Genomic DNA, 57,671 nt, shown 5'->3' with positions numbered 1-57,671 from the left:
ACGAAGGCCGCCTCGGCCACCGAGGACGGCAGCGTGCGGAAGAAGGCCGTCATGAAGAACACGGTGAACGGCAGCGAGTAGCCGATGTAGACCAGGATCAGTCCGGGCAGCGTGTTCAGCAGCGACAGGTTCTGCATGACGTAGAACAGCGGGACCAGGGCCAGGATGATCGGGAAGCTCATTCCTCCGATGAAGAGGAAGTAGATGAAGCGGTTCCCGGGGAACTCGAAGCGCGCGAGGACGTAGGCCGCCATGGAGCCCAGCAGCATGGTGCCCAGGAGCGAGAACCCCACCACGATGACCGTGTTGAGGAAGTAGTCGCTCATGTTCGCCTCGGTCCAGGCGCGCGACCAGTTGTCGAAGTGCAGCGAGTCGGGCAGCGCCCAGGGCGAGCTGAAGATCTCCTTGTCCGTCTTGAAGGAGGTCATCACCGCCCAGAGCAGCGGCAGCACGACCATGAACGCCCAGAGGATGAGCATGCCGTGCGAGAAGATGTTGAGGGTCCTGCCCTCGGTGGCCTTCTCCCGCGGCCCGGGCGCCGACGTCGTCTTCATGACGGGCGGCCTCTCCTCGGTGGTGTCGGCGGGAGGCATGTCGGTCGTCTTCACTCGTGGCCTCCTCGCGGCTCGGTCAGCTCGGTCTGCATCAGTACTCCAGCCGCTCGCGCCGGCCCAGCTTCATGACGACGGCCACGAACAGCAGCGTCACGATGAGCAGGGCGACACCGATCGTCGTCGCGTAGGCGGCCTGACCGTCTCGGAACGCCTTCTGGTAGACGTACAGCGGCAGGACGGTCGTCGAGTAGTCGGGACCGCCGCCGTTCGGGCCCACGGTCATGATCTGCACGACCGCGAAGGCCTCGGCGCCCAGCGCCAGGATGCCCACATAGGCCCAGCCGGACTGCACGGTGTCCCAGAGGAGCGGCAGGGTGATCTTGAAGAATGTCGTGATGCGGTTTGCGCCGTCCAGCAGCGCCGCCTCGTAGTAGTCCTTGGGAATGGAGGCCATTCCCGCGGAGAAGAGCACCACGAAGAAACCGACGGTGCACCAGACGAGTACCGCGAAAACGCACCATAGGGCGAGATCGGGGTCACCGAGCCAGTCGGGCTGGACGCTGTCGAGGCCGATCGCCTTCAGGGCGGAGTTGATCGCACCGCTGTTGGGGTTGTAGGCGAACTGGAAGAGCAGCGCGACGATGGCGATCGACAGCACCTGCGGAAAGAAATAGACCACCTTGTAGAAGGCGGAGCCGCGGACACCGGCGATCGCGGCATTCTTCCGGCGCCGTCCGCCGACATTGAGCATGAAGGCGAAGAACAGCGCCATGGTGAGGGTCACCAAAGGCAGCAGCACGACCAGCATCACGCTGTGCTGCAACGACTTCCAGAAGACCTCGTCATCGAGCAGTCGCGTGTAGTTCTTGAAGCCCACCATCTTGAACTCGGGGCTCAGACCGCTCCAGTCCGTGAACGAATAGTAGATGGACTGGACGAAGGGCCAGATCACGAAGAGGCCGTAGATGGCCAGGGGGGCCGTCAAGAACCCCACGATGAAACGGTATTTGCCGTGTTGCATTCCTACCGACCCGATCTTCCCGCGGGGGCTGCCGTCGACGCCGCACTTCCAGAACCGGGGCCCCGGTCACCGCCCGGGGCCCCGGCCTCGCTCACTGGTGCTTGTAGTGCTGGATGTTGTCGTCCTTGGCCGCTTCGTCGGCATAGCCCTGGATCTTCTTGATGGCCTCTGCCGGGGTGAGCCGCCCCGCCATCATCTCGCCGAGGCCGCCGACACCGATCTTCTCCTTCTGCAACGCCACGTACCAGTCCTGGATGCGCGGGTTGACCACATTGGTGCCGGCCTTCTCCAGGGCCGCGACACCTGACTTCAGACCCGGCGTCAGTTCGATGCCGTCGGTGCCGCCGTTGAACGCGGTCAGCGACTTGACGGACGCCGTGAAGTTCTTCGACGAGGCCTCGCTGAGCATGATGCGCAGCTGCTCCATGCCGCCGTCCGTGTTCTTGGCCTTGGCGGGGACGATGAAGGGCTCGCCGCCGGACGCCCAGATGGTGCCGAAGGGCATCTTGTCCGAGCTGTCGATGCCGGTGGGCGCGTTCACCGCGAGGTTGAAGTCCTTCGGCATGGTCTTCGCCGCCTCGTTCTCCACCCAGGAGCCGTTCGGGATGAAGAGTGCCTTGCCCTCGGTCCAGGCCGTCTGGGACTGGATGTGGTCCAGGCCCGGGGTGCCCTTGAGGATGTAGCCCTTCTTGTAGAGCTCGTAGTACGCCTCGAAGCAGGTCTTGACCGCGGGGTGCTTCCAGGCGTTCGGCTCCAGGTTGTCGATGGCGTCGAGCACCTCGACACCGCCGACCTTGGCGATCATCGGGTAGAGGGAGAAGGGGATGTAGTACGGGTGCTTGCCCGCGTACGTCCAGCCCGCGATGTCCTTCTTCTTCGCCTTCTCGCAGACCGCGAGCATGTCGTCCCAGGTCTCCGGGTACGTGGCGTCGAGGGAGTCCAGCGCCTTCTGGGAGTACCACACGCCGTAGACGGTGTACGCGTAGTACATGATCCATACCGGGTCGCCGTCGAACTGGCCCATCTCGACGATGCCGGGGCGCAGGGTGTCCCGGACCTTCTTGGCCGGGTCGTCGACGGACGGCGCGTCCAGCAGCGGGGTGAGGTCCGAGAGCTGCTTCTTGCCGACGAGGACGCCCATGTCCATCTGCTCGGCACCCGAGTTGTCGATCAGGTCCGGCGGGGTTCCCTGATTGAAGCGCGGCTGCAGGACCGACTGGATCTTCTGGGTCGAGGAGAACTTGACCTTGGCCTTGGGGAAATTCTTCTCGTAGACCGCCTTGGCGTCCTCGGCGTACTTCGTGCCGAAACCGCCGTCGAAGATGACGATCTCCAGCGGCGCGGTCTCATTGACGGCGAGGGGGTTCTCCTTGGTCTTCTTGCCCTTGTCGACCTTTTCCTCGCTGCCGCTGTCACCGCTGGCACAGGCCGACAGGAAACTCATCGTGGGTACGGAAATCAGGCCGAGCGCCGCGGTGCGCTTGATCAGATCGCGGCGGCCGACGCCCTCACGGTTGTTGTGGGCGGAAGTGGATCCCATGCTCAAGTCCTCGCCTTCATCAGGACTCAGGCGGTGAACCGGACCCTCCCCGGCACCGCGGTCGGTACTGCATTACCCGGGGGTCAACCCCCGGACCCCCGGCAGGAAAAGCAGGTCGGGCGGCTTGCCCGGCGCTTTCCGCGGGGGGACGTAGAGCTGGATCGTGCGTGGAATACCGGGGTCGGCGGGAATACGCGGCAGTCGCTGATCGCCACGCCCCCTTCTTCTCCCTGGCCTGTGCCTGTCCGCGGCCCGTCGAACGACTGGGCGGACGCCGACAGGTATAGTCCACTTCCCGCCAGCGGAGCAAGATCGAATGCACAGTTGGCCGACACTCTTTCCCGAAGTGAGACCTCGCGGAAATATCAGCTGCCCACAGGCCCCGCGACACAGTGGGTGATCAGCGAACGATCAGCGGCCGAACAGGAAGCCGACAGGTGAGCCCGTGGATGGACCATCGGGCGGACTGTCGTCATTACCCCCGTACGCCACGTTCAACACCCTTGACATCCCTGACCACTTGACTCCCTACTGGACCTGCGCAGCAAATATGACAACGTTGTCCAGGCGCACGTGACAGGGAGGGTGCTGGCGCATGCACCACAGATCTCGGCAAGGATCTCCGCACAGATCTCGGATCAGGGCACGGCACGGATGGGGTTCCACGGCGGTCCTCGGAGCGACCGCCTTCGCGCTGGTGGTGGCCTCGCAGGGCGCCGCCGTCGCCCGTCCGGCCGAAGCCGCCGCCGCGGACCGGGAGTTCGGTTCCTCCTTCGAGGCGGGTGAACCCGCACCCGACTGGCTGAATACAGTCGACACCGCCGCCGATGGTTCGAAGCGTTCGTCGGGTGTCGACGGCGGCTTCAGCACCGGCATTCCGGGCAATGTGACCGAGCACGTCACGGACGTCGCAGCGAGCGGCGAGAACTCGGGCTCGGGCGAGGTGAAGGAGAACCTCGTCGATGTCGAGCCCGGCACCAAGTGGCTCACCTTCGCGCCCACCGGCTGGGTGGAGTTCGAGCTGGACGCCCCGGTCAAGCTGGTGACGTACGCCCTCACGTCGGCCAACGACCACGACGAGCGCGACCCGGTCGACTGGACCTTCCAGGGGTCCACGGACGGCAAGGACTGGAAGACCCTCGACACCCGCACCGGCGAGTCCTTCGGCGAGCGTTTCCAGACGAAGTCGTACGACCTCGCGGAGCCCGCGGAATACCAGCACTTCCGGCTCGACATCACCAAGAACAACGGTGCTTCGGACGCCACGCAACTCGCCGACGTGCAGTTCTCGACGGGCGGCGGCGCGGAGCCCACGCCCAAGGACATGCTCTCGCTGGTGGACCGCGGCCCGAGCGGCTCCCCGACCGCGAAGTCCGGCGCGGGCTTCACGGGCAAGAAGGCCCTCCGGTACGCGGGCACGCACAAGGCCGACGGCCGCGCCTACTCGTACAACAAGGTCTTCGACGTGAACGTGGCCGTCGGCCGCGACACCGAGCTGGCGTACCGGGTCTTCCCGTCGATGGCGGACGGCGACCGGGACTACGACGCCACGAACGTCTCGGTGGACCTGGCGTTCACGGACGGCACCTATCTGAGTGACCTGCGGGCCCAGGACCAGCACGGGTTCGCGCTGACTCCGCAGGGCCAGGGCGCGTCGAAGGTGCTGTACGTCAACCAGTGGAACAACGTCGTCTCGCGGATCGGCTCGGTCGCGGCCGGTAAGACGGTCGACCGGATCCTGGTCGCGTACGACTCCCCGAAGGGGCCCGCGAAGTTCCGCGGCTGGCTGGACGACGTGAACCTGAGTGTGAAGAAGCCCGAGAAGCCGAAGGCGCATCTCTCGGACTACGCGTCCACCACACGCGGCACCAACTCCAGCGGCGGCTTCTCGCGCGGCAACAACTTCCCGGCGACGGCCGTGCCGCACGGCTTCAACTTCTGGACGCCGGTGACGAACGCGGGTTCGCTCAGCTGGCTCTACGACTACGCCCGCGCGAACAACGCGGACAATCTGCCGACCATACAGGCGTTCAGCGCGAGTCATGAGCCGAGCCCTTGGATGGGTGACCGGCAGACCTTCCAGGTGATGCCGTCGGCCGCGGCCGGTACCCCGGAGACAGGCCGCACCGCCCGCGCGCTGCCCTTCAAGCACGAGAACGAGACGGCACGCCCGTACTACTACGGAGTGCGGTTCGAGAACGGGCTGAAGACGGAGATGGCGCCGACGGACCACGCGGCGGCCATGCGCTTCACCTACCCCGGCGACGACGCGAGCGTCGTCTTCGACAACGTCACCGACCAGGCGGGCCTCACCCTCAACAAGGAGAACGGGACCTTCACGGGCTACTCGGACGTGAAGTCGGGTCTGTCGACGGGCGCGACCCGTCTCTTCGTGTACGGGGTCTTCGACGCGGAGGTCGCCGAGGGCAGCTCCTCCGGTGTGAAGGGCTATCTGAAGTTCAAGGCGGGCGAGGACCGCACGGTCACGCTCCGCCTGGCCACCTCCCTGATCAGCATCGACCAGGCCAAGGACAACCTCCGTCAGGAGATCCCGGACGGCACGTCCTTCGACGCGGTCAAGTCGCGCGCCCAGAAGCAGTGGGACAAGATCCTCGGCAAGGTCGAGGTCGAGGGCGCGACCCCGGACCAGCTGACGACCCTGTACTCCAGCCTCTACCGGCTGTACCTGTACCCCAACTCCGGCTTCGAGAAGGTCGGTTCGAAGTACCAGTACGCCTCGCCGTTCTCGCCGATGCCGGGACCGGACACCCCGACGCACACCGGTGCGAAGATCGTCGACGGCAAGGTGTACGTCAACAACGGCTTCTGGGACACCTATCGGACGACCTGGCCGGCCTACTCGCTCCTGACGCCCGGTCAGGCCGGTGAGATGGTCGACGGGTTCGTGCAGCAGTACAAGGACGGCGGCTGGACCTCACGCTGGTCCTCCCCCGGCTACGCGGACCTGATGACCGGCACCTCCTCGGACGTGGCGTTCGCGGACGCGTACGTCAAGGGGGTCGACTTCGACGCGAAGTCGGCGTACGACGCGGCGGTCAAGAACGCCACCGTCGTGCCGCCCTCCTCGGGTGTGGGCCGCAAGGGCATGGCGACCTCCCCGTTCCTCGGCTACACGAGCACCGACACGCACGAGGGCCTGTCGTGGGCACTTGAGGGCTACCTCAACGACTACGGCATCTCGAAGATGGGCCAGGCCCTCTACAGGAAGACGGGCGAGAAGCGCTACAAGGAGGAGGCGGAGTACTTCCTCAACCGCGCCCAGGACTACGTCAACCTCTTCGACTCCAAGGCCGGCTTCTTCCAGGGCCGTGACCAGAAGGGCGACTGGCGGGTCGAGTCCTCCAAGTTCGACCCGAGGGTGTGGGGTTACGACTACACCGAGACGAACGGCTGGGGCTACGCCTTCACCGCGCCCCAGGACTCCCGCGGCCTCGCCAACCTGTACGGCGGCCGTTCCGGGCTCGCGGAGAAGCTCGACACGTACTTCGCGACCCCCGAGACCGCCTCGCCCGAGTTCGTCGGCTCGTACGGGGGCGTCATCCACGAGATGACCGAGGCGCGTGACGTACGGATGGGCATGTACGGGCACTCCAACCAGGTCGCCCACCACGTGAACTACATGTACAACGCGGCGAGCCAGCCCTGGAAGACGCAGAAGAACGTCCGCGAGGTGCTGTCCCGGCTCTACACCGGCAGCGAGATCGGGCAGGGCTACCACGGCGACGAGGACAACGGCGAGCAGTCGGCCTGGTTCCTCTTCTCCGCGCTCGGCTTCTACCCGCTGGTGATGGGCAGTGGCGAATACGCCGTCGGCTCACCGCTGTTCACCAAGGCGACCGTGCACCTGGAGAACGGCCGGGAGCTGGTCGTGAAGGCCCCGAAGAACAGCGCGAAGAACGTCTACGTGCAGGGCCTGAAAGTCAACGGCAAGGCCTGGACGAAGACTTCGCTCCCCCACTCGATCATCTCCCGTGGCGGAGTGCTGGAGTTCGACATGGGCTCGAAGCCGTCCTCGTGGGGAACCGGGAAGAACGCGGCGCCCGTCTCCATCACGCAGGACGACGAGGTGCCGTCGCCCCGGAGCGATGTCATCAAGGGCGAGGGCGAGTTGTTCGACAACACCTCGGCGACGAACGCGACCGTCGAGTCGGTGGATCTGCCGACCGCCGACCGGGCCAGGGCCGTTCAGTACACGCTGACGTCCGCCGAACGCTCAAAGGCCCCCCAGGGCTGGGTCCTTCAGGGCTCGTCCGACGGGACCACCTGGAAGGACCTCGACAAGCGGTCCGGCCAGTCCTTCACCTGGGACCGGCAGACACGGGCGTTCTCGGTCTCGGCGCCCGGGTCGTACACCAAGTACCGGCTGGTCCTCGACGGTGAGGCGACGCTGTCGGAGGTGGAACTGCTGAGCTGACGCACGGCACGGCAGACACGCACAGTGCGCACGGCACCGGTTACGGCAGGACGGTAACCGGTGCCGTGTCGTTGGCGGGGTCGGGGTCCCGGCGGTCGGAATCGGGGGCGTCCGTCACCCGCACGCTGCCCTCGCCCGGTCCGCCGAGTCGGAGCGTGAAGTCGAAAGTGCGCGCCTTCCCCGATTCGAGCCCGCTCCCCACGGAGCAGGAGTACGTGCCCTTGTCGAGGTCGCAGTAGGGCTCGTACACGCCCTCGTCGATGGCCTCCATGGGCTGCTTCACCACGGTGGCGCTCTCCGGCGGGGTGAACAGCAGGGTCGTGCTCCAGGGGTTGGCGGGCCCGTTGTTGCGGACCTTCAGGCGCACGGTGTGCTCGCTGCCGCGCTCGCCGCTCACCTCGACGGCGAAGACCTCGAAGTCGGCGTACGTGTCCACCCGCACCTCGCTCCACACGTCGCCGCCGGCGAACGTCCCCTTCAGGTCGGCCGCCTTCGCGGTCGCGATCGTGAGCCGGGGGCCGTCACCGTGGTCGCCGCCCTCGGGCACGACGCTGTTCTTCGCGGGGCCCATGTCCAGGGCCCACGCCTGCTGGCGGAACGAGGAGTACATCTCCGTTCTGGCGACGTTCAGTGCCAGGGCCGGGCGGAGGACGACCGCCTGCCCGGGCGGTATGCGCACGCCGGGGAACTCGCACATCGCGAGGGAGCCCTTCTGCGGGTCCGGGTAACGGCAGTTGCCGTACTGGTCCTTGAAGCGCAGGCCCGTGCCGACGGAGAGTTGCAGGCCGACGCCGCGCACGGGAACCTCCCCGGTGTTGCGGACCACGACGGGCGTGCTGAGGAGGGAGCCGGGTCCGACGTCCTCGAACACCTTCGTCGTGCGCACCTTCACCACGGGCTCACCGACGACGACCCGGGTGCGGGCGCTGAGCTTCTTCCCCTTCTCGGTGGTGAAGCTGAAACGGACCGTTCCGCTGTCGCCCGGCCTGCTGCCCGGAGCGGCGTACGGATAGACCCGGTCGATGTCGGACCAGCTGTTGTAGGCGCCGCTCACCCGGCAGACGACCCGGGTGTCGGTCCCGGCGCACCTGGGGTTCTTCTTGCGGATGTCCGAGATCTTGAGCCGTACGGCCCGCTCGGACCCGGTGACGTCCACCGTGAGCCGGTGGTCCTGGGTTCCGACGCGGCTCCTGGCCTTCATGTCCTCGGCCTGGACGTGGAAGGGCACCTTGTTCGTCGGACCGGACTTGTCCCCGGGCGGCCGGAGATAGAAGTGGTCCGGCACCGCGATCCACGACTTCTTCGCGGCGCCGGCGCCGACGCCGTCGCCGCATCCGGCGAGTCCGCCCAGCAGCATCACCAGTGCCAGGCAGACGGCCGCAGGCCGTAGCACTGTCCCTCGCGCGCGCATGACTCGTCCCCCGGGGAGATCGTCGGAATCGCACACGCTACCGCCTCCGCCGGCTGGAACACCGACGGAGGCGGATCACCTCGCTGGGAAGCGGATCACCTTGCTGGGAGGCGGATTTCCTTGCTGGGAAGGGGAGTTCAGTTCACCGCGACGGTGAACACATGCAGGTCCGCGTTGTCCGGCAGCTTCACGCTCCTGATCGTCCGGCCGGCCGGCGCCTCGAACGGCTTCGTGGCGAAGACGTACGTGGCGACCGGGTCCTTGTCGGCGCCGGCGACGTTCCGGTACGCGGCCCGGGCGACGACCTCGTTGCCGTACTGGACGGTGCCGCCTCCGCCGCCGACGGTCCAGTCGGTGAAGGAGAGGTCGATGGAGTCGGTGGTGCCGTCGTCGTACGTGACGGTCGCCCGGGTCTGCTGGTTGCCGTTGACCGCGCTGCCCAGGAAGCTCAACTCGGTTGTGGGTGTGGGGAGTTCGATGGTCTGGCCGGTCGCCGACGCGTTGTCCGGGCGGCCCGCCGGGGAGTTCGGCCAGGTGTAGGCGAGACCCTTCACCGAACCCTGCCCGCCCGGGGTGAGACCGGCGGCGGCGAGGGCCTGACGGGAGTAGCTCCAGCCCCCACCGTCGTAGTCGCCCTCGGAGTGGTCGCCCTCGTCGTCCGTGGTCCCGGTGTTGTTGTACGCGGCGAGCAGGGAACGGGGCGCGGCGACGGTGAGGGCGACGGGCTGGTCGTACGAGGTGTCGCTGTCGCCGGAGGTCACGGTGACCTTGACGTCGTAGAACCCCTGCTCGGCGCTCTCGTCGGCGGCCAGCGTGATCTCCTGGGCCCCGTCCGTGACCGTGCCCTCGGCGGGGGTCGCCCGGACGCCCTCGGGGGTCTCGACGCGGAAGCGCACCTCGGGGCCGGTGCCGCCGCTCAGTGCGAGCGCCCGGATGTCGAGCTTCGTGCTGCCGCCGGGGGCGACCGTCGCCGTGGTCGGGCCGACACCGATCTGGTAGGGCTGCTCCCCGTCGCGGAAGGACGGCGGGGCGTCCTCTGCGCCGCTCCCCCAGGCGCGGTTCGGGGTGCCGGCGAGGGTGTAGTCGAGTGTGCCGCCGTCGCGCACGAAGGAGGCGGGCAGCCAAGGCCGGTCGCTGGAGCGCCCGTTGACCATCAGCGACTGGACGTACGGCGAGTCCGCCGCCGCGCCCGCCGCCCGGATGTCGATGTCGTTGCCGTTCGGACGGGAGATGTGGGCCCTCGGGAACACCGGTGAGCCCAGGACGAGTTCGGCCCGCGACGGCACCTGGGGATACATGCCGAGCGCGGAGAAGACGTACCAGGACGACATCGCGCCGAGGTCGTCGTTGCCGGGGATGCCGCCGGGCTGGGTGGACCACAGTTTGCCCATCGCGGCCCGTACGGTCTCCTGGGTCTTGTGGGGTGCGCCCGCGTACGCGTACAGGTAGGGGACGTTGATGGACGGCTCGTTGTCCAGTTCGGACTTGTCGCCGCCGCTGCCGGTGAAGGCCCAGCTGCCGTCGGCGTTGTGGAAGAACGAGTCAAGGCGCTCAACGGCCTTGTCCTGCCCGCCCATCGCGGCGAAGAGGCCCGCCGGGTTGTGCTGGACCATCCAGGTGTACTGGGCCGCCGTGCCCTCGACGAATCCGTTGCCGGTGGCCGGGGTGAAGCCGGTGACCCAGCTGCCGTCGGCCTTGCGGTTGGCGATGTAGCCGCCGGTGGGGTCGGCCGCGATGTTGAAGTTGTTCTGCCACCACTGGGCGCGCCGGGTGAAGGTCTCGGCGGTCTTCCTCTCCCCGGCCGCGGTGGCGAGTTGGGCGAGTGCGAAGTCGGCGCCCGACATCTCCAGCGTCTCGGCGGCGCCGCCCCAGGCGTTGGACACGGACGGCATGTAGTGCTTCGCCAAGTACTTGTCGAGGGACGGGCGTTGGCCGACGGACATGATGGGCTTCCCGGCCGGGCTCAGATCGAGATCGGTGGGAACAGTGGCGGCCTTCACCAGCGAGTCGAGCGCGCCGCGCAGGTCGAAGTCCCGTCCGCCGAAGGCCCTGATGCCCGCCAGGGTGGCCGGTGCCGGGTCGCCGTTCATGACGTGGGTGCCGCCGGCGCCGTGCAGCCAGCGGTCCCAGACACCGCCGTTCTGGCGGGCCAGTTCGAGCAGCGACTGAGCGATGTCGGAGCCGGTGCGCGGGTCGAGCAGGGTGAGCAGCTGGACCTGGGAACGGTAGACGTCCCAGCCGGAGTAGGTGCCGTACTGGGCCCGGTGGCCGGCGGCGACCCGGTGCACCTTGCCGTCAGCGCCTCTGTATCTGCGGTCGGCGTCACTGATGACGTTCGGGTGCAGGAGGGAGTGGTAGAGCGCGGTGTAGAAGGTGGTCCGCTCGTCGTCGGTGCCGCCGCCGACCTTGACGGCGGAGAGGCGGTCGCGCCAGGCCTTGCGGGCCGTGTCCTGGACGTCGTCGAAGGAGCGGCGGGGCGGGTTCTCCGCGGCGAGGTTGGCCTCGGCGCCTGCCCGGCTGACGTACGAGATGCCGACCTTGACGTTCACCGGGCCGGTGCCGGGCTCGAACTCCACGTATCCGCCCGCGCCCTTGCCCGCGACCGGCCGGCCGTTGGCGCCGAATCCGCCGGTGCCGCCGCTCGCCTCGGTGGTACCGGGGCTCAGCTTGTCGTCCTGCCAGGTGCCCGTGGCCTTGAAGGCGCGGTCGAAGCGGGCGGTGAAGTGGAGGGTGTAGTAGTCGCGTCGGCCCTCCGGGTCGAGGTAGCCGCAGAAGTTGCCGGACGTGACGGAACCCGAGACGGTACGGGCCTTGGGGTCGATGCGGACGTCCGAAGTCGTGGAGCCCACCTCGGAGTTGGCGGTCCGGATCAGCAGCGAGGCCGGTTTGTCGGCGGGGTAGGTGAAGCGGCCCGAGCCCGTGCGGGCGGTCGCCGTGAGGTCCGCGGTGACGCCTGAGGAGAGGCCGACCTTGTATCGGCCGGGTTCGGCGGTCTCGTCGGCGTGCTTGAAGTCCGCCGCGTACACCTCGTCCTTGGTGTCGCTCGCCGGGGACGAGGTGACCTCGCCCGCGTACGGGAAGAACGGGATGTCACCGCTGCCGCCCGCACAGCCCGTGCCGGACATGTGGGTGAGGCTGAAGGCGCGGATACGGGTCGCGTCGTACTGGTAGCCGCCGGGCGCGGCCGTGCGGGTCGCGTCGCCGCGGGTGTTCTCGGGGCTCCAGGAGAGCATGCCGAACGGCACGACGGCGCCCGGGAAGACATTGCCGCCGTTCCTGGTGCCGATGAGGGGGTCGACGTACGGGGTGGGGTCCTGGACGAGCGCCGGTCCCGGTGGGGGTGCGGCCAGGGCCGGGGTGGCTCCGCTGCCGACGGCCATGGCGGCGGCAAGAGCAACGGCGGGAAGCACGGATGACGGACGGAAACGCATGACGCGGCCCCTCCTCCTTCGGACGGGTCGCGCACCACGGGTCGCACAAGCCGCAGGGACAGTAGCGTGCCGCACCTGTACCACGGAAGAGCGCCGGGCAGCGGGGAGGCACACGCGGGCGACACTCGGACGGCTCAGGGCCCAACAGGTTTGACAGCGTTGTCCGTTGGAGGAGTAGAGTCACGGCCAGACCATTCGACAACGTTGTCGCGTCCTCTGGTCCGCACAAGCCATGTTCCATCCGGGCAGACCTTCCCCCGAACCTGCCCGGCTCGCGGACCCGGTGGATTACGGCCACCGGGTCCGCCCCGAGCACGTGGTGTCCGAGCAGGTGGTGTCACAGGTTCGCCGGCCCGGCTCAGCCCGGCCGACAGGCGAGGGCGGTCGCCGGATCACCCCCGGACCCCTGGACGACGTACCCGAACGAGGCGCTCTCGCCCGGATCGAGCGACCCGTTCCAGCCGGCGTTGTGGACCATCACGTTCTGACCGCTGTACGTGGCGTTGCCGCTCCAGAGGCTGGCGACGGACTGACCGCCCGGCAGCGTCCAGTCGACCATCCAGCCGAGCATCGGCACCGAACCGGTGTTGGTGACGGTGACCTCGGACTGGTAGCCGCCGGACCAACTGCCCGTCGTACGGCGGGTGGCGGAGCAGGCGCCGGGCGGGGGCTCGGTCGGGTTGCCCGGGTCGTGGATGCCCGTCACCTCTCCGTTGCCGCCGTCGAAGACGACGTCGGAGCAGGAGTAGAAGGTCTCCGCGCTGTCCGAGCGCTGCCAGACCATGTAGATCAGATGGCGGCCCGACTTGCCCGAGGGGAGCCTGCCGGACCAGGAGTAGTTCGCCTCGACCGTGCCCGGGGAGCCGTTGAGCTGCGGGTGGTCGACGCTCAGGAACGGCTGTGCCTCCATGTCGTTCCAGGTGAGCGATCTGGTCGGGTCGAAGCCGTCCTTGGAGATGTAGACGTAGAACCAACCCGGGTGCGCGGCCCAGGCGTTGTAGGAGAAGTCGACGGTCGCGCCCGAGGTCAGGTGGGTCAACGGCCAGTCGGCGCTGGGGGAGTTGAAGCCCGTGAAGTTGGTGTTGCCGCCGCTGCACAGCTCGCCGTCGGGCACGAAACCGCGGGTGCGGCCCGCGCCGTCGGAGCGGAGCACCGAGAACCAGTTGTAGAACGGGGTCGTGCCGCTGACCTGCTGCGCCTTCTTGCAGGCCGGGTTGATCGGCTTGATCTCACCGGTGTCGGTGAGCCCGTCCTGCCAGCACAGGAAGGTGCGGCTGCCGGGCTTCATGGGGGTGCCGTGGGCCTTCGCCTCGCCGCCGGCCGAGACGACCAGACCGAGCGCCGGGATCGTGACGGCCAGGGCCAGCAGGATGAGGAGGAGGGCTCTGCCGCGGGCGGGGAGCGGTAATCGCCATGGGGGGCGCGGGGTGGGCATGGGCGATGGAGTTGTCAGGATCATGACAGGTATGACCGTCCCTTCGTTCGGGGGCCGTGGGGTGTCCGTTGACGTCCGTGAGCGGATCGCGTCCGTGTGCGGATGGTGTCCGTGTGCGGATGCGCGAGATGGGAGCGAACCCTGGGCGGGTTCCGGTCCACCGATGTGGGAGCGCTCCCACCCCACGTTGTTTTGACGCTAGCGCGGACCTCTGCACCTGTAAACGTCTGGCGCAAGGGGGTTGTACCTGGGTGGGTGCGGCCCTCGCGACGGTTGGGAAACCGGTCGCCGTCAGCTCATGGACGAGGAGGCGATGTCGGGGGCTCGTGTTGGCGCCGGCGCCTGGGTCTGGGTCGGCTTCGGCGCCTGGGGCTGGAGCTGGGGCTGGGTCGGCGTCGAGGGAGCCGAGACCGTGTCCACGGGCAGCAGTCTGGGCATCCCGATGGCGGGCAGTTCGATGGTGAACTCCGTGCGTCCCGGCTCGCTCTCGACCCCGATCCGGCCTCCGTGTGCCTGGGTGATCGCCGCCGCGATGGCGAGGCCCAGACCGGAGCCGCCGGACCTGGCGTCCGGGCGGGAGCGCGAGACGTCGGCGCGGGTGAAGCGTTCGAAAACCCTGGGGAGCAGGCTGGGCGGGATGCCGGGGCCGTTGTCGCGTACCCGGATGACGCGGCGCTCGTCCGTGGCCTCGACCGAGGTGACGACGGTCGTGCCCACAGGTGTGTGCATACGCGCGTTGGCCAACAGATTGGCCACCACCTGGTGCAGCCGGGCCTCGTCGCCGACGACGAGCGCCGGGGTGTCGAGGAGCAGCCCGAGCTGCCAGTCGTGCTCGTCCCCGGCGGCCCGCGCGTCCCACACGGCGTCGGCGACCAGGGCCGCAAGGTCCGCCTCGGCGGAGTGGGGCAGCCGTCCCTCGTCGAGCCGGGCGAGCAGCAGCAGGTCCTCCACGAGTCCGGTCATCCGCGCCGACTCGGCGGAGACCCTCCGCCAGGCCAGCGTGGGCTCGATCATGCCCGCGCCGCGGTTCATCAGTTCCGCGTATCCGGCGATGGCCGCGAGGGGCGTACGGAGTTCATGGCTGGCGTCGGCGAGGAGGCGGCGTGTGCGTTCCTCGCTGCGGCGGATCTCCTCCTCGCCGCGCTGCCGCTCCGCGCGCGATGACTCCACGTGGTCGATCATGCGGTTGAGCGCGGCGCCGACCTGGCCTGCCTCGCTGCCGGGGTCGGTGTCCCGTTCGGATACGCGGGTGAGGCCGGATACACGGGTGAGGCCGGTTGCGGGGGTCGGGCCGGTGTACTCGCCCCGGTCCAGGGGCGAGCGGGAGACTTCGACGGCGGCCGCGGCGACCCGTCCCAGCGGCCGCAGTTGACGCCGTATGACGACGGCGCAGACGCAGCCCGCGGCGGCGAGACCGACGGCGGCGACCACTGCCTCGACCACGACCAGGTCCCGGATCATGTCCCGTACGCCGTCCATCGGCAGGCCGGTGAGCACGGCGTGCCCGCTGTCGGCGAGGGCGGTGACCCGGTAGGTGCCGAGGCCGGGCACGGTCCGGGTGTGCAGGGAGCCGTCGGGCTCGATGCCGTCGAGTGCGGCGCGTTGGGCGGCGCTGAGACTTCGCGGGTCGCCGTCCTGGGGGACGACCCGGGCGGCGGACACGTATCCGTCGGCTTCGAGTGTTCCCGCGATCGTGCCGACGGCCTGACCTCGCTGGGGGAACGCCGGGTCCGTGACGGTAGCCGGCCCGGCCTGGGTCGTGCCCCAGGTCCCGCCCTGGACACGCTCAGCTGCGTCGGTGACTCGCTGGTCCAGGTCGCCGAGCAGATAGGCGCGTTGGACGAAGAAGACGGTGAGCGCCGTCACCGCGCACACGGCGACGAGGGTGACTCCGACGAGCAGCGGAAGGCGGGACCGCAGCGAGCGTCCGCGCGGGGAACGGTCCCGCTGCGATCGCCCGGGCAGGCGGAGCCGCAGTCGCAGCCGCGAACTCATCTCCCGACCTCCGTCGGTCTGCGGGCATACGCGGCACCCCGTCCGGCGTGGGTCGTCGGCGCCGAACTGAGTCCGTCCGCGCGGGGTTCCGGCCCGTCCGGCCGGTGCTCCGGCCCGTCCGTGTCGCGTCGCGTTCCGTCGAGGGCGTCGCCGCGCCGGACGCCGCCGCGCGCCCCGCGACTGTGCGCAATCCCGCTGCGCGCACCATCGCTGTGCGCAATCCCGCTGCGCCCGACGCACGGCACGGACGCGCCGTCCACCACCCGGCACGGCCGCCCACCGGTCGCGGTGACGGACCCGGTGCCGACCCCGGTCACGGACCCCGTGCCGACCGCGGAGCGCCGTCCCGTGTGGCCGGTTTCGTCGTCGACGTTCAGCACGCGGACGTGCTCCCTTCGGATGCCAGACATGTCTTGATCCTGTCCCGGTTCGCTGGCAGAACGCTGTGTTCCGCCTGAGCCGCAGCCGTGCGACCCGGCGGGCCGGGGCAGACGGCGACCCGCCTCCGGGCGTAGGCGGCCCATCAACTCCCCTGGCCAAAAGGGGCATTGGCATTCCTCGGCCACGCGAATCCCTTGAGCCCCCTGCCGCGCGGCACCCACTCTGATCACTGGCTTCCGCCCACCAGGCCGGAAGCGTTGTCAGCGTTCAGGGGAGGACGTCCACCCATGCGAAGACACCACGCCCTCTGGGCCGTGGCCGGAGCTGCCGGACTGCTCGCGGGGGCAGTCACGCCCGCGACGGCCGGTCCCGGAGACCCGGTCACCAAGTCCGACGCGACCACGAGGACCGGCGCGGGAACCGGAGCGGAATCCCGCGCCGGGACCACGCAGACCGTCACCCTCCTCACAGGCGACACGGTGTCGCTCACCGCCGGTCCGGACGGCAGGTACGCCGTCGACGTCCGGCGCGGCAAGGGCCGCGAGGCCGCCACCTTCCTGTCCACCGAACGCGACGGCGAGATCAGCGTGCTGCCCGCGGACGCGATCCCGCTCGTCCAGGCCGGCCGCCTCGATCCGGCCCTGTTCAACATCACCCAGCTGGTGAAGCAGGGGTACAGCGACGCCACGACCGGCACCACCCCGCTCATCGCCACGTACACCAAGGGCAGCGCGACGCCCGACGGCGCGCGCCGCACACTCGCACTCCCGGGGATCGACGGAGCAGCGCTGAGCGCGAAGAAGTCCACCGCCTTCTGGGCGGACATCGCCCCCGCGCTCGGCGCCGAACCCACCACGAAGGCCGCGAAGCAGCTCGGCGACGGCATCGGGAAGATCTGGCTGGACGCCAAGGTGAAGGTGTCCCTCGACAAGAGCGTCCCGCAGATCGGCGCGCCCGAGGTGTGGCAGTCGGGCTACGACGGCAAGGGCGTCAAGGTCGCCGTCCTGGACACGGGCGTGGACACCGGCCACCCGGATCTGGCGGGAAAGCTCGCGGAGACGAAGAGCTTCGTACCGGACCAGACCGTGCAGGACGGCCACGGCCACGGCACCCATGTCGCGTCCACGATCGCCGGTTCCGGCGCCGCCTCCGACGGCAAGCGCAAGGGCGTGGCACCCGGTACGGAGCTGCTGGTCGGCAAGGTACTGGGCAACGACGGCCGCGGCCAGACCTCCTGGATCCTCGACGGCATGGACTGGGCCGCGCGCTCCGGTGCGAAGATCGTCTCGATGTCGCTGGGCGGTGACGCGTCCGGCCCCTCCGACGTGCTGAGTGAGACCGTGGACGAGTTGTCCGCGTCCACCGGCGCCCTCTTCGTGATCGCGTCCGGTAACTCCGGCCCGTCCGAGAAGACGGTCGGCACCCCGGGCATCGCGGACTCCGCGCTGACCGTGGGCGCGGTCGATGGGTCCGACAAGCTGGCCTCGTTCTCCAGCCGCGGCCCACGGCTCGGCGACTCGGCCATCAAGCCGGAGATCACCGCGCCGGGCGTGGGGATCACGGCGGCCCGTTCCCTGGGCACGAACATGCCGGGGAGCACGCCTGTCGACGACAGGTACACGACGGCGAGCGGCACGTCGATGGCGACGCCGCATGTCTCGGGCACCGCGGCACTGGTGGCGCAGGCGCATCCCGACTGGACGGGACAGCAGATCAAGCAGGCCCTGGCCACCACTGCCAAGACCAGCCCCGACGCCTCCGTGTTCGAGCAGGGCGACGGCCGCGTCGACGCCGTACGGGCGGTCGGGCAGGGCGTCTTCGCCACCCCGGCGCTCAGCTTCGGCCAATACGAGGCCGACGGAGCCGAGGCCGCGAGCAAGGACATCACGTACACCAATACCACCGACAAGGCAGTGGAGTTGAAGCTGGCGTCCTCGCTCACCGAGGCCGCCCTGGGCGCGGATGTCGTGACGGTCCCCGCGAAGGGCACCGCCACCGTCGCGGTCACGGTCGACCCGGCCGAGGAGGCCGAGGGCCGGTACACGGGCCATGTCACCGCGAGCGCCGACGGCATCCGGGTCACCACGGCCGTCGGCTTCGAGAAACTGCCGAAGACCTACGACCTGAAGGTCTCGCTGGTGAACCGGAGCGGCCAGCCGTCGACCTCGGCGTCGCTCTTCGTGCTGCAGGAGCTGAACGGCGCGTACCCGGACAGCCACGGGTTCCTCGGCCGCGGCTACACCTTCAAGGTGCCGGCCGGTACGTACTCCATGGCGACCTGGATCCCGGAGCGGGACGCGGCCGGACTGGAGGTCGCCACCTCCGTCGTCGGTGATCCGGAGATCAAGGTCGACAAGGACACCGAGGTCGTCTTCGACGCCCGCAAGGCCGTCGAGATCAAGCCGAGGACGAAGGAGAACTCCGAGTTCCAGGGCTTCAGCACCAACTGGCACCGGGAAGGGCCCGGAACCGCCTTCGGAGCGACCTACGCCCAGAACTGGTGGACCGACCGCGTCTATGTCGCTCCGACCGAGAAGGTCACCGAGGGCATGTTCGAGTTCTCCTCCAAGTTCCGGCTGTACGAGAAGGAGCTGACGGCGAGCGTCAGCAGCCCCGAGAAGTACGCGCTGCCTCTCGACTACTCGCAGAACGACAGCCTTCCGGTGAAGTTCAGCGGAAAGCGCACGGTGCGGGCGGTGGACGCCGGTAGCGGCACCACGGCCGACTTCCAGGGGCTCGACGTCAAGGGCAAGGTGGCGGTGGTCCGGCTGGCCGCCGGGAAGACCGCGGACGAGGCGCTGGCCAACGCGAGCGAGGCCGGGGCCGGTTACGTCATCGCGTACCAGGAGAAGCCCGGGTACTGGATCTCCTGGGTGGACAGCGCGACGATCCCGCTGATGGTGGCCACCGGCGAGGACGGTGCGAAGCTCGGCGTGCTGCTGAAGAGCGGGAAGAAGGTCACGCTGAAACTGGACGGCACCGCGGTCAGCCCGTACGTCTACAACGTGATGTTCCCGCAGACCGGCGCCATCTCGAAGAACCAGACGTACACACTGAACAACTCCAACACCGTGCAGCAGAAGGTCCGTTACCACGGGAGCCGGGCCGGTGACGTCGGCAAGGACGCCGTCTACCGGTACCGCCCGTGGCAGGGCGCCGCCATCGAGACCAGCCAGTACATCCCCCTGGGCACGACACGCACCGAGTACTACAACGTCGATCCCGACACCCGCATCTGGAACACCGTCATCCCGAACTGGCAGACCGGCAGGGGTCAGTGGAACGACCTGCGGACCTTCGACAAGGCGGGCAGGGCGCCCACCGAGCAGTGGCTGCGGCAGGTCGTCCGCCCGGCGACCAGCGAGCGGTACGGCCTCTCCCAGCGCACCGGTGACAAACTCGCCCTCAGGGTGCCGGAGTTGAGCGACGCGACACCGGGTCACTACGCGAGTGTGGACGGCGCCCAGGACACCGCGAAGGGCACGTTGTACGCGGACGGGAAGCTGGTCGGCAACAGCGCGCTCGGCGGCTACGGCACCTTCGACGTCCCGGCGACGAAGGCCTCGTACCGCTTCGTGCTCGACGCGCAGCGCAAGGCCAATTGGGCCATGTACTCCACCAGCACCCACACCGAATGGTCCTTCGCGTCGGCGCACACGAACCAGCAGACCGCGCTGCCGCTGCTCTCCGTCGACTACGGCCTGGACGGGCTCGACCTGCTCAACCGGGCGGAGGCAAAGCGGAAGTCGAAGCTCGAACTCTCCGTGCGGGACCAGAAGTCGGGCATCACGGCCCGTGAACTGAAGGCCTGGGTGTCGTACGACGACGGCGCGTCCTGGAAGGAGGTGAAGGTCCGGGGCGGCAAGGCGGAACTCAAGCACCCGAAGGGCGCCGAGTTCGTGTCCCTGCGCGTACGGGCCGCCGACCGGGAGGGCAACACGGTCGACCAGAGCGTCCTGCGGGCCTTCGGCCTGAAGTAGACGGCGGCCCGGACCGGTACGACAGCAGAGTTAACAAAGATCGCCTACCGTGCCGAGCCATGGTGAACACGGCATATGGCACGGCGGGACGGAACACGGCTGGACGCGCCCCTGCCGCGAGCCCTTGGGCCGCGGTGGGGGTGTCCGCCTTCCAGGAGCGGGTGTACCAGGCGATCCTCCATCAGCCCGACGCCGGTGCCGCCGGCTGGGCCCTGCTGACCGGCGGCTCGCCGGCCCAGGTGCGCGAGACCTGCAACCAACTCCTCGGGCTCGGGCTGCTCCAGCCGCCGGACTCCATGGGCGGGTTACGGGCGGTCGACCCCCGGGTCGCGGTGCGCGCGCTCATCCGCCGGCGCGAGACGGAGTCCGAACTGCTCGCGGCCACCGCCGAGGAGATGGGCACCGCGTACGAGGCCGGGCTGCTGCGGGAGGAACCGTCCCGGCTGATCGAGGTCGCCTCCGGCGAAGGCGCCATCGCGGCACGTCTGGAGGAGATGTACGCACGCGCCGAGCGGGAGGTGTGCCTCTTCGACACGCCGCCGTATCTCGCCCCGCCGGCACCGCAGGCGGATCTCCAGGCCGATCTGCTGCGCCGCGGGATCGTCTCTCGCGGGGTGTACGCGGCGACGGCCCTGGAGGACCCGAAGATACTGTCCCGCACCTGGAAGATGGTGGAACTCGGTGAGCAGGCGCGGGTGTTGCCGTCCGTGCCCCTCAAGCTGCTGGTGGTCGACGGGTGCCGGGCGATGCTGCCGCTGACCGCCTCGGCGGCGGGCGGCTACTGCGCCGTCGTGGTGTGGCACTCGGCGGTCACCGAAGCCCTGCAGAAGCTCTTCGAAATGGCCTGGCAGCAGGCGACACCGCTCGGCCAGCCGACCGGCGACGGTGAACTCCTGGAAAGCGAGCGGACGTTGATCCGGCTGCTGGCGGCCGGGATGAAGGACGAGGCGGTGGCCCGCCATCTGGGAGTGAGCCTGCGAACCCTGCGGCGGCGGGTGAGTGAACTGCAGGACCGGCTGGGGGCGGCGAGCAGGTTCCAACTGGGGGTACGGGCTGCCCAACGCGGCTGGGTGTAAGGGCCGCAACAGGCCCCGCCGTTCGGGCCCCTGCGAGGCGAAGGGCCGCGCCCTGGTCGGGAGCACGGCCCCGCCTCCGTCGACTGCCGTGGCCGAAGGGTGCATTGGCACGCCCTGGCCACAGGAATCCCTTGAAGCGCCTTCCGCACACCGCTCACTCTGTTCCATGGCTTCCGCCCACCAGGCCGGAAGCCTTTGCAGAGTTCAGGGGAGGAAGTCCACACATGCGAAGACTCCACGCCCTCTGGGCCGTGGCAGGAGCGGCCGCACTGCTTGCGGGGGCCATCACCCCGGCGATGGCCGGCCCCGAGTCCCCGGTCACCGATCCGGGTGCCACGCCCGTGCCCAGCGTCACCACACCAGGCGCCACCGGCACCCGGACCGTCACCCTTCTCACCGGCGACACCGTGTCGATCACCGCGGGGGCGGACGGCAAGAACGCCGTCGACGTCCGGCGCGGCAAGGGCCGGGAGGCCGCCACCTTTCTGTCCAGCGAGCGCAAGGGCGAGATCAGCGTCATCCCCGCGGACGCCGTCCCGCTGCTCCGGGCGGGCCGCCTCGATCCGGCCCTCTTCAACATCACCCAGCTGGTGAAGCAGGGGTACGCCGACGCCAGGACCGGCACCACCCCGGTCATCGCCACCTACAGCAAGGGCAGCGAGACTCCGGACGGCGCGCGCCGCACGCTCGCGCTGCCCGGCATCGACGGCGCGGCGCTCAGCGCGAAGAAGTCCACCGCCTTCTGGTCGGACATCGCCCCCGCGCTCGGCACCGAAGCGACCTCGAAGGCCGCGCGGCAACTCGGCGACGGCATCGAGAAGATCTGGCTGGACGCCAAGGTGAAGGCGTCCCTCGACGTGAGCGTGCCGCAGATCGGCGCGCCCGAGGTGTGGCGGTCGGGGTACGACGGCAAGGGCGTCAAGGTCGCGGTCCTGGACACGGGCGTGGACACCGGGCACCCGGACCTCGCCGGGAAGGTCGCCGAGTCGCAGAGCTTCGTACCGGACCAGGCTGTGCAGGACGGTCACGGTCACGGCACGCATGTGGCGTCCACGATCGTCGGCTCGGGCGCGGCATCCGAGGGCAAACGCAAGGGAGTCGCGCCGGGCGCCGAGCTGCTGGTCGGCAAGGTGCTGGGCAACGACGGCCGGGGCCAGTCCTCGTGGATCATCGCGGGCATGGAGTGGGCGGCCCGCTCCGGCGCGAAGATCGTGTCGATGTCGCTGGGCGGTACGGCGTCGGGCCCCTCCGACGCGCTCAGCCAGAGCGTCGACGAGCTCTCCGCCTCCACGGGCACCCTCTTCGTCGTCGCGGCTGGCAACGCCGGCCCGTACGAGCAGACCATCGGCACTCCTGGCATCGCCGACTCGGCGCTGACGGTGGGCGCGGTCGACAAGGACGACAAGCTCGCCCCGTTCTCCAGTCGCGGCCCGCGCCTCGGCGACTCCGCGGTCAAGCCGGAGATCACCGCCCCGGGTGCGGCCATCACGGCGGCCCGCGCCTCGGGCACCTCCATGGGTACGCCGATCAACGCCAACTACACGACGGCGGGCGGCACTTCGATGGCGACGCCGCATGCCTCGGGCGCGGCGGCCCTGGTCGCGCAGGCCCATCCGGACTGGACGGGCCAGCAGATCAAGCAGTCCCTTGCCAGTACGGCGAAGACGAACGCCGACAACTCCGTGTTCGAGCAGGGCGACGGCAGGGTCGACGCCGTACGGGCGGTCCGGCAGGGTGTCTTCGCGACACCAGCGCTGAGCCTCGGCAGGTTCGAGGACGGTGACGCCGGGGTCGTCAGCAAGGACATCACGTACACCAACACCACTGATACGGCAGTGGAGTTGAAGGTCGCCTCCTCGCTCGCCGCGGCCGTCCCGGGCGACGGTACGGTGACGGTTCCGGCGAAGGCGACCGCCACGGTCCCGGTCGGCGTCGACCCCGGGAAGGAGGCCCAGGGCCGGCACACGGGCCATGTCACGGCGACGGCCGACGGCATCCAGGTCACCACGGCCGTCGGCTTCGAGAAGGCGCCGAAGACGTACGACCTCAAGGTCTCGCTCCTGGGCCGCGACGGCAAGCCGCCCACCGGGGGCTCGATCTACACGCTCATGGAGCTGAACGGCGCCTATCCCGACGAGTACGGCTTCCTCGGCACCGGCTGGACCTGGCAGGTGCCGGCCGGCACCTACTCCATGTCGACCTGGATCCCGGACCGCGACGCGGGTGGGGTGGCCGTCGGCACGTCCGTCGTCATCAGCCCCGAGATCAAGGTCGGCAAGGACACCGAGGTCGTCCTGGACGCCCGCAAGGCGGTGGAGATCAAGCAGAAGACCAAGCAGGACTCCGAGTTCCAGGGCTTCAGCACCAACGTGCACCGCGAGGGGCCGGGCGGCGGCTGGGGCCTCACCTACAGCCAGGGCTTCTGGACCGACCACGTCTATGTGACGCCGACCGAGAAGGTCACCGAGGGGACCCTGGAGTTCTCCGCCAAGTTCCGGCTCTACGCGAAGGAGTTGACGGCGAGCGTCACCAGTCCCGAGAAGGTCGAGCTGTCCTCGCTCTACTACTCCCAGACCTACAACGACTTCCCGTTGAAGATCAGCGGTGACCGCAAGGTCCAGGCGGTGGACGCGGGCGGCGGCACCGAGGCCGACTTCGCGGGTCTCGACGTCAAGGGCAAGGTCGCGGTGGTCAGGGTCGGCGCCGCGGACCGCGCACAGAGCGCCCTGGACAACGCGACCAAGGCCGGGGCCGGTTACCTCATCGTGTACCGCGACAAGCCCGGCTTCTGGATCGAGGCCGTGGACCGCGCGACCACCGTCCCGCTGATGATCGCCACCGGCGAGGAGGGCGCCAAGCTCACCGGCCTCCTGCAGTCCGGCAAGCAGACGGGCAAGAAGGTCACACTGAAGCTGGGCGGCACGCCGGTCAGTCCGTACGTCTACAACCTGCTCGCCGCGCAGAGCGGATCCGTCTCCGGGAACCAGACGTACACCCTGGACAGGTCCAACACGGTGAAGCGGCCTGCCCGTTACCACGGAGCCACGGCCGGCGAGATCGGCGCGGACGCCCTGTACACCTTCCGCCCCTGGCAGCTCTTCGGCATCGAGAGCAGCAAGTACATGCAGCTGGGCACGGAACGCGACGAGTACTACTACGTCGACCCCGACACCCGCACCTGGCACGTCGTCCACCCCAACTGGAATGCGTTCAGGGGCCAGTGGAGCCCGCTGCACACCTTCAGCAGGCCGGCCACCGAGCCCGCCGAGAACTGGCTGCGCCAGGTGATCCGCCCCGGAACCAGCGAGGAGTACGGCCTCTCCGTACGCGAAGGCGACAAACTCACGCTCTCGGTGGCGGAGTTGACCGACTCCACGCCGGGCCACTACGGATACATCGACGGCACCGACAGCACCGCGAAGGGCAAGCTCTACGCGGACGGGCAACTGGTCGGCGACTCGACGCTCGGCGGGTACGGCGTCTTCAACGTGGCCCCGGACAAGGCCTCGTACCGCTTCGAGCTGGACGTGCAGCGCCGGGCGGCCTGGGCGAAGTACTCCACGAACACGCACACCGAGTGGACCTTCGCCTCGGCGCACACCGACGCCAAGACCGCGCTGCCGCTGCTCACTGTCGGCATCGCCCCCAAGGGCCTCGACCTCCTCAACCGGGGCAGGAACGACCGGGAGTTGGAGATCGGACTGCCGGTCGCGAACCAGCTGGGAAGCGTCCGGGCGAAGACGCTCAAGGCGTGGGCCTCCTACGACGACGGCGCGTCCTGGAAGGAGGTGAAGGTCAAGAACGGCCAGGCGCGGTTCAGGCCGGCGAAGGGCGCCGAGTCGGTGTCGCTGCGCGTGCGGGCCACGGACCGGGACGGCAACGGGATCGACCAGACCGTACTGCGGGCCTTCGGCCTGAAGTAGCCGCCTGCCGACACATCGCGTCGGCCCGGAACAGCCACTCGCCCATCGCGTCGGCCCGGGGCAGCCACTCGCCCGGCGCGGTCGGACCGAAGCGGCCGCCGGCCCGGCGCGGTGTATCAGCCTTGACAAAGATCCTCTACCGTGCCGGGCCATGGTGAACACGGCATACGACACGGCACGACAGACCTCCGCCGCGAGCCCCTGGGCCGCGGTGGGGGTCTCCGCCTTCGACGAGCTGGTGTACCAGTCGATCCTCAACCAGCCCGACGCCGGTGCGGCCGGCTGGGCGCTGCTCACGGGTGGCCCGCCGACGCGGGTGCGCGAGTCCTGCAACCGGTTGCTGACGCTCGGACTTCTCCAACCCCCGGACTCCATGGGCGGGTTACGCGCGGTCGACCCACGGGTGGGGATCCGCGCGCTGATCCGGCGGCGCGAGACGGAGTCCGAACTGCTCGCCGCCACCGCCGAGGAGATGGCCACCGCCTACGAGGCCGGGCTGCTGCGCGAGGAACCCGCCCGGCTGGTCGAGGTCGTCTCCGGCGAGGGCGCCAACGCGGCGCGCCTGGAGGAGCTGTACGCACGCGCCGAGCACGAGGTGTGTCTCTTCGACACTCCCCCGTATCTCGCCCCGCGCACCCCGCAGTTGGACCTCCAGGCCGATCTGCTCAGCCGCGGGGTCGTCTATCGCGCGGTCTACGCGGCGACCGCCCTGGAGGACCCGGACGTACTGACGCACGCCTGGAAGATGGTCGAACTCGGCGAGCAGGCCCGGGTGTTGCCCTCGGTACCGGTCAAGATGCTGCTGGTCGACGGGCGTCGGGCGATGCTCCCGCTGACCGCCTCCGAGACGGGCGGCTACTGCGCCGTCGTGGTACGGCACTCGGCGGTGACCGAGGCCCTGCAGAAGCTCTTCGACCTGGCCTGGCAGCAGGCGACCCCGCTCGGGCGGACAGCCGGGAGCGGTGAACTCCCCGAGGGCGAGCGGGTGTTGATCAGGCTGCTGGCGGCCGGCATGAAGGACGAGGCGGTGGCCCGCCATCTGGGCGTCAGCCTCAGAACCCTGCGGCGCCGGGTGAGCGAACTCCAGGAACGGCTGGGCGCGGCAAGCAGGTTCCAGCTGGGGGTACGGGCCGCTCAGCGGGGCTGGGTGTAACCCCCTCCTCCCCCCGAGGCACCTCTCGCACACGACACGGCAAAGGGCCGCACCCCCGCCTTGGGGAGTGCGGCCCTCAACTGCCGTACTGGACCGCGTACTTGCGGCTTCCGCCTACTTGCGGATCAGGCTGCGCAGCACGTACTGCAGGATGCCGCCGTTGCGGTAGTAGTCGGCCTCACCGGGGGTGTCGATGCGGACGACCGCGTCGAACTCCACACCCGTGTCGGTGGTGACCTTGACCGTACGGGGGGTGGTGCCGTCGTTCAGCTCGGTGATGCCGGCGATGGAGAAGGCCTCCTCGCCGGTCAGGCCGAGGGACTCGGCGGACTGGCCCTCCGGGTACTGCAGCGGGATGACGCCCATGCCGATGAGGTTGGAGCGGTGGATGCGCTCGTACGACTCGGCGACGACGGCCTTGACGCCCAGGAGCGCGGTGCCCTTGGCCGCCCAGTCGCGCGACGAACCGGAGCCGTACTCCTTGCCGGCCAGGATGACCAGCGGGGTGCCCTGCTCGATGTAGTTGCGCGAGGCGTCGTAGATGAAGGAGACCGGGCCGCCGTCGACGGTGAAGTCGCGGGTGTAGCCGCCCTCGGTGCCCGGCGCGATCTGGTTGCGCAGGCGGATGTTGGCGAAGGTGCCGCGGATCATGACCTCGTGGTTGCCCCGGCGCGAGCCGTAGGAGTTGAAGTCACGCCGCTCGATGCCGTGCTCGGTGAGGTACTTGCCGGCAGGGGTGTCGGCCTTGATGGCGCCGGCGGGCGAGATGTGGTCCGTCGTCACCGAGTCGCCCAGCTTGGCGAGGACGCGCGCTCCAGTGATGTCGGAGACCGGGGTGGTCTCCATCGTCATGCCCTCGAAGTACGGGGGCTTGCGCACGTAGGTGGACTGCGGGTCCCACTCGAAGGTGTTGCCGGTCGGGATCGGCAGCGCCTGCCACTGGGCGTCGCCCGCGAAGACGTCCTGGTAGGACTTGTTGAACATGTCCTCGCCGATGGCGTTCGCCACGACGTCGTTGACCTCGGCCTCGGTCGGCCAGATGTCGGTCAGGAAGACCGGCTTGCCCTCCTGGTCGACACCGAGCGCGTCGCGCGTGATGTCCACCTTCATGGAGCCCGCGAGGGCGTACGCGACGACCAGCGGCGGGGACGCCAGGTAGTTCATCTTGACGTCGGGGTTGATCCGGCCCTCGAAGTTGCGGTTGCCGGAGAGCACCGAGGTCACGGCCAGGTCGTGGTCGTTGACGGCCTTGGAGACCTCCTCCGGCAGCGGGCCGGAGTTGCCGATGCAGGTGGTGCAGCCGTAGCCGACGAGGTTGAAGCCGACCTTGTCGAGGTAGGGGGTGAGCCCCGCCTTGTCGAAGTAGTCGGTGACGACCTTGGAGCCCGGGGCGAGGGTGGTCTTGACCCACGGCTTGCGGGTCAGACCCTTCTCGACCGCCTTCTTGGCCACCAGCGCGGCGGCGACCATGACGTACGGGTTCGAGGTGTTGGTGCAGGAGGTGATGGCCGCGACCGTCACCGCACCGTGGTCGATCTCGTACGTGGAGCCGTCGGCGGCGGTCACGGTGACCGGGTTGGACGGGGCGCCGTTGGGGTGGTTGGCCGGGGCGTCGGAGGCCGGGAAGGACTCCTTGCCGGCCTCGTCGGCGGTGTCGACGTAGTTGCGGACGTCGCTCTTGAACTGCTCGGCGGCGTTCGCGAGGACGATCCGGTCCTGCGGGCGCTTGGGACCGGCGATCGACGGGACGACCGTGGAGAGGTCCAGCTCCAGCTTCTCGGAGAAGTCGGGCTCGGCGGCCGGGTCGAGCCAGAGGCCCTGCTCCTTGGCGTACGCCTCGACGAGGGCGACCTGCTGCTCGCTGCGGCCGGTCAGCTTCAGGTACTTCAGCGTCTCGCCGTCGATCGGGAAGATCGCGGCGGTGGAGCCGAACTCCGGAGACATGTTGCCGATGGTGGCGCGGTTGGCGAGGCTCGTGGCCGCCACACCCTCGCCGTAGAACTCGACGAACTTGCCGACGACACCGTGCTTGCGGAGCATCTCGGTGATGGTCAGCACGAGGTCGGTGGCGGTGGTGCCGGGGGTCAGCTCACCGGTGAGCTTGAAGCCGACGACGCGCGGGATGAGCATCGAGACCGGCTGGCCGAGCATCGCGGCCTCGGCCTCGATACCGCCGACGCCCCAGCCCAGTACGCCCAGGCCGTTGACCATGGTGGTGTGCGAGTCCGTACCGACGAGGGTGTCGGGGTACGCCTGCCCGTTGCGGACCATGACGGTCCGGGCCAGGTGCTCGATGTTCACCTGGTGGACGATGCCGGTGCCCGGCGGGACAACCTTGAACTCGTCGAAGGCGGTCTGGCCCCAGCGCAGGAACTGGTAGCGCTCGCGGTTGCGGCCGTACTCCAGCTCGACGTTCTGGGCGAACGCCTCGTTGGTGCCGAACTTGTCGGCGATGACGGAGTGGTCGATGACCAGCTCGGCGGGGGCCAGCGGGTTGATCTTCGCCGCGTCGCCGCCGAGCTCCTTCACGGCCTCGCGCATGGTCGCGAGGTCCACGACACAGGGCACACCGGTGAAGTCCTGCATGATCACGCGGGCCGGCGTGAACTGGATCTCCTGGCTGGGCTGGGCCTGCGAGTCCCAGCCGCCAAGAGCACGGATGTGGTCGGCGGTGATGTTCGCGCCGTCCTCGGTACGGAGCAGGTTCTCCAGCAGGACCTTGAGGCTGTACGGAAGGCGGGCCGAGCCTTCCACCTTGTCCAGCCGGAAGATCTCGTACGACTCGTCGCCCACGCTGAGCGTGCTACGGGCGTCGAAGCTGTTCGCCGACACGACAGTCTCCTTCATTCATGTGCGCGTACCACCGCATCCTGCCGCCACGCCCTCTTGGCCGATCCGCTAAGGTAAGGCTAAGTTAGGTAACCCTTACCGGTCCGGGCGGCTGCGGCACGCCTCGGCAGATATCTCGATGTCGAGATAACTCTAGTACATGACCGCTGGGCGGTCATGCCCGGAGGGTGTGTCCTGTTGCACTGGAACGCCCGCCGACCTGCTCCGGAAGCCATCTCAAGACGGCCGAAACCGTGCCGCGGGGCGGCGGCGATCACGGGTACGGAGCTATCCCCGACGCGGACCGGGACCCGATTGGGGCCCGAACCGGGCCCGGAGGCAAGCGCGTTCGGCGTATCGACCGGCATCCGGGGTACCCGGCGACGGACGACAAGGAGGCACGCATGCCCCTCACATTCCGCAAGAGCTTCCGGATCCTGCCGGGAGTACGGCTGAACATCAACCGTCGCTCGTGGTCCATCACCAGCGGCGGCAAGAACGGACCGCGGCGCACACACAGCAGCACGGGCCGCCGGACCACCTCGATGGATCTGCCGGGCCCCTTCGGCTGGCGACGCACCACGACCAAGCGCCCCAAGCGCGGCTGAGGGACCGTCACCCACTCGGACCCCCCGAGATGCCCCATCTCATATCTGAGATAGCCTGCCGCCATGGCAGACGACTACCTCGTACGCATCGGCAAGCTCATCCGTGACGCCCGTCAGCACCGGGGCTGGACACAGACGCAGCTGGCCGAGGCGCTCGGCACCAGTCAGAGTGCGGTGAACCGCATCGAACGCGGCAACCAAAACATCAGCCTTGAGATGATCGCCCGAATCGGTGAAGCGCTGGACAGTGAGATCGTCTCGCTCGGCTATGCGGGTCCGATGCATCTGCGGGTGGTCGGCGGACGCCGGCTCTCCGGCTCCATCGACGTGAAGACCAGCAAGAACGCGTGCGTGGCGCTGCTCTGCGCGACGCTCCTGAACCGGGGCCGCACAGTGCTGCGCCGCGTCGCGCGCATCGAGGAGGTGTACCGCCTTCTGGAGGTGCTCGGCTCCATCGGCGTACGCACCCGGTGGATCAACGGTGGCGTCGACCTGGAGATCGTGCCGCCGGCCGAGCTGGACATGGGGGCGATGGACGCGGCGGCCGCGCGTCGCACCCGCTCGATCATCATGTTCCTCGGCCCGCTGCTGCACCGTATGGACAGCTTCACGCTGCCGTACGCGGGCGGCTGCGACCTCGGCACGCGGACGATCGAGCCGCACATGATCGCGCTGCGCCGGTTCGGCCTGGACATCGCGGCCACCGAGGGTCTCTACCACGCGCAGGTGGACCGCAAGGTGACTCCGGGGCGCCCCATCGTGCTGACCGAGCGCGGCGACACGGTGACCGAGAACGCGCTGCTCGCGGCCGCGCGGCACGACGGCACGACCGTCATCCGCAACGCCTCGTCCAACTACATGGTCCAGGACCTCTGCTTCTTCCTGGAGGCACTGGGCGTACGCGTCGAGGGCATCGGCACCACCACGCTCACCGTGCACGGCGTGCCGAACATCGACGTGGACGTCGACTACTCCCCCTCCGAGGACCCGGTCGAGGCGATGAGCCTGCTGGCCGCGGCGGTCGTCACGGAGTCCGAGCTGACCGTGCGCCGGGTGCCGATCGAGTTCCTGGAGATCGAGCTCGCGGTCCTGGAGGAGATGGGCCTCGACCACGACCGTACGCCGGAGTACTTCGCGGACAACGGCCGTACGCGCCTGGTGGACCTGACCGTCCGGCCCTCCAAGCTGGAGGCGCCGATCGACAAGATCCACCCGATGCCGTTCCCGGGCCTGAACATCGACAACGTCCCCTTCTTCGCGGCCATCGCGGCCTCGGCGCAGGGCAAGACCCTGATCCACGACTGGGTCTACGACAACCGCGCGATCTACCTCACGGACCTGAACCGCCTCGGCGGCCGCCTCCAGCTCCTCGACCCGCACCGCGTGCTGGTCGAGGGCCCGACCCGCTGGCGCGCCGCCGAGATGATGTGCCCGCCCGCCCTGCGCCCCGCCGTCGTCGTCCTGCTGGCGATGATGGCGGCCGAGGGCACGTCCGTCCTGCGGAACGTGTACGTCATCAACCGCGGCTACGAGGACCTGGCCGAGCGGCTCAACTCGGTGGGCGCACAGATCGAGACCTTCCGGGACATTTGATACGCGGATGCCGCCGCACCCTGCCCGACCTGCGATGAAGCTGGTCGGGGAGGGGGCACGGCGGCATCTGTGGGACTTCTCCGGGACGGTGTGCACCAGCGAGGCGATGGGCGAGATGGGTCTCGGCCCAGGTCTCTCGGCTGCCGGTGAACCGCCGCGGGGGTTGCCTCAGCGGCGCGGTGCCGGTGGGCGGCGGGTCGTGGACGGGGGCAGGAGCGGAGCTCCTGATTCGGTGCGTTTGTGGGCCGCCTCCGTGATCGCCGGGTCTGCCGCCGCCGACGTGAAGCCGTGGCGATGGGCCTCCGCCGCCGTTTCGTAGAGTTCGTCCGCCGCACGCAGCCGCGCCTCCACACCGCGGCGGCGCTGCTCGGCGCGGTCGCCCGCCGAGTCGACCCAGGCGCGTGCGGCCACCAACCGGGCGTGCGCGGAGGCGAGTTCGCTTCCACGGTCCTGGCGGCGTTCGAGCGCCGAGCGGAAACTGTCGACGTACGGGTGCTCGCGCAGCAGCCCTGCCAGGAAGCCGATGCCGCCGGAGAGCAGCAGGAGCGAGATGAACATCCAGTAGACCGTTTCCGGCTGGAGGTCCATGCGGTCCACCAGGGACGGAACCGCGCCCGTGTCCGCGCCCTCGAACGCGCCGGCCTCACCCGTGGCCGCCTCGACCGGCGGCTCGGCCAGGATCGACTTCGCGCGCAGGATGCCCAGGGCGACCGTGCAGGCCGCCCAGAAGCCGAGGAACAGCAGGGCCGCGGGTCCGGCCGGGCGACTGGCGCCCGTCGCGCCGCGCTCCCGCATCGCGCGACCGACGATATGTGGCACCGCCAGCATGAGTATGCCCACGGAGATCGCCAGCGTCGCGTTGAGCGCACGGGAACTGGACGTGCCCACGCCGTGGAGCGGTTCGAACGCCACCCAGTAGATGGGCACTTCGACCGCGAAGACCAGGGCGAGCATGAACAGGACCAGCTTGTCCGGCATCGCGGCCCTGGCCCGCAGCCCCTCCCAGCCCTCGACGGACGCGGCGACCGCGCCCTGCGCGGGCGTGGGTATCGCGGTCTGGCGCGGGTCGGCCGGTACGGGGTTGAGGGACTGGTATCCGTCGTCGGGGTCGGCCGGCGTCGACGGCGGGTCGAGGTCGCCCGCCGGGGTGGTGCGGTCCGGGGCGTCCGGCCGCGCTCCGCCGCCCGCCGCCGCCCGTTCGAAGCGTTCACGGACCGCGTCGCGCAGCCGCTGCCAGCGCATCGACCGGTGGGCGAGCAGGTCGAGCTGCTCGCGGGCGCGGCGCACGTCGTGCTCCGCCTCGACGAGCCGGGTCTGGGCGAGGGTGACCCCCGCCTCCTCCCGCACGATCCGGTTGCGGGCCTCCGCGTCCTCCCGCGAGGCCCGGGTCTCCTGGTCGGCGGCCTCCTCCTCGGTCAGTTCCCGCACGAGGCCGCGGCGGGCGGCCAGTTCGGCCGCGTACGGCGGCAGGATGCCGCTGGACAGCACGACGACGTCGAGGGCCTTGCCGCCACCGTCCTCCCTGCCCTGCTCCTCCGCCTTTTTCAGGAGCCGTCGCTGCGCACGGTCACTCAGGACCAGTGGTGTGCGCCGCAGGTCGGTCCGGGGCTGCCGGCCGAACGCCGCGAAGACCCGGCGCGGCGAGCCATCCTCGCGACGCCGTGCGCGGTCGGCCAGGGAACGCCGCGGGGCGGGCTCGTCGGGTCGGTTACTCGTCGTCGTGATGGACATGTGCCTTCGCCCGTGTCGTGAGGATGTCGGTCCAGAACTGGTCGAAGCCCTCGTAGGTGGAAGGCTTGCGGGTCGGGTTCTTGCCGTAGCCGACCGTGTAGAGATCCATCCCCTTCAGCGCGGGGAGTTTCCGGCCGGCCAGGAGCTTGTCGACCGCCCTGGTGCGCTCGGCCCTGGTCGCCAGAGGTTCCCTGGAGAGCCGGTACTCCGGGTCGGCCTGTTCGAAGTCGCTGACCGCGAGGACGGCCAGGTCCCCGCCCGTGTCGCCCTGTGTCTCGCGCAGGGTCTGGGCGATGCGGCCGAGCGCGCCGAGCACGTCCGAACCGTTCTGCTTCCGAGCGCAGTTGAGCATCTCGATCGACGCGCCGGCCGCGCTGTTGCGTGCGCGCTGCCGCAGTACCTCCCGGTCGTCGGTGCTCGTCCGCGGCTCCGGATCGAGGTCGACCGGCGAGTGACGGCACGACGAGTTCCAGGAGGAGGCCGTCACGGGAGCGTAGGCGAGTGAGGAGCAGTGGCGCTCGTCCAGGAACGGGAGGAGCGTCTCCTGGAGCTTCTTCTTGACGTCGACGCCGGTCTCGTCGCTGGTCCCGGAACCGGAGCCGTCCACAACGAGGCCGCAGGACACCTTCGCGGTGCCCTTGTCGTCGGAACTCCAGGGCGTACCCGAACAGCCCGCGAGGCCCAGTGTCAGCGCGGCGACCAGCGCTGTACAGGTGCGCACCGGAGCACGGTGCCCGCGCACCGGGCCGGCGGCCCGAGGTCTGCGCACGGGAAGGAGTGCGTTCATGTGACTCGCTTTCACAGCAGTGGTGGAGCGGTGGTGGGGCAGTGGTGGGGTGAATCGATGACATGTGACCCGCCGCAGACGGGCAGGTGCCCGAACACGTCTGATGGATCGATGGACCGATGGGCAGTGGGCCAACTGGCCAACTGGCCAACTGGCCAACTGGCCAACGGATCGACGGGCCAACGGATCAACGGGTCAATGGACTAGGCCGCAGGCCGGCCCGCCCGAGCGTGTCCCCCGTCCAGCACCCTCAGTGCCGTCGTCAGCACCGACGTGGCTTCGGGGGCCGCGGTGAGCCAGGAGTCGGGGTCGTGCCAGTCGGCGTCAAGGGAGATCTCGCCCGGCAGCCAGTCCTGTGGGCGCGTCCGCGGGGTCTCGTCCCCGGCGGACTGCCGCTGCCACACGGCGTCCCAGTAGTGCGCCAGCCGCAGGTTCGCCCCGCCGGCGATCGACTCCGCGCGGGTGCGGCACAGTGCCGCGGCCGTGCGCCATTCGGCGACCGAGCGGCCCCATCGGTCGAGCAGTGCGGGCGAGGGGCTGCGGCGCACCTCGTACTGGGTGACCACCGCGACGGCGCCGGAGTGGATGACGACCGCGAGGGCGTGCCGGTCCTCGATCAGCCGGCCGCGCAACTCGATGGCCGCGCGCTCCGCGATCAGCCGTACCTCCTGGACGTACGGGGTGATCAGTTCGGACGAATCCGGGTCGTACGCGGCGACCGTCGTCGGCAGCCGGGCCGCGTCGAGCCGTCCGCGCAGGCGGCTGCGCACCGCGCTGCGGAGATCGAGCCCGCACTCACGCAGGCAGCGCGTGACGCTGTGTCTGGTGTCCATCAGTGGTCCCCCTATGTGCGTGTGCCTTCCCCATGGCACGGAAGCCCGGCTTTTCGTACGGTCCGCAGCTCGGCGGCGTGGAATGAGAAAGCCGGGACGAATGAGAGTAGCGGAATATGTGATGAGAAACATATATGAGGAGCGAAAAAATCCGCACTCGTACCGGAACCGGATACCGACCGCTTCCGGTCCGAATTCCGTCCGGTTCCGATCCGGAACGGAACCACATCGGGATTGCCTCGCGCGCGGGCCGGGGCGAATACTTTTCTCCCCGTACACAACGGAGGGAACACCTTGGGAACCACGGCACGGCTGGATATCAGCGGCACCCACCTGCCACTGCTGACCCTTGGGCCGGGGGCACGGCTCGGCGTCTGGGTGCAGGGCTGCGCGCTGGCCTGCCCGGGCTGTATGTCACGGCACACCTGGGACCCCGCGGGCGGCACGCGTGTTCCGGTGGCCGACCTGCTCGGGCTGTGGAGACAGGCCCTGGAGCGGGGCGCGTCGGGTCTGACCGTCAGCGGTGGGGAGCCGTGCGACCAGCCGGCCGGACTCGGCGCGTTCCTCAGGGGCGCGCACGAGCTGCGCCGCGCCCCGTCCGTACGGCCGGCGTCCGACGGCGGGGCGCCCGACCTGCTCGTCTACACCGGGTACGAGGAGGACGAACTCACCACCGAGCAGCGGGCGGCGCTCGGACCGGCGGACGCCGTGGTCACCGGCCGGTTCCGCGTCACCGAACCGACGGACCTCGTCTGGCGGGGCTCGGCCAACCAACGGATGTCCCCACGAACGGAGTTGGGCCGCCTTCGCTACGGCCCCCACCTCGCGCGCACCCGGGACCCGCGGGATGTCGGACTCCAGGTCGTGGTGGACCGGCGGACGCGGGACGGGACGTGGCCGGTGCGCTGGTTCGGCATTCCGCGCCCCGGCGACCTGACCGCCATGGAGCGGGAGGGGGCCCGCCGTGGACTGCCGCTCTCGGCGCCCAGCTGGCGCCCCTGACCTTTTGTCAGCAGTGCTCGGCGCCCCGCAGCACGGGGATCAGGGCAGGGGTACGGGTGACCAGGTGGACCGTCCAACGGGGATCCGCACGCAGTTCCTCCTCCACGGCCCAGCGCAGCCAGCGGGCGGCCCGCTCGGGCTGCAGACCGCCGCGTCCGGCACCGAGCACGGGGAAGCACAGGGACGACAACGGGGGTTCGTGCGCGTCCCGTTCACCGGCGGCCACGCGGAAGGCGGCGGAGACGGCTTCGACCACCGTGCTCTCGCACGCCTCGTAGCCGTTGCCGGTGCGCCGGGGCACCGCGACCGCCGCGTGCAGGACCCGGCGGACCCCGCGGCGTGCCAGCGCGCCCGGGCCGGTGGGGACGACCGTGCCGGGCGGCACCTGGAGGCCGCTGCGGCCGTGCCTGGCCATCCAGTCGCGCAGCTCACGGGCGAGAGGGTCGTCGATGACCGCGTTGGTCTCGTCCCGTGCGGCCGCCGCGCGGCGCAGCGCCCCGGAGACGGTGTTGCGGAAGATCTTCGACATCTCCAGATACGTGTTCTCGGACGAGACCAGGACGTCGATGTCGCGCAGCAGCTCGATGGGAGAAAGGTGCACCTGGATGTCCGGGTGGGCGGGAATCGCACCGGGGGTCTTGTCGTAGTGCACCGGTGGCCCGGTCATCCGGGCCGTTGCGTGCGGGACGTCCGAGGGGGTGGCCCCCGGGAGAGGGTTCCCCTCCGGGGGAGCGCCCGCGCCGGCCAGGCCCAGCACCGCGTCGGCCAGGCGGTCGATGACCTGGCGCTCCTGGCGGTGCCGGAAGCTCTCCGTGGTGACTCCGAACACCGCGGCCGCCGCCTTGCGCCGCTCGCCGGCTATCTGGGAGGCCGCGCCGACGAGCCCGAACGAATGGGCCGCCGCGCGCGCGAGTTCACCGACCGGCCCGGCGGCGGGAGGGTCCGCGGCCGGGTGACCGCCGGGCGGCGGCACGGAACCGTCGAGCCAGTGGACGGCCGCCCGCAACAGGCGTTCGATCCCCGCGGCGGGCTCCTCCGGACCGGTGGGCAGGCCGGCGGCGGACGCCGCGGCGGCAAGACCGGGGTGCGATATCTGCCGTACCCGGGAGAGGCCGACCTTGCGCAGGGCACGCAGTTCGACGACGAGTTGGTGGTGCGGGGGAAGTTCCGAAGACTCTGCGGGGCCGTGTACCAGACGCATGCCAGCACGATAGGACCGCGTTCCCGGGGGCGGGGAGGGTTTCCGCGCGATCGGGCACAGTGCGGGCGGAAACCTGTCCGGCTCCGACACAGTCGATTATCTTTCGACTTTTTCTATAATTTTTTCACACCCTATCGCGAGGGTTGATTTTCTTTGATCGAGAAAAACCGGAAAGTGACAGATGATCGACGGGCGCGGCAGGGGTCATATTTTCGCGTAGTATCCGTCCACCTCCGGTGGAGGGACATTCCGGAGGCCGTACTTCAGCACCGGGCGGGGGAATTCACATGAGCACCGCGGAACCACTGGGGGACGACCCGGATACGGCGGGGAACGCCGTTCCGCCCACGGACCATTTCCCGGACGTCGAGTCCGACCCGGCGCGAGGCCGCGAGGCCCGGCCGCAGCTGCACGACCTTCCCGAGGAACTGCGCGGGCGCTTCGAGCGGCTCGCCGAACTCGGTACCGGACGCACCGGACGCACCGGTGAGCCAAGCCCTCAGCAGGCCGTGGTGCTGCGCGTCGTGGAACGCGAACCCAAGCTCCGGCCGGCGGGTGTCCCTCTCGTCTGGAAGGGCTACCACCACTTCTACGCACCCGACCCCCGGGTCCACGAGATCCTCGGCGACCCCGTCGACCAGCACGTCGTCCAGGTCCTCGACCGCGGCATCGCGACCGGAATGGTGTGGGAGGTCTGCCCCTCGGTGGGCGAGGTCACCCTCACCGAGTACCGCACACGCCACCAGGCACGGGAGGGTGCTCCACTGCCGACCGAGCACGTCCGGCGGGTGATCGAGCAGCTCCACCGGGCGCTGACCGCGCTGCACGGGCGCGGAATCGTGCACCGCGACGTCGCCCCGGACAACATCGTCGTCCGCGAAGGCCCGCACGAGGAGCCCGAGTTGGTGCTCGTCGACATCGGCGCCGCCGTGCAGTCGTCGGCGTCGTCGTCCCGCCCGGTGCGGCACTGGGCGGGCAAGCCGCTCTACCTCGCGCCGGAGGCCGCGGCCGTCGTCCAGACCGTCGCCCCGTCCGTCGACTGGTGGTCCATGGGCATGGTCGTCGCCGAACTCGCCCTCGGCACCCACCCGATCCGGTTGCGGGAGCGCAGTGTGGTCCTGAGACGGATCAGCACCGAGGACGTGGACCTGAGCGGCATCGCCGACCCCCGGCTGCGTGCCCTGTGCGAGGGGCTGCTCACCCGGTCCCTGAAGCACCGCTGGGGTGCCACGGAGGTCGGCCAGTGGATCGATCCGGACCGGGCAGACCCCGTACCGGTCACACGGGGTACCGCGCCCTCCCCCGCGATCGCCCCCGCGCCCGGCCCGCGCGTGCGGCCCTTCTCCTTCATGGGGCAGGACTACAGCGACCTGGAGGAACTCGCCGAGGCGCTCGACCGCCGCCATCCGGGCGCCGCGCGGCTGCTGTCCTCCGCGCCCCGGCGCAGGGAACTGGTCGAGTGGCTCGGCCAGTTCGTGCCGACCGGCCCCGCAGTCGGCCGCACCGCCCCCGCCGGTCCCGCCGACCCACTGGAGGACCTGCGCACCCGGCTGGCCGACGAGCCCGGCCCCGTCACCCTCGCCGAACTGCTGAACAGGCTCGGCCCCCATCTGCCCGTCACCTGGCACGGCATCAGCCTCGAAGGCGACCAACTGCCGGTCCCGGTCGACAGAGCGGTGGCCGGGGACCGGGACGCCCGCGACCTCGTCGAGGCGCTCCGCCACCCCGGACTCCTCACCGCCCTTGCCGTCCGTCCGGGCGGCGAACAGCTCGCCGCCACCGAGGAGCAGTGGCGGCGGCTGCGTGACGCCTGGGACGCGCAGACCGACGAACTCGCCCTGCGGCACCCCCGGCTGCGCAGGCGGGCCGTACGAGCGGCACTCGCCCGGGACACCTCCGTCGACGCCCGGCTGCTGCACCTGGCCCGGTTGCCCCAGACCGCCGGCGTCCTGAGCCGGAGAGCCCGCGCGGAGGCACGGCGGCTCGCCGTCGCCGTCCCCTGGTTCGAGCGGCTGCTCGACGAGGCCGACGAGCCGCTGCGCGCACTGGCCGCGGTGCGGCTCGCGCGCCTGGCCCAGGACGACGCGGGGCAGGCGTACGCGAATCTGGAGGAGCGCGGCCGGCAGGAGGCAGCCGCCGCCCTGGCCGCCGCGCGCGACGGACTCGACGTCGCGATGCGCCGACTCGACATGCTGCCGAACCTCGGCTGGGCGGTCCTGGGCGCCGTCCTGGTCTGCGCTCCGTGGGGCTTCGTCATTTCGTTCTCCGACGTCGCGAACCGGGCTCCCCAGTCCGCCGTCGTCACCGGCTGGCTGCTGGCGATGCCCGCCGCGTTCGTCGTGCACGCACTCGAACTGTGGATCGCGGTCCGCATCGGGCCACCGGGCTACCACCCCTCGCAGTCGCTGGCCGGACTCCTCATCGGCACCGCCGAACGGCCGAGCCGGTTCACTCTCGGCAGCCGCTGGGCACGGCTGGTCTCCACGGTGCTGATGGTGGTCCTGTTCTTCGGTGTCCTGCCGTACGTCCTGCTGTGGGCGCCGTGGCTGTGGCCCGTGGGAACGGTCGTCGCGCTCGCCGTGTGGACCGTGCGGCGCGACCGGGCCTGGCACCGGGAGCTGCGTCGGCAGCGGGCCGTCCAGGCCGCTGTCCGCGCCGGACGCACCCGGCCCGCCGTGGCGGGAGGGAGGACCGTATGAGCTCCGCGAACGGGCTCGCCGGCGTACAGGACGTATGGCCGACCTACGGGTACGACTACGGGTACGGCACACCTCCGGTCTCCACGCCCGTCTCCACGCCCGACGTCACGCCCGTCTCCACGCCCGACGTCACGAGCCAGCTCCCGCACATGTCGGTCCTCGACGTCTCCGACACCGTGGACAACTTCGCGCAGAGCCTGGTCCACGTACTTCAGGAACTGGTGGAACCGGCGGCCATCGCGCTCGGCGCCATGAGCGGCGCGCTGCTGGCCGGGCGAGCCGCCATGGCCGCCACCGGGGTACTCGCGCACGCGGCGGTCCGCGCCGCCGAGGAGCAGCGCTGTCTGCTGCGGCAGCAGGACATCTCCCGCGACGCCGCCCAGCAGTGGGAGAGCGCGGCGTTCGCCGCCACCCGTGTCAACGCCCGCCGCGCCGTCCTCGCGGGACGGCTCGCCCGGGCGTCACGCGGCACCCCGCCGGGCTCACCCCCACCGCCCGCCCCTGTACTGCCGCCGCCCGTCCGGCCGGAGGGCTGCCGTCTGGACGCCACCCGGGAAGCGGTGGCCGAGGCGGAACGGGCCGTCGAGCGGGCTCAGGCCGAGCTGGCGGCGTGGGAGTGCGCGACCGCGGTGGCCGACGTCGCGGACCCGCAGGACACCGCGTGGCAGGAGGTGCTCGCCCGGCAGCGGCGGACCGTGCGCCACCGGACCTCCGGCTCCACCCCGTCCACCCCGTCCACCGGGTCCGCGGAGAGGCCCGCGCGGCCCGCCCCCGTCGCCGGGGCCGGGGGACCCGGCGCGGACGAGGTGAACGCCGTCTCCACCGAACTGCTGACCGGCCTGCCCGCAGAGGCGACCGCCGAGGACACCGAACCCGTCGTCACCGCCCTGCACTACGCGCTGATATGCGCGCGGGCGGGTGACGGCAGCGGCGCCTCGGAACACGTGGAGGAGGCGCGCATCTTCGCCGCCGAGGCCGGCCGGCGCGTCCGACTCCGCGTCGAGGCACTGACCCAGGCGGCGGCCCAGCTCGACTTCCTCACCACCGAAGTGCCCTCGGACGTTGAGCCGAAGCCGCCCTCGGACGACGTCGTCGCGTTGCTGCGCAGGGCCGTCGAGGAGGGGCGTCCCCTCGGCGCGGCCGATCGCGACCGGGTGCGCGCGGCCGTGGACGAACGGCTCGAACACCTCGAACACCGCTGCCTCCAGCGCGGCACGGAGCAGCTGCTCGGCGCCCTGAGCGGCGGGGCGAGCGGCTGGCACGAGAGCGGGACCGGCGCCCGGTACACCGACCATGTGCCGCCGGGCTGGGAACCGGATCACTGGATCAGGGTCACCGTCCGCAGGGACGGCATCGATCTGGCGACGCACCGGGCCGGGCCGCCCTCGCCCCGGGACGCGGAACGCTGTGCGGAGACGAAGCGGTGGGCGGCCGACTTCGAACATGCGCTCGTGGACCTGGGGCTGGACTGCGACTTCCGCTTCACCTCGGAGGTCGTCGCACCGGGCACACCGGACGACGGGTCCGCGGCCGATTCTGGACCGTTCGAGCGTGAGCACCCGCGTTCCGGGCGGCGTGCCCAGGACGACCCGCGTCGCCGGCACGACGGGCCACGACACCGGCGGATCGACCCCCGGGGCGACCGCGAGGGCCGCGAAGACCGGCGATGAGCCGGACGCCGGTGTCCCTGCCCCTGCCCCTGCCCCTGCCCACGATTCCGGTGCCGCCGACCGGTGCCCACTCCACCGTCCAGAGAGGAACACGCAGTGAGTCTGTCCAGCGGATCGACGGAGAGCCGTCTCACCAAGCACGGAGAACCTCGCCACGCCGCCGCGAACCCTCAGCGGCCGACGCCCCCCTTCGTCGCCGAGATCCTCGGCACGCTCTCGGTGCACAGCCAGTTCGTGCTGCACGGCAACATCCGCGACCGGTACCTGGCGCAGCGCCGACGCGGCGGAGAACTGGTCGAGACCGATCGCAGCCTGCCCGAGTCGCTGTGGGACGGGCTGCGCCATCTCGGCTACGGCGCGCTGCTGAGCTACGACCAGATCACCGGCTTCGTCACCCTGGTCGGACCCGACCAGGACACCGTGGTCGAGTTGCTCAACGACGCGCTGCGCAGCCCGCGCAACGGACAGACCGGCGGCCGCACCCCCCAGCTCCTGGAGGCCGAACCGCTGCTGCGGGAGATCGTCACCGGGTTCCAGGAGCGCCGTACCGGGCAGCGCCGGGACGGACGGGAGGCCGAACCGCTGCGGCTGGCGCTGCTGATCGACTACTCCTCGCGGCTGAGCACCGACGTCACCCGGCTCAGCGACACCGAGAAGGACTTCTTTCTGGCCTGCGTCCAACTCGCCCAGCAGGCCGGGCCGTTGCCTCCCGCCGCCCACCTGCCGCCGCGCGACCCGGCGGGCGGCGGGGAACTGTTCAACCCGGTCATCTGGCTCGCGGACAGCGACCGCGACCTGCCGCACTGGCTGGTGAGCGGCTCCGAGCGCATCCGCGCGGTCGCGGTCCCCGGGCCGGACGCCGACGAGCGCGGGCGCATGGCCGAACTGCTGGCCTCGGAGCACCCGCCCGGCACGGCCGACGTCGAATCCGCGCCCCCGGACGGCACCGGAACCGAACAGGACGGGCCGTACGGACGGTCGCGGCTGGACCCGGTCACCGCGTTCGCCAAGGCGGCGGCCGGGCTGTCCCTGGACGCGATGCGGCAGAGCCACCGGCTCGCTCTGTCGCGGGGCATGCCGTTCGAGGCGATGCCGGACGCGGTACGCATCTACCGGCTCGGCGTGGAGAAGGACCCCTGGCGTTCCTGGGCGATCCGCGAGCGGATCGCCGGCGGTCGCAAGGCTCTCACCGACCGGGTGCGCGGCCAGGAGCCCGCGGTCACCATGACGCTCGACATCCTCAAGCGGGCGGCCCTCGGGCTGTCCGGCGCGCAGGCCACGTCCGCCGGGCACCGGCCGCGCGGAGTGCTCTTCTTCGCCGGTCCGACGGGAACGGGAAAGACCGAAATGGCCAAGACCGTCGCACAGTTGCTGTTCGACAGCGAGGAGGCCTACCTGAGGTTCGACATGAGCGAGTTCTCCGCCGCGCACGCCGCCGACCGGCTGGTGGGGGCGCCGCCCGGATACGTGGGCTACGAGGCGGGCGGTGAACTCACCCGTGCCGTACGCGCGGACCCCTTCCGGGTCATCCTCTTCGACGAGATCGAGAAGGCGCACCAAGGGGTGATGGACAAGTTCCTCCAGCTCCTGGAGGACGGCCGGCTCACCGACGGACAGGGCGTCACCACCTACTTCAGCGAATGCGTGCTCATCTTCACCTCCAATCTCGGGGTGCAGCACACCGACCCGAAGACCGAGAAGCGCGTGTGGGACGTACATCCCAAGGACGACTACTCCGACCTCGCGAAGAGGGTGAAGCAGAACATCCGCCATCACTTCGAGGCCGAGGTGGGACGTCCGGAGCTGATGAACCGCTTCGGCGGCAACGTGGTCGTGTTCGGCTTCATCACCGGGCCGCCGGCGGAAGAGGTCCTCGACCTGTCGCTCGACAACATCGCCGCCGCGCTGTGGGAGAGCCAGGACATCCGGCTGGAGATCAGCCCACGGGCCCGGGGGCAGCTCAGTAAGTACTGTCTGCGGGACCCGTACGCCGGAGGGCGGGGCATCGGCATGGCCCTGGAGACGCACCTGATCAATCCCCTGGCCCGCTCGATCTTCGAGATCCGCCCGCAGTCACTGCGCGGCACGCTCCGGGTGACCGACGTGACGGAGGATCAGGAGGACGGCTCCGTCGACCTGCGGGTCGAACACGACAGGGACCGTGGATGACCGACGAAGAGGACGACGACCCCTGGGATGAACTGACCCCCCGGCGTCCCGGCGAGGCCCCGTCAGCCGGGGCGGGGCCGCCGCCCCGGCTGGTGCGATGTGCGGGATGCGGGCGCAAGGTCCCTCCGCGTGTCGCGAGTTGTCCCGTCTGCGCGGCATCGATCGCGGACCAGGACCCCACCGAGGACGGCTCCGCGTCCGCGGCACTGCGGTTCTCCGGCGGTCTGGTGCAGGTGCGACTGCGCCCCGGGGACGTACGCCACCTCGGCCGGGACCGGGAGTGGGCGCCCATGACGGCCCGTGGGTTCGCCGACGAACTGTCGGTGTCCCGTCGTCACGCGGAAGTCTCCCTGCGACCGGACGGCACCCTGTGGGTGACGGAGTACCGGGACGGCACCACCCACGGCACCCGCGTCAACGGTGACTACCTGCTCCCGGCCGTGACACGGCAGTTGGCCGACGGTGACCGCCTCGTCCTGGGGCTCCATTCCGAGGCGACCGTGTCGCTGTGCGCTCCGGGCGAGGACCTGCCCGCCGAGGCGGGAGCCTGAGCGGACCCGCGTCAGCGTCCCGCCGTGGGCTCCGCGTCCGAGACCGTCGCACGGACCGGGCCCAGCAGCCGCCGGGCCTCGGCCGCTCCCTCCGGCGTACTCAGAGACACCGTGCGCTCGGGCACCGGCTCCAGCGGACACGTGCCGCAGCGGTCGCCGAACAACTGGAGTGCCTCGCGCGGCCGGTGGCGCTTGGACTGCCACAACAGCCCCTGTATGCCGGGGGCGTGCTCTCTGATCAGCCGTACCCAGTACCGGGTCTTGGCGTAGTCGTCCCGCTCCGCGTCGACGAGCCAGGAGTCCTGCCACACCGCGGCAAGTCCCTCCGCGCTCATCAGGTCCACGAGGGCGAGGTCGGTGGTGGTGCGCAGCACGGACAGACGGTATCTGCCCGCGAGTGCCATGGGGATGCGGCGCTGGGCCCACGGCCCGTCGAACCGCACCGACCGAAGGAGCACCTCGCTGAGCGCGGTGACGGGATCGAGTGCCGCGTACAGGTAGGGGAACGGGTCCTGTTCGGTGGCTCCGAAGCGGTCGCCGTCGAAGAAGGCGTGCTGGCGGCTGGGGTTGAACGAGTCGGGCGGGCGTGTCTCGCGGTGGCAGCGGTACAGCTCCGTGCCGACGGGCAGCACACGGACCAGAGGCTCCATGCGGGCCCCCTCGGGCGGGGCGTGGCCGGCCATCAGTCGTCCTCCAGGAGGGCGCGGGCGGCGGCGAGAACCCGATCGTCCGGCACCACATCCAGCAGCTCGGCCGGAACGCCGTCCAGCCATTCGTTGTCTCCCAGCCACCAGTCGGCGGCGCCCCACGGGTCCTGGCCGGCGAGCAGCAGCCGGTTCACCTCGCGCACCACCGGACGCAGCTCACCGGTGGCGGGTACGAACTGGAACTCCGGGTAGCGGTCACCGAGTTCGGGGTCGTGCAACCGGATCAGGTCGTCGGCCGCCGCGTCCGTCACGGCCGCGATCACCGTGTCCGCGCCCCGCGCCGGGGCGTGCAGCAGCCGCTGCCGGGTGGTGTCCAGGACCTCCTCGGCCGTCGGTGGCGGGCCCGCCAGGAAGCCGAGCAGGTCACCGAGGCGGTCCCGGTCGACGACGACACCGCCGCCCGGGTCGCGTTCGGCGTACCGCACGCCGTCGCGCAGCGCCGCACCGACCGGGTGGTGCTCGGGCATCACATGCAGCATCCGGCCCACTTCCCGTGCGGCACGCCGGGTGGGGCCGCGGCCGACGGCGTCGCCGAGCTCGGTGACCCGGCGCAGCAACTGGGCCCGCTCGTCCGAGCCCAGTTCGGCGAGCGTCTGGGCCCAGTGTCGGTGCAGCAGGGCGATCAGCTGGTCGGGGGTCATCGGGCCGGGTCCTTCCTGGGAGGTTCGGGGGCGGGATTTCCCTGATGGATGAAGGCGGCCCAGTTCTGGAGTTCGCCGATGTCCTGTTGCGCGAGGAACGGGTCCAGCATGTCCAGCCCCGTGACGGGACGGCGGTGTTCGGTGGGGGTGAGGGCGTGGCGCTGCGTGGCCCGCAGGGCGTCGGGCGGGGCGAGACCGGCGTTCAGATGGTGGTGCAGGACCGTCATCAGGGCCGGGGTGACACCGTCCGACACGGCCCAGCGGGAGCCGATGACATCCGTGGCCAGCCGGTGCACGAGGGCGGTGGTGAGGGTCAGGGCCTCGTCGTGGTCCGCCTCGCTCACGTCGGTCTCGCACGCGCTGAGCACCACGAGGGGGCCGCTGCGGTCCCCGGCCGACGGGGCGTCCAGCAGGGTGGTCACGGTGAGATGGCCGGTCTCGGGGGGAGCACCCTCCTCGTACCACAGGTGCAGCGCGGAGCGGGTGGGGTCGGTGCCGGCGGTCCCATGGCACGCCAGGTGCACCATCGCGGCACGGGCGGCCGAGCCGTACGGCTCGGCGCCGAGCACCCTCAGGACGGCGGCCGGCGTGGGGAGACCGGGGCCGGTCACGGTGTCGTCGCCCTGCAGGACGCGGGCGTCGCCGTAGTACGCCCGGCTCAGCGCCTGGATCTCGTCCTCGGCGTAGTACAGGTCCCTGGGCTCCGCGACCAGCACCTGCCCGCCTTCGATCGGCAGCCTCGACCGCCGTGTCCCATGGACCAGTTCGGAACCGGACGCGGCGAAGGTCACGACCGCGAGTTCACAGAGGTGGGCGGTCGAGGGGACGTCGGCCTTCTGCCCGCCGTCGTCGGAGTCCTCCCGCGGCAGCGGCAGTCGCGCGGCCTGCCACGGTACGGCGCCCAGGTCGCCGCAGGGCACGATCACCAGCCGGACCGGTTCGGGGGACTCGTCGGCGCCGTCCGGCCGCAGCCCGCTCTCGGCCAGCGCGCGCTGCCACAGGCCCAGTGCGTCCAGTACCGGTCCCATGACCGACGCGCCCGCCCAGTCGCACAACCGGTCCAGGGACCGCTGCCACCTGCTCACCGCGCGGCGGACCGCGGGAATCGCGTCGATGTCGGTGGTGTCCGCGCCCCGGCTGCGGCGCAGTTCGACCCCGGCCCGCACGAACTCTTCCAGCGGCCCACGGTCCGCGGTCGACAGGCCCGGCAACTCCACCACCCGCACTCCGAGTCCGGGCCGCACCAGCAGCGCGGCGCCCGTCTCGGCGTCGGTGCCCGGCACGAGATAGACCAACGCGTCGGCCCGGCAGCGGACCAGCGTCGCGCCGAGAACCGGCGTGGGCGGCGGCCCCGATGCCGCGCTCGCGGCACCCGGGGCCGTGCGCACCAGCTCCAACGCCTCTCGGCGCAGCGCGCTGGGCAGCCGCGGCACTCCCGTCGCGTCCGGATGGAGCACCTCGTCGAGGACCGCGGGTCCGGCGGCGCCGGTGGTCACCGTGGCCTGCCGCCACGCCGCCGCCGTCTCATAGGCGCCGAGTGCCTCCAGCCGGTCGGCCACCGTGGTCCCGGCCGCGGCGGCGTGCAGGACCAGGGCGCGCCCGGCCTCCAGACAGGCGACCGCCTCCTCGGGCCGGCCCAGGCGCACGGCCCAGCCCGCCGCACGGACGCCGAGGCTGCCTGCCGCCCGGGCGGCGCGCAGTCCGTGCTCGGCACCGAGCTGGAGCAGCACGTCGTCGGCCGAGGCACGCAGAGCCAGCCTGGCGTGGGCGAGCGCCCGGGTCAGCCGGTCCCGCAGTGCGTCGTCGTGGGCGGGGGCGCCGGAGCCGGCACGCTGCGCGAGGGCGGTGGCCAGCTGCTCGTGCAGCGGCACCACGAGATCGGCCGCCTCGGTCCTGGCCCGGCTGCTCTCGGCGCTCAGGTCGGCCTCGGCCCGCTCCAGTTCGGCGATGGCGTCGTCGAGGAGGGCCTGGTCACCCTCGCGGCTGTGCAGAGCGCGCAGGGCGAGTGCGATGGCCACACGGTTGCGGGGGCGCTGACCGGACACGGAGGCGGGCGCGTCCAGCGCGGCCCGTGCCGATTCGAGGGAGCGCCGCATTCGCTCGGAGTCCGGTTCGAGGTGCGTGGCGAGCGCGAGCAGCGGAGCTTCCATCGCGGCGAGCAGCGGGCGGGCGAAGGGGAGCGTGCCGGTGTGGGCCAGGGCGGCGGCATGCTGGTCGACCGCGCTGCGCAGCGCGGTCAGGTCGGCGGTGAGCTGCACCCGGACGAGTTCGAGGCCGCAGAGGATGATCCGGGGCAGCCCGCTCCACTGGCTCTCGTCGTCGGTCTCCTGCGCGATCAGGGCGAGGAGTTCGTCCCGTACCTCGCCCAACGCGTGGACGTCACGCTCGCGTTGGGCCCGGTCGAGGGTGAACTGGGCCTGGAGACAGCGGTTCATGAGCAGCAGGCCGGGCGCTCCGGGCCGGTCGGGGGCGCCCTCGGCGAGCAGACCCCCGGGGGTCAGGGCGGCGTCGATCAGTTCCTGCGCGGTCTGCCCGTCCTGGAGGCTGTGCCCCACCAGCTGGGAGCCGACCAGCACCGCGGGCACGGTCGCCTGGAGCAGCCACTCCGTCTCGTGGTCGACGGGCCCGTCCGCCTCCCGGATCTGTGCCAGCAGTTCCAACGCCTTCGCGAAGTGGGCCTGTTCGCCCGTACGCATCCCGAGGGCCAGGCAGGAGAGCGCCGCGATGGCGCGGGCCTGGCCGCCGTCGGAGCCGGCCTCGGCCAGCGTCCGCTCGTTCAGCACGCGCAGTTCGTCGAGCGTGATGAAGCCGGGGCTGATGATCTCGGTGAGGATCGTGGGCGCGTCCAGTGAGCGCGCCATCTCCTCCATCTCCGCACGGCCGGGAGGCCCGGCTTCCTGCGCGGAGCGCGCCGCGTCCACCGGGGCGCCGTCCGAGGGCAGTACGTCGAACGCCTTCGCCATGTACGGCAGCGCCTGTGCCAGCCCGCCCAGTGAGCCGCTGTCGGGCAGCATGCCGGGCAGCGCGGCCATGATGTCGGCCAGCGCGCCGGTGTTCCCGTCCCCGGCGGCCCGCAGCAGCGGCACCATGGTGGCGATGCCCTCGATATGAGGTGGCAGCGGCACCCCCTCCCCCGCCACCTCCCGTCCCAGTTCGACGACTTCGGGCAGCACCTCCAGCGCGGTCGTGCCCTGCGCGGCGGCCGGCAGGCCCAGGGGAAGGTACCGGGCCAGGCCGGGTGGCAGCGCGGCCACCCCGCTGTCGGCCGGGGAGATGTCCAGCAGCGGAGCCAGCAGCAGGACGGCGAGGTCACGGGCGGCGTCGCGACGGAGACCGGGGTCCAGATCAGGCATCCGCCGCGCCTCGCGCAGCAGTTCGATGGCCCGTGTGCGGTCGGCGGGGTCCCGCCCGTCCGCCCACCGGGCCGCGAGCAGCGCCCCGAGCCGGGCGGTGACCTCGCTCCCCGCTCCGGACGCCGTCTCCGCGCCGCACTTTTCGAGTTCGCCGATCAGCACGTCCCGGGTGGCCCTGTCCGGGCCGGCCGGGGTCAGGTCCTTCCCCGTGTACGTCACCCCGGCACCGACGGCACGGCGGAGGATCCCTCGCACCCGCTCCCCCTCCGAGTCCGCTCCGAGCCCCTCGTCGACCGTCAACTGCCGCCCCGTTCCGTTCGGTTCCGTACCCGGGCCGGTACCGCTCCCCCGTGCGGTACCGACCCCTGGCCGACCACACGGCCCCCTGCCGCACGGTCACGTCATGATGCTCCGGCCCACCCGTACGAGCGAGGACTTTGCGGCGTACGACCAGAATGCGACCGGCTTTGGACCGAACCCGTCCCGACCTGCGCGCAAGAGGCCACGAGCAGAACAGCGACGAGCGCTGCGGGCCCATGGGCGCGATCTCGGCCCTCACCTCCTGGCACCATCGGCTCATGGAGGCGGGCGGACGCGCGCCGTACGTGCAGGAGATGCCGATGCCCCGACGTCCCCACCCCTTCGAGGAGATCACCCGTCCCACCTACGCCGAGGCGCACCTCGCCGGGCTGCGGATCGAGGGCAGCCGCCACGAGGCCGTGCTCAGCGGCGTCTGCCCACGCTGCGAGCATCCCTTCCAGTACGTCCACCCCCTGGCAGGGTTCCGGGGGCTGCGGCGCCCTCGGTCCCGCGACACCTACTCCGTCCAGGTGGCCTGTGTCTGCACGGAGGAGCATCCTGGGCGGCCGGCCGACGACGAAGGCTGCGGCGCCTACTGGATCCTGCTGCTGCAACGGAACGGCCGGTGAGGTGGCAGGCGTTGCCCGGACCGGCCGCCACACCCGCGGACCGCGCCGCCGCCCGCCACCGCCGGCAGCTGGTGCGCCAGGAACTGCCCCGGGTCCGCGAGGCCGCGGCAGCCTGGCGCACGGGGCTGGCCGCGCTGCTGGTCGGCATGGTCGGCTTCGGCCTGATCAAGGGCCGCAGCGACATCCGGGAACTGGCCACGCCCTACGACATCGTGGTGGGCTGCCTGCTCCTGCTGACGCTGGCGACCGGGACGCTGGGTGCCGTACTGCTGCTGCGCGCCGCACACGGCAGGCCCGCGGCCACCGTCGTGCAGCAGACACCGCCCGGCGTGCTCGCGTGGGGTGAGGAGGCGCTCGACCACCAGGAGACCCTGCGCGCGGCGAAGGCGCTGACGCGGGGTGTGGTTCTGACGGTGCTGTGCGCCGCCGCGCTCACCGCGACGGTGGCCGTGACCTGGTACGGGCCCGACAAGTCCGAGCCGCGGGTGGAGGTGGTCACCCCGGACGGCGGTTTCTGTGGCAGTCCCCGCGGCGTCACCGACGGCCGGATGCTGCTGCGCACCCCGGCGGGCGAGGTGACGGTCCGCCTCGACGAGGCCCTCACCGTCCGCGCGGTGGAGTCCTGTCCGGGTCCCGGCACGACCGGTTGAGCCGCCCGCGCGGCGACGCGCCCCGACGACGAACGTCACGGCGGTCCGCCGACGACCACTACCCGGGCCTGCCCAGGGACCAGCCCGACACGTCCGTGAGCCGGCCGCGCCACAGAGGCATGGCCACGGTCCCGTTCGTTCCGGTGACTCCGGTGGCGTCGCGCAGGTGGATCCACTGCGGCAGCCGTTGCGGGCCCTGGTTCCCCTGTTTGTCGACGACCGCCTGGTCCACCTGCTCGGGGAACCGCTCCAGCAGCCGCGCGCCCGGCCCGTCGATACCGCGCAGGGTCGACGCCCAGCCGGCGGCCCATGCCTCGTGGGAGATCAGGTCGCCGTGGAGGAAGCCGCCCCCGATGACGAGAGTGATCGGCAGGGCGACCTCGGTGTCCAGTCCGATCAGCCGTACCAGCATCTGCAGTTGGACGTCCGGCACCGGCTCGGTCACGACCGGTGCGGACGGCTGGTGGAGGGGATCGTGCTCAGCGCTCATACCCGGACTCATACCCGGCGGTCCTCTCGATGCTGCTCGCGCGAACTGTTCGGGCCACGGGAGTCTCAGGTGGGCAGGAGGCCTTTGCGGAGCTTGGTGAGGGTGCGGGAGAGCAGGCGGGAGATGTGCATCTGCGACAGATGCAGTTCGCCGCCGATCTCGGCCTGCGTCATCTCCTGGCCGAAGCGCATCTCGATGATGGTCCGCTCCCGCTCGTCGAGCTCCTGCAGCAGAGGCGCGAGCGCGTGCAGGTCTTCGAACAGGTCCAGCGCCGGATCGACTTCGCCCAGCGTGTCCGTGTACTTCAGCCCACTGTCGCCGGTCTCGTCGTCGCCGCCCGGGGTGTCGATGGAACCGGCGACATAGCCGTTCGAGGCCACAAGACCTTCGATGACCTCTTCCTCGGTCAGGCCGAGGTGGGCGGAGAGATCCTTCACCGTGGGGGTGCGGCCCAGCTGCGTGGTCAGGGCTTCCTTGCTCTTCGCGATGTCGACACGCAGTTCCTGCAGGCGCCGGGGGACGTGCACGGCCCAGCTGGTGTCGCGGAAGAAGCGCTTGATCTCACCCGCGATGTAGGGAATCGCGAACGAGGTGAACTCGACCTCACGGGAGAGGTCGAACCGGTCTATGGCCTTGATCAGACCGATGGTGCCGACCTGGATGATGTCCTCCATGTCCCCGCTGCCCCGGTTGCGGAAGCGGCGGGCCGCGAAGGTCACCAGGGACAGGTTCATCTCGATCAGCGTGTTGCGGGCGTACTGGTACTCCCGCGTGCCCTCCTCCAGGACCTGCAGCCGGTCCAGGAACAGCCGGGACAGTACGCGCGCGTCCTTGGGGGCGACCTTTCCGCCGTCCTCGATCCACGGCAGGTCCTCCGCGGCCTCCGGAGTTCCCGTACTGAGAGCAGTTCCTTGACGGGCGTTCACGGAGGTGGTCACGGTGCCGCCTTAGTTGGAAAGCAGGATGGATGTCTCCTGCCCGCTCAGCGGCGAGGCATGTGCGGACATTCGTACGGATTGCCCGCGACCTGGATCCCTGCACCAGGCCGACTCCGCCACCTGCGTAACTGTACCTTCCGGATGGTACAGTTACGAATATGCGACCGAGTTCGAGAACCCAGATCCTGGATGCCGCGATCCGTGTGACGGAGAAAGAGGGGATCACGAGCCTGACCCTGGAGTCCGTGGCCGTGGAGGCCGGGCTGACCAAGGGGGGCCTGCTGTACCACTTCCGCACCCGGGAGGAGCTGCTGCTGGCGATCCAGCGGCATCTGACCGAGGGCTGGGAGAGGCAGTTGGAGGCGAGGCTCGGGAAGGCCTTCGCGGAGGCGACGGCGGCCGAGCGGGCGATCGCCTACACGCTGATGGACATGGAGAGCGAGCCGCGCAAGGCGGACCTGGCGTTCATGGTCGAGTCGGCGTCCGACCCGGAGCTGGCGCAGGTGTGGAACTCGCTGGTGGACCGGTGGGTACCGGTGCCGTCCGAGCCCGATCCGGCTCAACTGGAGCTGTTCCTGGCCCGGATGGCAGCGGACGGGCTGTGGCTTTTCGAGGCGACCACCGGGACGAGACTCACGCCCGCGGTGAAGGATGCCCTGCGGCAGCGGATCGCCGCGCTCACCGAAGCGGCCTCCACGCCGTGACCCACAGGCCCGGCGCCCTGCCGGCGCACCGTCGAATCCAGAAGATCCGGGGTACGGGATGAGCAAGGCACGACGCTGGTGGGTCCTGTTGACCGTCTCGGCGGGGCTGTTGCTGATATCGGTGGACATGACGGTGCTCTACACCGCCCTGCCCACCCTGACCGGCGATCTGCACGCCGACGCCTCGCAGAAGCTCTGGATCATCAACGCCTATCCGCTGGTGTCGGCCGGCCTGCTGCTGGGCACCGGCACGCTGGGCGACCGGGTGGGACACAAGCGGCTCTTCCTGGCGGGCCTGGTCATCTTCGGTGCGGCCTCGACGATGGCCGCCTTCGCCCCCTCCCCCGGGATGCTGATCACCGCGCGCGCCTTCCTGGCGGTGGGCGCGGCGACGATGATGCCCTCGACACTGGCGCTGATCCGGCTCACCTTCGAGGACGAGCGGGAACGCGGGGTGGCGATCGGCATCTGGGGCACCACGTCGGTGGTCGGCACGGCGCTCGGACCGGTCCTCGGCGGCTTCCTGCTGGAGCACTTCTGGTGGGGTTCGGTGTTCCTGGTCAACGTGCCCGTCGTCCTGCTCGCCCTGGTCGCGGCGGTGTTCCTCGCACCGGGCGGATCCGGCCGCGCCGACCGGCCCTGGGACCCGGTCGCCTCCGTGTACGTCATGGCCGGCCTCGTCGGCCTGGTCTACGCGATCAAGGAGACCACCAGGCCCGGTCCCGCACCCCTGCACATAGCCGGGGCACTGCTGGTGTCCTTCCTCGGCTTCCGGGCCTTCCTGCGCCGCCAGCGCACCCAGCCCTACCCCCTGATCGACTTCGCCCTCTTCCGCAACCGGCCCCTGCTCGTCGGTGTGCTCGGCGCCGGCCTGGCGATGTTCGCCACCGCGGGCATCCAACTCGTCCTGGCCCAGCGCCTCCAGCTGGTCATCGGCCACACCCCGCTCGGCGCGGGCCTGCTCGTGGCCGCGTGCGCGCTGGGTGCCCTGGTGGCCGGGGTCGTCGTCGGCGGGCTGGTCCACCGGGTCAGTGTGCGAACGCTGATCGGCGGCGGCCTCGCCACGAGCGCACTGGGCATCCTGCTCACGCTGCTGCTCACCCCCGGCGCGGTCCCCGTCCTGGACTCCGCGCAGAGCTCCGGCTGGGTCGTCCCCGGCCTGATCCTGGCCGGCGCGGGTCTGGGCACCACGATGACCGCCGCCTCCGCCGCGATCATCGGCGGCGCCCCGCCGCACCGCGCCGGTATGGCCTCCTCGGTGGAGGAGGTCTCGTACGAACTGGGCAGCCTCACCGGTGTCGCCGTCCTCGGCAGCGTGCTGACGGCGGTCTACACCGGCACGGTCACCCTGCCCTCGGGTGCCCCCGACACCGCGGCCGACAGCCTGGACGAGGCCCGCGCCACCGCCGACCACCTGCCCGCCGAACAGGGCCGCCCCCTGCTGGACGCCGCCACCTCCGCCTTCGACAACGGCTACAACGCGACCCTGGTCATAGCCACCGCCCTCCTGGCCGCCGGCTCCCTCTTCACCTACCGCTACCTGAGCCGCACGGCCAAGCCCACCCCCGTCACCACGGAACAGACCGAACCGGCCCTGGACCCCTCACCCTGACCCGGCGGCTACCGCGCCGCGAGCTCACCGAACACCTCGACGGCGCGGTCGAGTTCGGCCTCGGTGTTGTAGTAGTGCGGCGACAGCCGCACCAACGGATGGACGCCCCGGTCCTCGGTGTCGAACTGGGTGTGGGCCGCCACGGTGGCAGTGACATTGACACCGCGCCCCGCAAGCGCGGCGGCAACGTCCGCGCTGGGCAAGCCATCGACCTTGGCGGTCACGATCGCGCACCGCTGCCGACCGAGGTCGTACGTAGTGACACCGGGCAAGGCGTCCAAACACTCACGCAACCGTTCCCCAAGCCCGACGGCACGCCGCCCGATGCCCTCCATACCGATCTCCAGAGCCTGCTCGACGGCGGCGCTCAGGCCGAGCACGTTGGCGTAACTCACCTCCCAGGTCTCGAAACGCCGGGCACCGTCGCGCCAGGTGAAACCGCGCTTGCCGTCCCAGGTGGCGGAGGCGATCTCACTGACGTACGGCTCCAGGTGGTCCAGTGCTTCCCGGCGCACCCACAGAAATCCCGTACCGCGCGGGCCGCGCAGGAACTTCCTGCCTGTGGCGGTGAGCATGTCGCATCCGAGTTCGGCGACATCGACCGGGAACTGGCCGACCGACTGGGTGGCATCGAGCAGGAACGGCACACCGGCGGCCCGGCAGATACGACCGATCTCGGCCGCGGGGTTGACCAGGCCGCCGCTGGTGGGGACATGGCTGACACCGACCAGCCTGGTCCGGTCGTCGATCAGCTCCGCCAGGGCTGCGGTGTCGAGCTGCCCGGACGCGTCGTTGGGCACGACGACAACCTCGGCGCCGGTACGCCGGGCGATCTGCAGATAGGCGAGGACGTTGCTTCCGTACTCCGCGCGGCCGGTGAGGATGCGGTCGCCGGGCGCGAACGTCATGGAGTAGAAGGCGGCGTTCCAGGCGTGCGTGGAGTTGTCGAACAGCGCGACCTCGTCTGGGCTTCCGCCCACGAGACGGGCGATGTTCGCATACGTGGCGTCGATCCGGTCCCGTTCCTGGTTCGCGGCCTCGTACCCACCGATGTCGGCCTCCAGCTCCAGATGGGCCGTCATGTCCCGAAGGGTCCTCCTCGACATCAGCCCGGCGCCCGCGTTGTTCAAATGAACCCGGTTCGCGGTGCCCGGGGTGTCCCGGCGGATCGCTTCGATGTCCATTCCCTGTGCCCCATCTCTACGCTCGGACGCCTCCGCCTTCCCTTCCCCACCAGCCCACCCAACACGCGGGGCTCCGCCCGGGGCTTCTGGATCCAGTGCGGCTCGGTTGGGGCTGGTCGCGCAGTTCCCCGCGCCCCCAAAAAGCACCGGTGGCCAAGGCCGGTTCGTCATGTGCGGGTCCGCCGTAGTTGCTCGCGCAGTTCCCCGCGCCCCTAAAAGCAATCGGTGGCCGAGGCCGGTCTGCCACGTGCGGGTCATCTTGGGTTGCTCGCGCCGTTCCCCGCGCCCCTAAAAGCCGGTGGCCGAGGCCGGTTCGTCATGTGCCGGTCCGCCGTGGTTGCTCGCGCCGTTCCCCGCGCCCCTGAAGGGGCGCCCCCCTCCGGACCGCGCCCCTGGCGGGGTACCGGCCGGAGGGGACGTGGCGGGATGTGTGGCCGCAGCTTACGAGGACAACCGTTTGCGGTCACCGTGCTGCAACCGTGGTTCAGGGCGGCCGCTGCGGACGCACATGCCGACGCGGCCCCGCACCCCACAGACGAGCCGCAACCCCCACCCACCCCAGGGGCGCGGGGAACTGCGCGACAAGCCCCCACCCACCCGCAGACAAACACGAACCCCTACCTACTCGGTGACACGGAGGCCACCCGCACCATCCCCACCGAAGTCCACGACCGTGCGCCCCCCATCACCCCAGCGAACAGCGACAACAAGCCCGCTCACCTCAACACCGGCCTGCCCAGCAAGCGGCGCCGCCCCGGCTTCCCCGGTGAGAGACGCCAACGCCACAAACACCGTCCCCTCCGCCCCCTCACCAACCGTTCCGGTGAGCTCGGGAAGGAGCGCCCAGGCTCCGAACGCCGTGCCCTGCGGCGCCCGCACCACGCCCGGCGGCGCAGCCCACCCGTGCAGCCCGGCCAGTTGACTCGTCACCTCCGCCCCGCCGAGCCGTACCTCCGAGCCCTGGTCGACCTCGGGGACGGTGCCCGGCGGCAGCGCGACAGCCCAACCGCTGTGATGGACCGGCGTCCCCACCGGCACACCCACCGTGCGATGAACACGCAGTTCGAGCCGGCCACGGGCCAACGTCAGGCTCTCGATCCGTGCAGAGGGGAACACGGGCCCGCCCTCGGGAAAGACCGGCCGATGCCACGAGGCGAGCCAGTCACGCCCAGCGCCCAACGGGTGAATGCGTACACGCGCACTCCGCAGACCACGGGCCGACAGCGCGACATGGTTGTCGGCAGCGTTGGCCGCGCTGGTCGGACCGGTACGGGTCGAGTACGCGAACCGGGCGTACAACGGATCGCCCGGCGCCCGCTCCGGCTCCGCCTCCGACACCCGCGAGTCCAGCTTGTAACTGCCGTGGTTGTGCAGGCGCGACAGACCGTCCCCGCCCGTGGTCTGAATGAGCAGCCCGGGCGCGGGAAGGGCCAGCACCCGGTCGGCCCCCTCGACCGGCGCCGAACCCTCCGTGGCCGTCCACACCGGATCCTCGGCCGGGATCAGCAGCGAGAGGAACCCCTTGGAGGCCCAGTACGGCGACCCGGGCCCGGAGTACCGCTGAAGAGTCGCCCCGTGCGGCCCGTACCAGCCAAGTCCGAGGAGCCCGTCCGCGGTCGGCGCACCCCGGTCGACGAAATGGCGCAGCCCCCCGCTGAGGATGCGGCGGGTGACGCCAGGGTCGAGCGGAGTCTCACCCGTGAGCGCACCGAGCGCCACGGCGGTGACGGCCGCGAAGCGGTACGTCAGCGAGCGCCCGTGGTGAATCGGCGCCCCGTTCGCGTCGAAGAGCAGCGCGAACCCGTCCAGGAACTCCCGCAGCCGCGGGCCGAGCCGGTCGAGCAGCGCGCGGTCCCCGGTGAGGTGGGCGTGCAGCAGCGGATAGAAGTGGAGGGCCCAGCCGTTGTAGTGGTCGAAGGAGCGGCCGTCGCCGTCGGAGTACCAGCCCTGGCCCTGGTACCAGCCGTCCAGCAGGCCGAGCGCCCGGTCGATCGCGCCGCGTGTCTCGGCGTCGCCCCGTCCCACGGACTCCAGGAATCCGGCCACGGTCAGCGGGAAGAGGTACCAGTTGTTGGGGGCGGGCGTGTGCCGCAACGCGCCGCGCAGCCACTGCTCGACGCGGTCCTGGTCGGCGGCGGGGAGGGTGTCCCAGGTCCAGGGCGTGGTGAGCCGCAGGGCGAGCGCCACGGAGGCCGACTCCACCATGGGCTGGCCCTGGATGCCGTGGTGGCCGATCTCCGGCCAGGACTCGGCGTCGTCGCGGCCGGGGGTGCGGGTGCCGCGCGCGAGGCCGGCGGTGTAGCGCTCCAGGAATCCGTGCGGATCCTTGCCGGACGCCCCGGCGGTGCGGAACGCGGCGAGCAGGAACGTACGGGCGAACCCTTCGAGACCGTCGGAGCGCACCCCCGACCGCGAGGGCGGGCCGGGCAGGTCGATCAGGGCGTGGCCCGGGGTG

Annotated in this window: 36 protein-coding genes (2 of these 36 running past the window's edge); 16 read left to right on the top strand and 20 right to left on the bottom strand. The window is 70.7% G+C overall.

Annotation, left to right across the window (positions count from 1 at the left end; translation table 11 throughout):
• The 3 genes from ACFWXQ_RS09340 to ngcE form a co-directional block, all read right to left on the bottom strand.
• A protein-coding gene (locus tag ACFWXQ_RS09340) for a carbohydrate ABC transporter permease (protein WP_383953342.1) crosses the window boundary here: on the bottom strand, positions 1–554 show its 5' portion. Its footprint begins 313 nt before the window's first position; 554 of the gene's 867 nt are visible here — the first part of the coding sequence; the start codon lies at positions 552–554; its stop codon lies off the left edge, out of view.
• A 91-nt stretch (positions 555–645) separates the two neighbouring features.
• On the bottom strand, positions 646–1,575 hold the full coding sequence (locus tag ACFWXQ_RS09335) for a carbohydrate ABC transporter permease (protein ID WP_383953334.1): 930 nt from the start codon (positions 1,573–1,575) through the stop codon (positions 646–648).
• A gap of 91 nt (positions 1,576–1,666) precedes the next feature.
• Positions 1,667–3,115 (bottom strand): N-acetylglucosamine/diacetylchitobiose ABC transporter substrate-binding protein, encoded by a 1,449-nt coding sequence (gene ngcE, locus ACFWXQ_RS09330; RefSeq protein ID WP_384089107.1) that lies wholly within the window; start codon positions 3,113–3,115, stop codon positions 1,667–1,669.
• Between the two features lie 595 nt (positions 3,116–3,710).
• On the opposite strand from ngcE, the gene ACFWXQ_RS09325 reads away from it, so the two are divergent.
• A complete protein-coding gene (locus ACFWXQ_RS09325) occupies positions 3,711–7,550 on the top strand; it encodes a GH92 family glycosyl hydrolase (RefSeq protein ID WP_383941373.1) in 3,840 nt (1,279 codons plus the stop codon).
• Between the two features lie 40 nt (positions 7,551–7,590).
• Here the strand turns inward: ACFWXQ_RS09325 and ACFWXQ_RS09320 are convergent, their stop codons facing one another.
• The 5 genes from ACFWXQ_RS09320 to ACFWXQ_RS09300 form a co-directional block, all read right to left on the bottom strand.
• Complete coding sequence (locus ACFWXQ_RS09320) at positions 7,591–8,961, bottom strand: hypothetical protein (protein ID WP_383941376.1); 1,371 nt, start codon at positions 8,959–8,961, stop codon at positions 7,591–7,593.
• A gap of 137 nt (positions 8,962–9,098) precedes the next feature.
• Positions 9,099–12,392 carry a GH92 family glycosyl hydrolase gene (locus ACFWXQ_RS09315; RefSeq protein ID WP_383941379.1) on the bottom strand — a complete coding sequence of 1,098 codons (3,294 nt, stop codon included), beginning with the start codon at positions 12,390–12,392 and terminating at the stop codon, positions 9,099–9,101.
• 358 nt (positions 12,393–12,750) lie between these two features.
• Positions 12,751–13,827 carry a lytic polysaccharide monooxygenase gene (locus tag ACFWXQ_RS09310; protein WP_383941383.1) on the bottom strand — a complete coding sequence of 359 codons (1,077 nt, stop codon included), beginning with the start codon at positions 13,825–13,827 and terminating at the stop codon, positions 12,751–12,753.
• A 291-nt stretch (positions 13,828–14,118) separates the two neighbouring features.
• Positions 14,119–15,822: a sensor histidine kinase gene (locus ACFWXQ_RS09305; protein WP_383941386.1), complete on the bottom strand. Its 1,704-nt coding sequence runs from the start codon at positions 15,820–15,822 to the stop codon at positions 14,119–14,121.
• Positions 15,819–16,232, bottom strand: a complete 414-nt coding sequence (locus ACFWXQ_RS09300) for a hypothetical protein (RefSeq protein ID WP_383941389.1) — start codon at positions 16,230–16,232, stop codon at positions 15,819–15,821. Before ACFWXQ_RS09300 ends, ACFWXQ_RS09305 begins: the two co-directional genes overlap by 4 nt.
• A gap of 258 nt (positions 16,233–16,490) precedes the next feature.
• Here ACFWXQ_RS09300 and ACFWXQ_RS09295 point away from each other — a divergent pair, with 258 nt between their 5' ends.
• The 4 genes from ACFWXQ_RS09295 to ACFWXQ_RS09280 all read left to right on the top strand — a co-directional run bounded on the left by ACFWXQ_RS09295 (position 16,491) and on the right by ACFWXQ_RS09280 (position 26,335).
• The gene (locus ACFWXQ_RS09295; protein WP_383941392.1) at positions 16,491–20,183 is read left to right on the top strand and encodes a S8 family serine peptidase; all 3,693 of its coding nucleotides are present in this window, start codon (positions 16,491–16,493) and stop codon (positions 20,181–20,183) included.
• Positions 20,184–20,242: 59 nt separating this feature from the next.
• Positions 20,243–21,259, top strand: a complete 1,017-nt coding sequence (locus tag ACFWXQ_RS09290) for a response regulator transcription factor (RefSeq protein WP_383941395.1) — start codon at positions 20,243–20,245, stop codon at positions 21,257–21,259.
• 224 nt (positions 21,260–21,483) lie between these two features.
• A complete protein-coding gene (locus ACFWXQ_RS09285) occupies positions 21,484–25,182 on the top strand; it encodes a S8 family serine peptidase (protein ID WP_383941398.1) in 3,699 nt (1,232 codons plus the stop codon).
• 151 nt (positions 25,183–25,333) lie between these two features.
• Complete coding sequence (locus ACFWXQ_RS09280; protein ID WP_383941400.1) at positions 25,334–26,335, top strand: helix-turn-helix transcriptional regulator; 1,002 nt, start codon at positions 25,334–25,336, stop codon at positions 26,333–26,335.
• A 114-nt stretch (positions 26,336–26,449) separates the two neighbouring features.
• Here the strand turns inward: ACFWXQ_RS09280 and acnA are convergent, their stop codons facing one another.
• Positions 26,450–29,167 (bottom strand): aconitate hydratase AcnA, encoded by a 2,718-nt coding sequence (gene acnA / locus ACFWXQ_RS09275; protein WP_189841248.1) that lies wholly within the window; start codon positions 29,165–29,167, stop codon positions 26,450–26,452.
• A gap of 401 nt (positions 29,168–29,568) precedes the next feature.
• On the opposite strand from acnA, the gene ACFWXQ_RS09270 reads away from it, so the two are divergent.
• A complete protein-coding gene (locus tag ACFWXQ_RS09270) occupies positions 29,569–29,772 on the top strand; it encodes a DUF4236 domain-containing protein (protein ID WP_055614328.1) in 204 nt (67 codons plus the stop codon).
• A 63-nt stretch (positions 29,773–29,835) separates the two neighbouring features.
• Positions 29,836–31,365: a helix-turn-helix domain-containing protein gene (locus ACFWXQ_RS09265; protein WP_383941404.1), complete on the top strand. Its 1,530-nt coding sequence runs from the start codon at positions 29,836–29,838 to the stop codon at positions 31,363–31,365.
• Between the two features lie 168 nt (positions 31,366–31,533).
• Here the strand turns inward: ACFWXQ_RS09265 and ACFWXQ_RS09260 are convergent, their stop codons facing one another.
• From ACFWXQ_RS09260 to ACFWXQ_RS09250, 3 genes are all read right to left on the bottom strand, one after another.
• Positions 31,534–33,096: a hypothetical protein gene (locus ACFWXQ_RS09260; RefSeq protein WP_383941407.1), complete on the bottom strand. Its 1,563-nt coding sequence runs from the start codon at positions 33,094–33,096 to the stop codon at positions 31,534–31,536.
• Complete coding sequence (locus tag ACFWXQ_RS09255) at positions 33,074–33,817, bottom strand: hypothetical protein (protein ID WP_383941410.1); 744 nt, start codon at positions 33,815–33,817, stop codon at positions 33,074–33,076. The genes ACFWXQ_RS09260 and ACFWXQ_RS09255 overlap by 23 nt, the downstream gene beginning before the upstream one ends.
• Before the next feature lie 269 nt (positions 33,818–34,086).
• Positions 34,087–34,716 (bottom strand): hypothetical protein, encoded by a 630-nt coding sequence (locus ACFWXQ_RS09250; RefSeq protein ID WP_383941413.1) that lies wholly within the window; start codon positions 34,714–34,716, stop codon positions 34,087–34,089.
• Positions 34,717–35,010: 294 nt separating this feature from the next.
• On the opposite strand from ACFWXQ_RS09250, the gene ACFWXQ_RS09245 reads away from it, so the two are divergent.
• The gene (locus ACFWXQ_RS09245; RefSeq protein ID WP_383941416.1) at positions 35,011–35,718 is read left to right on the top strand and encodes a 4Fe-4S single cluster domain-containing protein; all 708 of its coding nucleotides are present in this window, start codon (positions 35,011–35,013) and stop codon (positions 35,716–35,718) included.
• Between the two features lie 7 nt (positions 35,719–35,725).
• Here ACFWXQ_RS09245 and ACFWXQ_RS09240 read toward each other — a convergent pair whose 3' ends face one another.
• A complete protein-coding gene (locus ACFWXQ_RS09240; protein ID WP_383941419.1) occupies positions 35,726–36,919 on the bottom strand; it encodes an Appr-1-p processing protein in 1,194 nt (397 codons plus the stop codon).
• Positions 36,920–37,206: 287 nt separating this feature from the next.
• Here ACFWXQ_RS09240 and ACFWXQ_RS09235 point away from each other — a divergent pair, with 287 nt between their 5' ends.
• From ACFWXQ_RS09235 to ACFWXQ_RS09220, 4 genes are all read left to right on the top strand, one after another.
• Positions 37,207–39,618: a protein kinase gene (locus ACFWXQ_RS09235; RefSeq protein ID WP_383941422.1), complete on the top strand. Its 2,412-nt coding sequence runs from the start codon at positions 37,207–37,209 to the stop codon at positions 39,616–39,618.
• Complete coding sequence (locus ACFWXQ_RS09230; RefSeq protein WP_383941425.1) at positions 39,615–41,288, top strand: hypothetical protein; 1,674 nt, start codon at positions 39,615–39,617, stop codon at positions 41,286–41,288. Before ACFWXQ_RS09235 ends, ACFWXQ_RS09230 begins: the two co-directional genes overlap by 4 nt.
• Before the next feature lie 96 nt (positions 41,289–41,384).
• Entirely contained in the window at positions 41,385–43,457 is a 2,073-nt protein-coding gene (locus ACFWXQ_RS09225) for an AAA family ATPase (RefSeq protein ID WP_386267887.1), read from the top strand.
• Positions 43,454–44,008 carry an FHA domain-containing protein gene (locus tag ACFWXQ_RS09220; RefSeq protein ID WP_383941431.1) on the top strand — a complete coding sequence of 185 codons (555 nt, stop codon included), beginning with the start codon at positions 43,454–43,456 and terminating at the stop codon, positions 44,006–44,008. Before ACFWXQ_RS09225 ends, ACFWXQ_RS09220 begins: the two co-directional genes overlap by 4 nt.
• An 11-nt stretch (positions 44,009–44,019) precedes the next feature.
• Here the strand turns inward: ACFWXQ_RS09220 and ACFWXQ_RS09215 are convergent, their stop codons facing one another.
• Genes ACFWXQ_RS09215 through ACFWXQ_RS09205 form a run of 3 tightly spaced genes read right to left on the bottom strand, consistent with a single transcriptional unit; the run spans position 44,020 to position 49,009 of the window.
• Positions 44,020–44,691 carry an RES family NAD+ phosphorylase gene (locus ACFWXQ_RS09215; RefSeq protein WP_383941433.1) on the bottom strand — a complete coding sequence of 224 codons (672 nt, stop codon included), beginning with the start codon at positions 44,689–44,691 and terminating at the stop codon, positions 44,020–44,022.
• Positions 44,691–45,356, bottom strand: coding sequence for a hypothetical protein (locus ACFWXQ_RS09210; RefSeq protein ID WP_383941436.1), 666 nt, complete (start codon positions 45,354–45,356; stop codon positions 44,691–44,693). The genes ACFWXQ_RS09215 and ACFWXQ_RS09210 overlap by 1 nt, the downstream gene beginning before the upstream one ends.
• Positions 45,353–49,009, bottom strand: coding sequence for a CHAT domain-containing protein (locus tag ACFWXQ_RS09205; RefSeq protein WP_386267884.1), 3,657 nt, complete (start codon positions 49,007–49,009; stop codon positions 45,353–45,355). The genes ACFWXQ_RS09210 and ACFWXQ_RS09205 overlap by 4 nt, the downstream gene beginning before the upstream one ends.
• Before the next feature lie 167 nt (positions 49,010–49,176).
• On the opposite strand from ACFWXQ_RS09205, the gene ACFWXQ_RS09200 reads away from it, so the two are divergent.
• Positions 49,177–49,638: a hypothetical protein gene (locus ACFWXQ_RS09200; protein ID WP_383952703.1), complete on the top strand. Its 462-nt coding sequence runs from the start codon at positions 49,177–49,179 to the stop codon at positions 49,636–49,638.
• 11 nt (positions 49,639–49,649) lie between these two features.
• Complete coding sequence (locus tag ACFWXQ_RS09195; protein WP_383952705.1) at positions 49,650–50,288, top strand: hypothetical protein; 639 nt, start codon at positions 49,650–49,652, stop codon at positions 50,286–50,288.
• 58 nt (positions 50,289–50,346) lie between these two features.
• On the opposite strand, the gene ACFWXQ_RS09190 is transcribed toward ACFWXQ_RS09195, so the two are convergent.
• Both ACFWXQ_RS09190 and ACFWXQ_RS09185 read right to left on the bottom strand, forming a co-directional pair.
• The gene (locus ACFWXQ_RS09190; RefSeq protein ID WP_383952707.1) at positions 50,347–50,778 is read right to left on the bottom strand and encodes a hypothetical protein; all 432 of its coding nucleotides are present in this window, start codon (positions 50,776–50,778) and stop codon (positions 50,347–50,349) included.
• Between the two features lie 65 nt (positions 50,779–50,843).
• Positions 50,844–51,716: an RNA polymerase sigma factor SigF gene (locus tag ACFWXQ_RS09185; protein ID WP_383952709.1), complete on the bottom strand. Its 873-nt coding sequence runs from the start codon at positions 51,714–51,716 to the stop codon at positions 50,844–50,846.
• 158 nt (positions 51,717–51,874) lie between these two features.
• Between ACFWXQ_RS09185 and ACFWXQ_RS09180 the strand changes: the two genes are divergently transcribed.
• Both ACFWXQ_RS09180 and ACFWXQ_RS09175 read left to right on the top strand, forming a co-directional pair.
• Positions 51,875–52,420 (top strand): TetR/AcrR family transcriptional regulator, encoded by a 546-nt coding sequence (locus ACFWXQ_RS09180; protein WP_383952711.1) that lies wholly within the window; start codon positions 51,875–51,877, stop codon positions 52,418–52,420.
• A gap of 58 nt (positions 52,421–52,478) precedes the next feature.
• Complete coding sequence (locus ACFWXQ_RS09175; RefSeq protein WP_383952713.1) at positions 52,479–54,032, top strand: MFS transporter; 1,554 nt, start codon at positions 52,479–52,481, stop codon at positions 54,030–54,032.
• Between the two features lie 8 nt (positions 54,033–54,040).
• Here the strand turns inward: ACFWXQ_RS09175 and ACFWXQ_RS09170 are convergent, their stop codons facing one another.
• Both ACFWXQ_RS09170 and ACFWXQ_RS09165 read right to left on the bottom strand, forming a co-directional pair.
• Complete coding sequence (locus ACFWXQ_RS09170) at positions 54,041–55,216, bottom strand: aminotransferase class V-fold PLP-dependent enzyme (protein WP_383952715.1); 1,176 nt, start codon at positions 55,214–55,216, stop codon at positions 54,041–54,043.
• A 621-nt stretch (positions 55,217–55,837) separates the two neighbouring features.
• On the bottom strand, positions 55,838–57,671 hold the 3' portion of the coding sequence (locus tag ACFWXQ_RS09165) for a DUF2264 domain-containing protein (RefSeq protein WP_383952717.1). It continues 125 nt past the right edge of the window; only the last 1,834 of its 1,959 coding nucleotides appear in the window; the start codon falls outside the window, past its right edge — the gene reads right to left on this strand; the stop codon is at positions 55,838–55,840.

This window comes from Streptomyces sp. NPDC058697, assembly GCF_042715345.1.
Taxonomy (GTDB): domain Bacteria; phylum Actinomycetota; class Actinomycetes; order Streptomycetales; family Streptomycetaceae; genus Streptomyces; species Streptomyces liliifuscus.
This window is presented reverse-complemented; position numbering and strand designations above follow the sequence as displayed.

Coding starts and splice junctions, on each gene's coding strand:
- ACFWXQ_RS09260 (WP_383941407.1), bottom strand. CDS start 33,096: ATGTCCATCACGACGACGAGTAACCGACCCGACGAGCCCGCCCCGCGG.
- ACFWXQ_RS09325 (WP_383941373.1), top strand. CDS start 3,711: ATGCACCACAGATCTCGGCAAGGATCTCCGCACAGATCTCGGATCAGG.
- ACFWXQ_RS09290 (WP_383941395.1), top strand. CDS start 20,243: ATGGTGAACACGGCATATGGCACGGCGGGACGGAACACGGCTGGACGC.
- ACFWXQ_RS09315 (WP_383941379.1), bottom strand. CDS start 12,392: ATGCGTTTCCGTCCGTCATCCGTGCTTCCCGCCGTTGCTCTTGCCGCC.
- ACFWXQ_RS09250 (WP_383941413.1), bottom strand. CDS start 34,716: ATGGACACCAGACACAGCGTCACGCGCTGCCTGCGTGAGTGCGGGCTC.
- ACFWXQ_RS09190 (WP_383952707.1), bottom strand. CDS start 50,778: ATGAGCGCTGAGCACGATCCCCTCCACCAGCCGTCCGCACCGGTCGTG.
- ACFWXQ_RS09285 (WP_383941398.1), top strand. CDS start 21,484: ATGCGAAGACTCCACGCCCTCTGGGCCGTGGCAGGAGCGGCCGCACTG.
- ngcE (WP_384089107.1), bottom strand. CDS start 3,115: ATGGGATCCACTTCCGCCCACAACAACCGTGAGGGCGTCGGCCGCCGC.
- ACFWXQ_RS09230 (WP_383941425.1), top strand. CDS start 39,615: ATGAGCTCCGCGAACGGGCTCGCCGGCGTACAGGACGTATGGCCGACC.
- ACFWXQ_RS09220 (WP_383941431.1), top strand. CDS start 43,454: ATGACCGACGAAGAGGACGACGACCCCTGGGATGAACTGACCCCCCGG.
- ACFWXQ_RS09215 (WP_383941433.1), bottom strand. CDS start 44,691: ATGGCCGGCCACGCCCCGCCCGAGGGGGCCCGCATGGAGCCTCTGGTC.
- ACFWXQ_RS09240 (WP_383941419.1), bottom strand. CDS start 36,919: ATGCGTCTGGTACACGGCCCCGCAGAGTCTTCGGAACTTCCCCCGCAC.
- ACFWXQ_RS09335 (WP_383953334.1), bottom strand. CDS start 1,575: ATGCAACACGGCAAATACCGTTTCATCGTGGGGTTCTTGACGGCCCCC.
- ACFWXQ_RS09270 (WP_055614328.1), top strand. CDS start 29,569: ATGCCCCTCACATTCCGCAAGAGCTTCCGGATCCTGCCGGGAGTACGG.
- ACFWXQ_RS09280 (WP_383941400.1), top strand. CDS start 25,334: ATGGTGAACACGGCATACGACACGGCACGACAGACCTCCGCCGCGAGC.
- ACFWXQ_RS09265 (WP_383941404.1), top strand. CDS start 29,836: ATGGCAGACGACTACCTCGTACGCATCGGCAAGCTCATCCGTGACGCC.
- ACFWXQ_RS09310 (WP_383941383.1), bottom strand. CDS start 13,827: ATGCCCACCCCGCGCCCCCCATGGCGATTACCGCTCCCCGCCCGCGGC.
- ACFWXQ_RS09180 (WP_383952711.1), top strand. CDS start 51,875: ATGCGACCGAGTTCGAGAACCCAGATCCTGGATGCCGCGATCCGTGTG.
- ACFWXQ_RS09295 (WP_383941392.1), top strand. CDS start 16,491: ATGCGAAGACACCACGCCCTCTGGGCCGTGGCCGGAGCTGCCGGACTG.
- ACFWXQ_RS09170 (WP_383952715.1), bottom strand. CDS start 55,216: ATGGACATCGAAGCGATCCGCCGGGACACCCCGGGCACCGCGAACCGG.
- ACFWXQ_RS09305 (WP_383941386.1), bottom strand. CDS start 15,822: ATGAGTTCGCGGCTGCGACTGCGGCTCCGCCTGCCCGGGCGATCGCAG.
- ACFWXQ_RS09235 (WP_383941422.1), top strand. CDS start 37,207: ATGAGCACCGCGGAACCACTGGGGGACGACCCGGATACGGCGGGGAAC.
- ACFWXQ_RS09320 (WP_383941376.1), bottom strand. CDS start 8,961: ATGCGCGCGCGAGGGACAGTGCTACGGCCTGCGGCCGTCTGCCTGGCA.
- ACFWXQ_RS09175 (WP_383952713.1), top strand. CDS start 52,479: ATGAGCAAGGCACGACGCTGGTGGGTCCTGTTGACCGTCTCGGCGGGG.
- ACFWXQ_RS09210 (WP_383941436.1), bottom strand. CDS start 45,356: ATGACCCCCGACCAGCTGATCGCCCTGCTGCACCGACACTGGGCCCAG.
- ACFWXQ_RS09300 (WP_383941389.1), bottom strand. CDS start 16,232: ATGTCTGGCATCCGAAGGGAGCACGTCCGCGTGCTGAACGTCGACGAC.